Raw genomic sequence first — 55,816 nt, forward strand, 5'->3', positions numbered from 1 at the left:
ACCGCGACCTCGATGGCCGCGTGACCACTGTCCACTTTTCGGGGTGAACCTCAGAGAGGGTTGGCTTCACTATCTGTTGTTCTGGTTGTGCTGGTGTCAATTGTCCTGGTATTCAACGTCCGTGCGAGTAGGGCGGAAGTCCCTCCCGTCGACCCGCGCAGTCAACTGGTATCCGTTGACGGCAAGAACATGAGTGTCTCCATCCAGGGACAAGGGGAACAGACCATAGTCCTCCTTCCCGGCTTCGGAACGTCTGCTCCGATTATCGACTTTCAGCCGTTGGTGGACGAACTTGCACCCGACTATCGCGTCGTTGTGATCGAACCCTTCGGCTACGGCTACAGTGACGGAACTGACAAAGACCGGACTGCGGATAACATCGTCGAAGAAGTGCATGCCGCCGTGCAATCCCTCGGAATCGATCAATACATCCTCATGGGGCACTCCATCGCCGGGCTCTACGCACTCGACTACACCGCGAAGTATCGTGACGAGGTCACCGCTTTCGTCGGGATCGACAGTAGCGTCCCGGGGCAGCCGAACATGGACAAAAAGTTCCCGATCGAAGCATTTAGAATTGCGAAGAATCTGGGCTTCTCCGAGGTTCTTGCGCAAATCCAGGGCAATGAAGATTCGGAGCAGTCGCTCGACGAAGCTACAAAGGAAGAGATGCGCTATCTGGTCGCGAAGAACAACTTCAGCGACACGTATCTCAACGAAATGGATCACCTTTCCAGCAACTTCGCCGCGGCGATCGGCAAGACGTTCCCTGCCGATCTCCCGATTCTGTTGTTCGCTGTACAGAATTCCAAGGTCCAGGGCTGGACAGAGCTGCACGAAGGACAGGCAGCATCGGTCGATCATGGTGAATTGGTCTTGCTGGACGGAGACCACTACCTACACCACACCAAGTCGAAGGAGATCGCCGAGAACCTCGAAAGGTTCCTGGGCGAGCTGAACTGAAACTCGTAGGACGTTAATGTTGAATGCGGGGCCATCGAGTCGAGATGGTCCCGCTTCTTCTTTCTCTACTGATCGTTCGGAGGCATTGTGGCGCAGACCTTGTCACGTGAGGAACTGGCGAGTGCGCTGGACTCGGCGTATTCGAAACTCGACGCGTTACTCGACGGCGTCGCCGAGGCCGATGCGTTCGACGCCGTTGCCGTCGATGCGTGGACGGTGCACGACGTACTCGCTGTGCGTGTCTGGTGGGCAGAGGCCGTCGTAGAGTGGATAGGTGCCGGACTGCGAGACGAGACACCGCAGACGCCGGCTGCGGGTTACAAGTGGACGCAAACACCCGCGCTGAACCAGTCGGTGGTCGAGGCGAGTGCAGGTACCTCGGTTCGAGAGCTTCGGGATCGTTTGCGCGCGGCTGTCGCAGCGCTGCGTCGATACGTGGGAACTCTCGAAGACGATCAACTGCTGTCGGTCGGGGTTTTCTCGTGGACCCGGACGTGGCCGGTCTCGAGGTGGATCGCCGTCAACACGATCACCCAATACGCGTCGTTGTCGAAAATGATTCGGCGAGTGCTGAAGTCGAACAATCAGCCCTGAAGTCGATGCATCCGCCATACGTCCGGTCCGTCGGGGAGCGAGGTCTGGCCGACGATCGTGAAACCGAACCGTTGGTACAGCGGGAGATTTCGTTCGGTCGACGTGTCGAGCCAGCAAGCCTGTTCGGTTCGATCCAGTTCCGCCAAAGCATGTTTCAGTAGTGCAGAGCCCAATCCACTGCCCTGCGAACGCGGTGTCGTACCGATCGTTGCCAACGACCACGCGTGCTCGAGGGCGGGAAGCGCAGACAGTTGTTCGTCAGCCTGGAGAACGCGCTCGAACCGATCTCCGTGCAGTTCCACGATCTTCTCGACAGTCGCTTCATCAGGCTCCGGGGCGTCGGGCGGCAGGACTGCGATGACGCCGTTGCCTGAATCATCGATGTATGAACGTCCGAACGGTAGTGCCAGGTGTTCGAGGTAGATCCGTTGCAGAGCGGCGACCCGTTCCACGTGAGAGTCTTCGGCGACGCACCAGTTCGTCCAGGGATAGTCGGCAAAAGCCTCGCCGAGAACCTCGGCGGCACGGTCGAGGTCGTCGATGGACAGCGGTCGAACAGAATTCTGCATAGTGCCACTTCAGCACAATGGTGTCTTCCGTCGCCACTCGATTTCGGCGGTGTAGCAGGTGCGCGGGCCGTGGTCACGTACTTGTGAGTTCATTCAAGAAAGTTGGACGCGGCTGTCGATCCTGCGTTCACTGGTAGTGATCGGGTAATCGCCGAGCTGTCAATTTCGGGCACATGAGATCCGGGTACGGCGATTCCCCGCGAAGGGAATGAATATGAACAGGCTCGAAGGCAAAAATGTAGTGATCACCGGCGCCGCCAGCGGAATCGGGCGTGCAGCAGCACAACTCATGGCGGCAGAAGGCGCGAAGGTGCTGGTCGCCGACCTCGATCCAGCTCGAGCGGAGGAAGCAGCGGCGGCGATACGCGAGACCGGCGGCACTGCGCTGGGTTTCGGCGTCGATGTCATGAACGAGGAGTCTCTGGCAGCGATGATCGAAAGGGCGGTCGCCGAATTCGGTGGCATCAACGTCTTGTGCAATCACGTGGGCGGTAGTAATCCGCGCAAGGATCTCGACCTGCTCCGGATGGACCTGGACGAGTGGGATCGCGTGATGTCGCTCAACGTCCGCAGCACTGTCGTCGCTTCACGACTTGCCATTCCGCACATGAACAGTGCCGGTGGAGGATCGATCGTCAACACGGCCTCGGTAGGTGGATTGATCGGGGATTCCCTGCAGTCTGCCTACGGATCCGCCAAAGCGGCAGTCATTCGTCTGACGCAGTACATCGCAGTCCAGTACGGAGCAAACGGTGTTCGGTGCAACGCCGTAGCGCCGGGCGCGATCATGACACCCGCACTCGTGGACAACATCCCTGCTGATGTCATCGACGGCATGAAGCAGGCAAACGCGCTGCCCTACCTCGGTGAACCCGAGGATATCGCACACGCCATGGTCTACCTGGCCTCGGACGAATCTCGCTACATGACGGGGCAAACCTTGGTGGTCGACGGTGGACTCACCAGCAAGAGTCCACTCGCGACCGGCCGTTCGTCGATGTTGAGCTGAGTCAACTCCGCCAACCGCTGGGGCCGGCGCCCAGAACCTCGATGGATCCCTGACTGGCGTGTGAATGCTTGGTGCGGTGCGTCATTCGCCACCTTCCGTCGATTCGGGTCCACGAATCGTGGTAGTCGCCGAGGGTGAAGAAGTTCAGGTGAGCTTTGCTCCCGGTGCCCACATGCATGTCGCTGACATAGGAGCGGCTGGTGGCAATATCACCGACCACCTCGACCAGCACGTTGCCGATCAGATGTTGGGTGGGACCGCACTCGTCGAGGAACGAGCGGATGGAAGCCACAACCTCGGCAGGTCCGCGCAGAGTTCCGGTTCCCAGTTCTGCCGTAGCGTCCGGAGTCATGATCCGGTGGAGTTCATCCCAGTCCCGCGCATCCATGGCTCGGGCGAACTCGAAAATGGAGCGGGTGATCTCGCGTTCGTCGAGAAGAGTGGTGATGTCGACGCCCATGCTGTGCGCCTTTCTTAACGTCGGGGGGTTAATAAAGGCGCACAGCAGAAGTCAGCGGTTCAGCAGCTTGCGCATCGCTTCGGCAGCGCCCTTGACCATCTTGTCTCGGGGGAAGCCGCTGCGCTTCTTGGCGCCTTCGTAGTTTCCTGCAGCAACCCAGATCGGGCCGTCGGCAAGGTGTTCGAGGCCTTCGCGTGCAACATCCTCGGGCTCTGCGACGTTCATGCCCGGGATGTCGAAGTTCAATCCCGCGCGAATCATGGCCGGCGTGCGAGTGACACCGAGAATGAACTCGACGACGTGAACGCCGTACGGCTGAAGTTCGAGCCACAGGCTTTCGGCGAAGATGCGACCGAAAGCTTTCGAGGCCGCGTAGATGCTCTGGTGCTCGGAGCCCATGAATCCGGCCAGCGAACCGAGCAGCATGATGCCGCCTCGTCCGCGATCCTTCATCAAACCGCCGAAGTGGTGCGAGAGTTCGAGCTGCTTGTTGATGTTCAGCTCGATGACTCCGGCAAATCCGGTCAGATCACCGGTCACGAACTCGTGGCCGTAGCTGTTGGCGCCGGCGTTGAAGATGAGCAGGCCGACCTCGACGTCGTCGGTGACAGCCTTGATCTGGTCGAGCGCGTCGGGAACCAATAGATCCAGTGCGAGAGTGCGTACTTCGACGCCGTTGGCGCGTGCCTTGGCCGCAGTCTCCTCGAGCGGCCCCGGCTTGCGGGCGATGAGAACGAGGTTGATGCCGATCTTGCTGAGCTCGTCGGCGAACCCTGCGCCGACACCTTCGGAACCGCCGGCGATGACTGCCCACGGGCCGTAGTACTGGGGATCGATCATTACTACCTTCTTCGAAAGATGTTGGCTCGGCTAGTGAAACGGAGCGGGTACTGGTTCGCTGTCGTCGACGATCGGCTGAGGCACCGGCTCGTCGTTGAGAATCTCGAGCTTGCCGGCCGTTGCAGCGTTCACGATGGACGCGATCAAGGCGCCGCACTCCTTGCGGGGAGCACCGGGTCGTCCCTCACGTTGCCCGAATTCACGGTCGTCGGCGATTTCGAGGCACTGGGCGCGGGCCTGGTCACTCCACTGAACGGTGGTGTGTTCCCAACTGTTCTTCTGGACCAGGACCTGCGCCTTGCACTCAGCGCACTGAAGAGGCTGCATCTTCGTCTGCCTTCTTCGCAGCGAGGTTGTCTTCGACTTCCTTCTGCCAGGCGGCGACGGGTCGCGCGGTGTCGAGTTCGAATTCGAAGCGCTCGGTCATCTCGGGAGCAATGTCAGCGACGTCGACGTAGAACTGTTCGTACCAGCGACGGAGCTGGTAGACCGGGCCGTCTTCTTCGCACAGGAGCGGGTTCTCGATGCGAGTCTTGTTCTTCCAGATCTCGACGTCCTGCTCGAAGCCCTTGGCGATGAACGTACCGAAGTTCGCGGCCATCGCGTCGGCGGCTTCACCCTGGAAGCGATCGGACTTCTTGACGATGATGCCGTACTGGAGCACGAACTTGTCAGCGCTGACCGGGTAGTGGCAGTTGATGAGCACAGAGTCGACGTTGTAGTCCTCGTACTCGTAGGTCAGGTCGTCGACCATGAAGGAGGGGCCGAAGTATGTCGCAACCGAGTTGCTGCCGACCATCTTCGGGGTGCCTGCTGCGTGGGGACGCATATCGGAGCGAGCGACGCCGCGCATGTACTGCGTTGCGGCGTGGCCTTCGAAGACGTTCTTGAAGTACGTCGGGAAGGAGTAGTGCACGTAGAAGAAGTGCGCCATGTCGACGATGTTGTCGACGATTTCACGACAGTTGGTGTCGACGGTCGTGGTGTACCAGACCCAGTCGCTCCACTCGTCGCTGAGCGCGCCTTCGATACGGGGGATGGCTACGTCGTCGGTCGGCGGGTTGCCCTCGGGGTCGTGCCAGACGAAGAGCATGCCGTCCTGGTCGAGGGTCTGCCATGCGCGCGTCTTGGCCAGCGGGGGAACGCGGCGTGCATACGGAATCTTCTGGCACTTGCCGTTGCCGCCCCAGCGCCAATCGTGGAACGGACAGGCAATGGCGTCTCCCTTGATGGTGCCCTGGCTCAGGTCGCCACCCATGTGACGGCAGAACGCGTCGAGGATCTTGACGTTGCCTTCACTGTCGGCGAAGACGACGAGCTTGGTGCCGAACGCCTCGATGGAGTGCGGCTGGCCGTCCTTGAAGGACTCCGTGAGCCCAATGCAGTGCCATCCACGTGCAAAGCGAGTAGGCGCGGTTCCAGCTTGGATCTCGCGAACTTCGTCGTTGTCGGACTGATTGATCGTCACGATGAGTCCCGTCCTTTCCAGGGTCAGTGTCGACGCCCGACGCTAGGGGAGCGTGAATTACCGCTGGGGCCTCGTCTCACTGGCCGGGACCAGCGGCGAGCGAGAGGATCCGGCGGCTGATCCCGGCCTCCGGGACTTCCGATCATCGGAACGCGTGACCGACATATCGTGACGGGGCAGCCGTTATGTCTATCTGCCGATCCGCTCCCTCACGGTTCGGTGCGAGGAGTGTCTTCCATGGTCAACAAGGTTCTGAGCTCAGTCCGTGATCTGCTTCCGAAGATCGCGGCCCGCGCTCAGAAGGTCGACGATTCGCGCAAGATCTCCGAACGGACCATCCGGGAGCTTTCCGAAGCCGGCGTCTTCTCCATGCTGGCGCCCAAGAGATATGGGGGCGCCGAGAGCGACCCGGTCCACTTCTACGAAGTGGTCAGGGCAATCTCCGCTGCCTGTGGTTCGACCGGTTGGGTCGCGTCGGTGGTGGGAGTGCACCCGTGGCATCTGGCGCTTTTCGACGACCAGGCACAGGCAGACGTGTGGGGAGAGGATCAGACGACGCTCATCTCGTCCGCGTACGCGCCGGTCGGTCGACTGACGGCGGTGGACGGTGGTTACGAACTGTCGGGCCAGTGGGGCTTCTCTTCCGGCTGTGATCACGCGAGTTGGGCATTGCTGGGCGCGATGGTGGTCGGGATGGACGGCCGGCCGGTCGATTTCATGACGGTGTTGGTGCCGCGTACGGATTACGAGATCCGAGATGTCTGGGATGTCGTGGGGATGCGCGGCACCGCGAGCAACGAGATCGTGGTCGACAAGGCCTTTGTGCCCGAGCACCGATTGAAGCGCAACTACGAGACCGCACAACTTCGCGGCCCAGGCCAAGCAGTCAATCCTGGTCCGCTGTACAAGCTTCCGTTCGGGAGTATCTTCACCTCGACGGTCGCGGCTCCGTGTGTGGGCATCGTCGCCGGTTGTTACGAGGGGTACCTGGACGTGATGCGTGAGCGGGTCCGTCTGAGCTTGGGTGGTGGACGGTTCAGTGAGGACCAGTTCGCTCAGGTTGCCGTCGCGCGTGCGTCGTCGGAGATCGATGCCGCGATTCTGCAGATGGATCGCAATATCCGGGAGATGTACGAACTTGCTGTCGCCGGCAAGGAGCTTCCGCTCTCGATGAGGCTGCGCGCGCGTCGTGATCAGGTTCGCGCGACGGAACGTTCGGTGGAGGCGATCGACATGCTGTTCAAGACAGCAGGCGGGAACTCCCTCTCTCGTGGAAACCCGATCGAGCGTGCGTGGCGAGACGTTCATGCGGGCAGCGTTCACGTTGCCAACGAACCCGAGCGCGCGTTGGCGCTGTACGGCCGGGCGGCGTTCGGACTGCCGGTGGAGGACAACCTGATCTGACCGGTTGGCGCGCCGCCGAGTGGGGTATTTGCCTCTGGATGAGGGAAGTTCCGGCGCTGACTATCGGCTCGATCGTGGACATGGCGGGTGTCGCGCGGGCGAAAGTGATGCCGGCAGGCCGAAGCGGTGTCTTCGAGGAAGTCGGTGCGGGGGTCTCGCCGAGTTGGAATGTTTTCTGCAGCGACGATCGGATTGCCTTCACCGATTCCTTTTCCGTCGTGGGTGATCTCCGGTTGCGTATCGACCGCTCCGACCTCCGCGATCTCGGCGAGGGTGTGTCGTGGGCGCCGGCCACTTTGTACGAGCAAGACGGTTCGACGGCTGCTGGGTGCACTCGGTCCGCACTCACTGCCGTCGTGGCGCGGCTTGCTGCCGACGGACTGGAAGCTCGGGTGGGTCACGAGATCGAATTCACTCTTTTCGGTGATGCGTGCGACGGAGCGTGGTCGGCGTACGGGTTAGGTGCAGTCCTTCGCCGCGAGGACTTCCTCAAGGACCTTCTGCGCAATGCCGAACGCGCACAACTTCATATCGAGCAAGTTCATGCGGAGTACGGACCGGATCAATTCGAGATCTCCATCGCTCCGGCAACTCCCGTTCAGGCCGCCGATCTTGTGGTGCTGGCCCGGATCTTGATCAGCCGCACTGCCAGAGCCCATGGATTGGCGGCATCATTTTCACCGATACCTACGATCGGAGGTGCAGGGAACGGTGCACACCAGCACTTTTCGTTGATCTCAGGTGGGCGGCCCGTCTTCTCCGGTGGTGGTCAGGACTACGGGATGACCGACGAAGGATCATCAGCTTTGGGTGGAATCCTTTCTCACCTCACGGAATTCACGGCCGTCTTTGCTTCCTCGCCGCTCTCCGGCCTCAGGCTGCGTCCGGACAATTGGTCGGGGGCCTACGTCTGTTGGGGGCTCGAGAACCGGGAAGCGGCACTGAGGTTCTGCACGGAGTCACCGTCGAATCCACACGGCGCCAACGCCGAAGTCAAGATCATCGATCCATCGGCCAATCCGTATCTGGCCACCGCTGCGGTACTCGGTCTTTCGCAGATCGGTATCGACAATGCCGCGCCATTGCCGCCTGAAATCGTGGTGAACCCGTCGACTCTCACAGAGGCGGAACGTGATGAGCGCGGGGTGACCCGAGTCCCCACCGATCTCGGCGAGATCGTGCAGAAGTTCAACTCCTCCTCGGTGGCGAGGGAAATCTTCGGGGAGTCGATCATCGAAGCGATGGTGTCCGTGAAGGGAGCTGAGCAGGAGACGTTCTCCCAGATGGACGAGGCGACAACCGTCGAGAGGCTTCGATACACCTGGAGTTGAAGGGGTTGACGCTTAAGATCGCGAGTTCTATGTTTAAGCTATTCCTTAATTAAGGAGTTGCTTACATGGACGAGCGAAGTGGTCGACTCGATGCAGTATTCAGCGCACTGGCCGACCCGACGAGGCGTGAAATGCTCTCTCGCCTGACGGATGGTTCGATGACCGTCGGTGAGCTGGCCGAGCCGTTCGAGATGAGTCGGCCCGCCATCTCGCAGCATCTGAAGGTGCTCGAGCGAGCCGGTCTCATCGAACGAACCGCCACCGCGCAATGGCGCACGTGCACCCTTCGCGCGGAGGGTCTCGACGACGCCAGCGCCTGGGTCGACGAACACCGGCGCGGTTGGAACGAACGCTTCGACCTCCTCGACGAGCGTCTACGTGAGCTGAAGCAACGTCGACCGAAGAAGGAGAAGGACAATGAGTGACCAGAATGCCGATGCCACCGCAGAATTCACCATCACCCGGATCTTCGATGCGCCGCGTGACCTTGTCTGGCAAGCGTGGACCGATCCCGACGAGGCGGCGCGGTGGTGGCACCCTGAGGGTGTCAGCAGCCCTCGGGAGCACGTCACGATCGACCCCAGAGTTGGCGGAACGTACCGCTACCTGATGATCAACGACGAGAATGGTGCCGAGTTTCCCACCGGTGGAACCTATCTCGAGGTCGACGAGCCGAAGAAGCTAGTCTTCACCTGGGGGAATCCAGGAGATTCGGTGGACACCGCGCCTCGAATCACGGTCACGCTCGCAGATCGGGGAGACAAGACCGAGATGACATTCCATCTGGTCGGGATCCCGGGTTTCAAGGGCGACGGCAACGTCTACGACGGGTGGGAATCCGCGTTCGACGTGCTGGACAAGGTATACCGCGGCGAGTAGTCGGGAATCGGACACCGCCACCGGGGCACCGGTGATTGAATGGAGTGAACACACCATTCAATCACCGACGTGGGAGAGCCTGATGGCACCAGAGGTTGCGGTAGTTCTCGAGGGATATACCTACTTCGAATGCCCGCGCTGGCACGAGGACCGAATTTGGGTGTCGGACTTCTATACCTACCAGGTGATTTCGGCCCGTGAGGACGGGACCGACGTACGCGTCGAGGCGGAGATTCCAGGGCAGCCGTCCGGGTTGGGGTGGCTTCCGGACGGCAGATTACTGGTCGTCTCCATGCGGGACCAGAAGATTCTGCGGCGACAATCTGATGGCGATTTGGTGGTGCACGCAGACTTGTCCGAGTACGTGAGTGCCAACGTCAACGACATGCTGGTCGACGCGCAGGGACGAGCGTACGTGGGCAACTTCGGGTTCGACCTGATGAACCTGGCCCCCGTCGAGACGGCAGATCTCCTCCGCGTCGACCCGGACGGATCGGTGCACGTCGTGGCGCGAGATCTCCACTTCCCCAACGGGATGGCTCTGACGTCGACCGAAGATCTGCTCGTGGACGAAACGCTGGGAAATCGAATCAGTGCGTTTGCCGTCCAGCCCGACGGCTCTCTGGGCGAACGCCGTGATTGGGCGTCGTTCGGGCCGGTACCTGGTGGACCCGAGATGGAGACCACCCTCGCTGAGATCGTTGTTGCGCCCGACGGATGTTGCATCGACGGAGACGATTCGATGTGGGTGGCCGACGCACTCGGAAGTCGAATTCTCCACGTCGACCCGTCTGGCAAGACAATCGATGAAATTGCCTTCGACAGCGGCGTCTTCGCTTGCGGGCTCGGCGGTTCCGACGGTCGTACGCTGTTCGTCTGTGCCGCCCCGGACTTCAACGAACACGCTCGCAAGGTGGCAACAGAAGGAAAGCTGCTGTCGATTCGTCTGGAGCCTTTGGGCTGACATGGAATTGGTGACCTCGCTACCTGCCGACACTCCGCTGCGGCAGGTGGCTCAGCACGTCGAACGCATCGAGAACCTCGGTTTCGACACGGTGCACATCTCCGAGACCATTCGCGACCCCTTTGCCGTGGCGGCACTGGCCGTCGAGCACAGCAGTACTCTCACTGTCCGGACGTCGATGGTTGTCGCGTTTGCGCGCAGTCCCATGGTGACGGCTTTGGCTGCCTGGGATCTTGCAGGTTTCTCGGGTGGGCGATTTCAACTGGGGCTCGCAACGCAGGTGCGCGGGAACATCGTCGGGCGGTACTCGATGCCGTGGACCAATCCTGTTGCACAACTGCGCGATTACGTCAGTGCTGTACGGGAGATATTTCAAGCGTTCCAGACGGGCGGCGAACTCGACTATGCCGGCTCGCACTACACCTTCAACCGACTGCAGCCCTACTTCAATCCGGGGCCGCTCGACGTTCCAGCTCCCGAGATCTGGACCGGGGGAGTGAACTCCCGCATGTGCTCACTGGCAGGAGCCGTCGCCGACGGCTTTGTTGCTCACCCCACCAGCTCCCATCCGAAGGTGCTCGCGGAGAGGATCATTCCATCATTGACGGCCGGCGGAAGGAAGCCGCGGCTGATTGCCGTTCCGAAGACGATCACCGGCAAAGATCGTGCCGCGATACTTGCTCAACGAGAAGCGGTGCGCAGTGAACTTGCCTTTCTCTACTCCACACCGGCATATCGAATCGCGCTCGAGGTTCTCGGCTTGGCGGGGATCGGCGAGAAGCTGACTGCGATGGCACGAACGGGTGATTGGGCTCGACTACCAGCTGTGCTCACGGACGATGTTCTCGACATCTTGGTCACGCAATGCACCTACGCCGAACTCCCCGGGGTGCTGAGTTCGAAATACGCGAGTCTCTGCGACGGCATTGCACTGGCAGTGCCGGCGGATCCCGCCGACGACCGCGCCTTCGCAGCGATGTGTGAGGAGATTCGAGCCGCCGCAGCGTCCGCCAAGTGACTTCCTTCAAGTGGCGTCTGCTCGATGCGATCCCCGGCCACCTGGGGTTCAGCCGCGATCTCATCTGCCACGGGTGAGGTGCAAATACCGCGAGACCGCCAGATTGACTGGACAGGGTTCCGCGTGAGGTCACGTCCGATGGCATCGCGTTCTTGCGTGGACGAGGACACAAGGACCGGAGGAGAGTGCTCATGGGTGCTGAGACCAAGCCTGCAACACCGTTCACCGTCGAGGTCAATCGCGCGGCAGTCGACGACTATCCCATGTCTGACCGGGAGGATTTCGGCGACGCGGACCGCGGGTTCATCGCCGGGTGGGAGAACGATCAGGTCTTCAACGACGAGGGCGATCTGATTCACGACGGTCAACCTCTCGAGTACATCACCGATGACAAGCAAGCGCCTGACTCTGTGAACCCCAGTCTGTGGCGGCAGTCGCAGTTGGTGAGGCGCTGCGGGCTCTACAAGGTTGTCGACGGGCTGTACCAAGTCAGGTTCGCGGTTAACCTGACCATTGTCGATGCGCCGGACGGACTGGTCATCATCGACACCACCACCAGCGCTGATCTAGCCAAAGCAGGCCTGGAACTCTTCCGCCGTGAACTCGGCAACAACAAGCCGATCGTCGCGATCATCTATACCCACACGCATTTCGACCACTACGCCGGCGTCAAGGGCCTCGTCGACGAAGCAGACGTGGTGTCCGGCAAGATTCCGATCGTCGCGCCTGGAACCATCGAGTCTTTCAACAAGTTTGCGATCGGCGAGAACGTCATCACCGGCAATGCGATGTCGCGGCGGATGGGGTACACCTTCGGTTTGATTCTGCCCCAATGTGATTGTGGTCTGGTGACCGTCGGTCTGGGATCAGGCGCCGACGGGATGAACATCCACATGACCTACATTCCGCCCACTGACGGCATCACCAAGACCGGTGAGGTACGCAATCTCGCCGGGTGGGACTTCGAGTTCCTCTACGCTCCCGACACCGAAGCGCCGGAGGAGATGCATATCTGGATCCCGGCCATCAAAGCGCTCACCTGTGCCGAGAACGCCAATCACTCGATGCACAACATCCAGACGATCCGAGGCGCACGCACCCGAGATGCGCGCAACTTCGCCAGATACCTGGATGAGACTTTGGTGCGGTGGGGCGACGAGGTCGAAGTTCACCACGGTCCGCACACGTGGCCTGTGTGGGGGAACGCCACGGTGGTGGAATTCCTTGAATCACAACGGGATATGTACAAGTTCATTCACGACCAGGCGCTAAGGTTCGCGAACCAGGGCTACACGCCGCTCGAAGCTGCGGAGGTCGTCCGGCTACCGGAAGCCATCGGACAGAAGTGGTACAACCGCTACTACCACGGCGGACTGCACCACAACGTCCGCGCGGTCTTCCACAAGGAGCTGGGATTCTGGGACGGTGACCCGGCGACGATCTTGCCGTTGCTGCCCGAGGATCATGCCAAGCGGCACGTCGACCTGATCGGGCGAGAGAAGATACTTGCCGAGGGGCGCAGTGCTTTTGAAGCGGGCGACTATCGGTGGGCGGTGCAGCTACTCCATCACCTGGTCTTCGCCGATCCTGACGACGAGGAAGCAAAGAACCTGCAGGCCGACGCCTACGAGCAACTCGGATACCAGCAGGAAGTCCCGCAGTATCGGTCGATCTTCCTCGCCACCGCAATGGAATTGCGCAACGGCGTCACAGGTGCCGGTCAAGTCAACACCGACAGCACGGACACGATTTTGTCGATGCCGATCGATCTGCTCTTCGACTATGCGGGAGTACATCTCATCGCGGAGAAGGCGGACGACGTCGACATTTCGATCAACTTCAGTTTTGCTGACACGAAACAGGATTGGAACATGTGGATTCGACGGGCAGTTCTCAACGCGCGTTCGGGCCGCGCCCCTGACGCGCAACTGACCCTGACCGGTCCCAAGGCGTTGCTTGCCGGCATCCTTCTCCAACCAGGAAAGGCCTCTGCCATCCTCGACACCGGAAAAGTCACGTCCGACGGTGATGTTTCGGCGCTGACTCGCTTCGCCGACATCATGGACACGTTCGATCCGAATTTCAACCTGGCGACGCCCTGAAAGAGGGCAGCCTGAAAGGGGTCGTGGGGCAGGTGATTCTGACATCGCCTGCCCCACGACCTCGTTGTGCTGGTTACTTCGCCATGTCCTGAGCTGCTCGGTACGAGAAGACCATGGCCGTGCCGAGTGGAACTCCGGGGCCGGGGTAGAAGCGGCCGCTCAGTGACGCGCTCGTGTTGCCTGCGGCGTACAGGCCGTCGATGGCGCTGCCGTCAGCACGCAGGACTCGGCCGTTGACGTCGGTGACCAATCCGCCCTTGGTGCCGAGGTCACTGAGGACGATGCGGGCCGCGTAGAACGGACCGTTCTCGATGGCCGTCAGTGCCGCATTCGCGCCGCCGTTGGGTGGGCAGAAGAACGCGTCGTACGGGTCTTCGCCGCGATGGAACTCTTCGTCGACGCCCAGTTTTGCGGCATCGTTGAACTTTTCGACAGTGCTGCGCAATGCGTCGGCCGGTAGTCCGGTCTTGGCAGCGAGTTCTTCGAGAGTGTCGGCACCGACCCACGTTCCGGCTTCGAGGTGCTTTGCGGGCGCCGTGTTCGGGATGCAGATGGCGGGCAGTCCGCCACCCTCGCGCGAGTCGAAGATCATGAACGACGGCACGGCAGAGCCGTTGTCGCCGTGAGCATCCATGGCTCGTCCGAACTGGTCGTACGGAAGCGACTCGTTGAGGTAGCGCTCACCGGCGCTGTCGACGACGAGCCCACCGCGAACGCCGACCATGAAGGCGGCGCTGCCGTCGGGCTGCTCGACGCCGGGGCAGAACCACGCCTGATCGAGCAAGGCTGTTGCGCCGCCGACAGCAATACCGGCAGAGATCGCGTCGCCGGTGTTGGCGCCGAAGGGACCCATACTCCAGATCGCCTTGCCGGGGGTGCCTGCCTGCTCACGCATCTCGGCGTTGCCTTCGATGCCGCCTGCTGCCATCAGGACACCGCGGTTCGCCTTGATTCGCTGGGTTTCGCCGCCGGATTCGACCTCGGCGCCGACAACACGGCCGTCTTCCACGATCAGGGAGGTGAGGACGGATTCGGTGCGAAGTTCTGCCTTACCGGTGCTCTGAACTGCGGCCAGCAGACGGCCGATCAGTGCGCGCCCACCGATCATCGGGCCGGGAGCATGATCCTGACCGGTGCGGTCTTGGTCCAGTTCCGGACGCACCTTGCCGGCGAGGTCACCGATGTCGGCGGGATCGAGATCTAGAGGGTTGATGGAGCGTCCCGTGTCCATCCGGCCTTCGGCTTTGTAGTAGTCGGGGAACGCACGGAACTCGAATTCGATGTTCGGGTTCTGCTCGAGTAGAGCGACGACAGCGGGAGCGGTCTCGACGTAGGCGTCCTGGCGCTCGGACTCGGCGTCACCGAGCAACGCGCGCAGATAGGTGCGGGCATTCTCGGTCGAGTCGGGAAGTCCGGCGCGTTCCTGCACCTGGGTACCTGGGAGCCAGATCGAGGCACCCGAGTAGGCGGAGGTCCCGCCGAAACGATCGGTTTTCTCGAGGACGATCGTCGTCAATCCCTGAGCAGCGGCGGTATATGCGCCGGTCAGCGCTCCGCCGCCGGAGCCGACTACCAACACGTCGCACTCGCTGGTCCAGTCCTGCATCATTGCGTCCTTACTCCAAGAGGGTGGGGTGTCCACGGAATACCGCACGGCACTGGAAGGCCATGCCAGGTCCCACTGAGCGGGCAATATGCCGAGATGGGTGGTCCAGGTGAGAGAATTAGCGCGGTCGTTCGCGGCCGGGACACATAATCGATGATGGGGGCGACGTTGCCGAGAATTGCCGAGGTCAGGGACGCTGCTGAGCCCAGTTCGGACGAGCAGCGGGCGCGCCATGTGCGGATGCTGGAAGCGGCCGCCGAATTGGGGACCGAGAAAGAACTCTCGCGGGTTCAGATGCACGAAGTCGCCAAGCGGGCAGGCGTGGCCATCGGCACTCTTTACCGCTATTTTCCTTCGAAGACGCACCTCTTCGTTGCTGTGATGGTCGAGCAGATCGATCAGATCGGCGACAGTTTTGCCAAGCATCAGGTGCAGTCGGCCAATCCGCAGGACGCCGTGTACGAGGTCCTGGTGCGCGCGACTCGCGGGTTACTGCGTCGGCCGGCCCTTTCGACTGCGATGCTGCAGTCGTCCAGTACCGCCAACGTCGCGACGGTGCCGGACGTGGGCAAGATCGATCGCGGCTTCCGGCAGATCATCCTCGATGCGGCCGGGATCGAGAACCCGACCGAGGAAGACAACACCGGGTTGCGTCTGCTGATGCAGCTGTGGTTCGGGGTCATCCAATCGTGCCTCAACGGTCGAATTTCCATCCCGGATGCGGAGTACGACATCCGCAAGGGGTGCGACCTGCTTTTGGTGAATCTCTCACGACACTGACGTGACCTCGCCCCTTCTCGGGGTGGGTTCGTCGTGTTCTCAAAATTGAAATCAATTCTATTATTTGAGTCAAACTTGGTTCAAAGATGACGTTCATTCCGGCATTGCCCTGACATCAACAATAGAATACATTACAGAAAAGTTGACGGTGAGTCAGCTCACCGACCGAAAACTCCACGAAGGAGCGCACATCATGGGTCATGCAGTCATCGTCGAGGCCGCTCGGACACCGATCGGCCGTCGTCGCGGCGCCCTGGCGGGGCTGCACCCCGCCGAGATTCTGGGAGCAGCGCAACTCGGCGTTCTCGAACGAGCAGGCGTCGCACCGGAAGACATCGGGCAGATCATCGGTGGCTGTGTCACCCAGGCAGGTGAGCAGTCCAACAACGTCACGCGGCAAGCGTGGCTGCACGCCGGATTGCCGTACAGCACAGCGGCAACCACCATCGACTGCGCCTGTGGATCTGCCCAGCAGGCAGTGCATTTGATCTCCGGCCTGATTTCCTCAGGTCAGATCTCGGCCGGTATCGGCTGTGGCGTCGAGGCGATGAGTCGTGTGTTCCTGGGCCAGGCAAACGCGCCCGGTACGGGAAACCCGTACCCGGACGACTGGACCATCGACATGGGCGACCAGTTCACCTCTGCGCAGCGTATCGCCGAGAAGCGTGGCATCACCCGCGCCGACGTCGACGCCTTCGGCCTGGAATCGCAGCGCCGCGCAGCCCAGGCTTGGGCCGAAGGCCGCTTCGACCGTGAGATTGTGCCCGTCAAGGCTCCCGTCGTCACCAAGGAAGGTGTGCCGACCGGTGAGATCGCCACTGTCACGCGCGACGGTGGCCTGCGCGAGACGACAGCCGAGGCGCTGGCCGGACTCAAGCCGGTCATCGAAGGCCATATCCACACCGCCGGAAACTCGTCGCAGATCAGTGACGGCGCGGCTGCGGTACTGCTGATGAGCGAAGAGCGCGCGCAGGAACGGGGATTGAAGCCCCGCGCGCGGATCGTCGCGTCCGGCATGGTCGGATCCGACCCCTTCTATCACCTGGACGGACCGATCGAATCCACCCAGATGGTGCTCGACAAGGCCGGAATGACTCTGAACGACATCGATCTCGTCGAAATCAACGAAGCGTTCGCCTCGGTAGTGCTCTCCTGGGCGCAGGTTCACGACGCAGATCTGTCCAAGGTCAACGTCAACGGCGGTGCGATCGCACTCGGGCATCCCGTCGGTTCGACCGGCGCTCGTCTGATCACGACCGCGCTGCACGAACTCGAGCGCTCGAACAAGTCCACGGCGCTGGTCACGATGTGCGCCGGTGGCGCCCTCTCTACCGCCACCATCATCGAACGCATCTGACCCGTACTCACACTGTCGAATTGACGAGGTAGACATGACCATTGGATTGAGTGAAGAAGATCGTGACCTCCGCGACTCCGTACGGGGCTGGGCGGCACGTCACGCAACACCCACCGCTATCCGTGAAGCGGTCGAGGCGAAGGTCGAAACTCGCCCCCAACTCTGGAGCGGGCTTGCCGAGCAGGGACTTCTCGGACTACACGTGGCCGAGGAATTCGGCGGCGCTGGATACGGATTGGTCGAGCTCGCGATCGTCGTCGAGGAACTCGGGCGCTCCATGGTTCCCGGCACGTTCCTGCCGACAGTCGTGGTCAGCGCCGTTCTCAGCGACGCCGGAGTCACCGCTCCGCTGGCCGGACTGGTCGACGGCAGCACACTCGGAGCCGTTGCACTGCAGCCGGGTTCGCTGAAGATCGCCCGCGACGGCGACACCGCCACCCTCAGTGGAACGTCCAGCCAGATTCTCGGTGGCCATGTCGGCGACGTGTTCCTCCTCGCGACGGACAGCGGATTCGTTCTGCTCGGACGTGACCGCCTCGAGGTCACGGACTTGGCCAGTTACGACGTCGTACGTCGTAACTCCGAGGTCACCGTCGACGGTCTGATCCTCGCCGATTCCGAGATCCTCACCATCGATACGCAGCGTGTACTCGACATTGCCGCAACACTGTTCGCGGCCGAGGCATCAGGTTTGGCCGACTGGGCCGTCACGACCTCGGCCGACTACGCGAAGGTGCGTCAGCAGTTCGGTCGCCCGATCGGCCAGTTCCAGGGCGTCAAGCACAAGGCCGCTCGGATGCTCGCTCTTGCCGAGCAGGCGCGCGTCTGCGCGTGGGACGCTGCGCGCGCACTGACGCCCGCCAACGGCGTCGGTGCCGAAGAGGCTTCTCTCGCAGCAGCCGTCGCTGGAGCCACGGCCCTCGAAGCCGGCTTCTCCGTCACGCGTGACTGCATCCAGGTGCTCGGCGGAATCGGCTACACGTGGGAGCACGACGCGCACCTGTACCTGCGCCGCGCGCAGTCCCTGCGAATTCTGCTGGGTTCCACGGCATCCTGGCGTCGTCGCGTTGCCGAGCTGACCATTGCCGGCACCCGTCGCGTGCTCAGCATCGAGTTGCCGCCCGAGGCCGAGGCGATCCGCGCCGACGTCCGCGCCGAGCTCGCTCCTGCACTCGAACTCGAAGGTGCCGCGCAGAAGACGTATCTCGCGGAAAAGGGCTACACCGCACCGCACTTCACGGCTCCGTGGGGCAAGTCCGCCGACGCCGTCAGCCAGCTGGTCATCGCCGAAGAACTGCGCGCTGCGAAGATCAAGCCGCACGACATGATCATCGGCAACTGGGTCATCCCGACGCTCATCGCGCACGGCAACGAAGAGCAGCTTGCCAAGTTCGTCCCGCCGTCATTGCGCGGCGACATCGTCTGGTGTCAGCTCTTCTCCGAGCCCGGCGCAGGTTCCGACCTCGCGGCTCTGAGCACCAAGGCCACCAAGGTCGACGGTGGCTGGAAGTTGCAGGGCCAGAAGGTGTGGACGTCGATGGCACGCGACGCGCACTGGGGAATCTGCCTCGCGCGCACCGACGCCGACGCCCCCAAGCACAAGGGCCTGTCCTACTTCCTGATCGACATCAAGAACAGCGGCCTCGACATTCGCCCGCTTCGCGAGATCACCGGTGAAGCACTGTTCAACGAAGTCTTCTTCGACGACGTCTTCGTCCCCGACGAGTGCCTGGTCGGCGAGCCGGGGGACGGCTGGAAGCTCGCTCGCACCACACTGGCCAACGAGCGTGTCTCGCTGTCCAACGACTCGTCTCTCGGATCGGGTGGTGAGGCTCTTCTGAGTCTGGTCGACGGACTACCCGGTGGCATCGACGACGAGCAGCTGACGGTGCTCGGAAAGGTGCTGTGCGACGCGCAGTCCGGCGGTCTGCTCGGTCTGCGCACCACGCTGCGCTCGCTCACCGGCGCGCAGCCGGGGGCCGAATCCTCGGTGGCGAAGTTGATCGGTGTCGAGCACATCCAGCAGGTCTGGGATGTGGCAATGGAGTGGGCCGGGCCGAGTTCACTTCTGGGCGACCAGCATCGGATGTCTGCAACCCAGATGTTCTTGAACTCGCAGTGCATGTCCATCGCGGGTGGTACAACCAATGTTCAGCTCAACATCATCGGTGAGCGAATCCTGGGTCTGCCTCGCGACCCCGAACCGGGAAAGTGATCTGCACATGAGCAATCGCACCTTCGTCATCGGCGTGGGCATGACCAAGTTCGAGAAGATCGAGACCCGCGACTGGGAATACCCGGACATGGTGACCGAAGCCGTCTCGAATGCACTCACCGATGCCGGGATCAGCTACGACCAGATCCAGCGTGCTGCAGTCGGTTACGTGTTCAACGCGTCGACAGCAGGCCAGCGTGCCCTGTACGAAACGGGTCTGTCCGGTATCCCGATCTTCAACGTCAACAACAACTGCGCCACCGGCTCGACGGCACTGATGACGGCGCGCGAGTGGGTACAGGCCGGACAAGCGGACTGCGCACTGGCCGTCGGCTTCGAAAAGATGACCAAAACGGCGCTGACCGGAACCGGTGAGATGCCCAAGGTCACCACTTTGGACTCGCAGCTGAAGATCATGGTCGAGGACTACGGCTTCGCCCGATCGCCCATGACCGCTCAGTTGTTCGGTAATGCCGCCGTCGAGCACATGAAGAAGTACGGCACCACGGTCGAGCAGATTGCAGCCGTGGCGGTCAAGAACCACAAGCACTCGGTCAACAATCCGTATGCGCAGTTCCGTGACGAGTACACCCTCGAACAGGTGCTCGGCGACAAGATGATTCACGAGCCGCTGACGCGCTCACAGTGTTCACCGACTTCGGACGGTGCCGGTGCTGCCGTCGTCGTGAGTGAGAAGTTCGTCCGTGAGCACGGACTCGAGGACCGTGCGATCGAGATCGTCGCTCAGGCCATGACCACCGACACCTCGGCAGCGTTTGCCGAGAAGTCGATGATCGACGTAGTCGGCGCGCCGATGACGGCTGCGGCCGCCGAGCAGGTCTTTGCCGAAGCCGGCATCAGCATCGACGACGTCGATGTCATCGAACTGCACGACTGCTTCGCGATCAACGAGATCATCACCTACGAAGGTCTCGGAATGTGTGGCGCCGGTGAAGGCGGAAAGCTCGTCGAATCCGGTGCCACTACGTACGGCGGCCAGTGGGTCGTCAACCCGTCTGGCGGTCTGATCTCGAAGGGCCACCCGCTGGGTGCCACCGGGCTGGCACAGTGCGCCGAACTGACGTGGCAGCTTCGCGGGACCGCAGACGCTCGCCAGGTCGAAGGCGCACGAATCGGATTGCAGCACAACCTCGGACTGGGCGGCGCGTGCGTCGTGACCGTCTACCGAGCCGGAACTTTGGAGAACTGATGGCTATCGATCTCGAGGTGGCATTGTCCGCCGAACCGACTGTGCGCGAAGCGTCGTGGACCGACCGCGACGTCATGCTCTACCAGTTGGGGCTCGGAGCCGGCGTGAACGCTCTGGATCCCGCCGAGCTCACCTGGGTGTACGAAAAGGGTCTGAAAGTGCTCCCGACCTTTGCAATGGTTGCAGGCCAGGGAGTTTCGGCGGGTGTACTGCCCGCAGCGTCGATGAGTATGCCGGGAATCGACATCGACCTGCGCAAGATTTTGCACGGTGGGCAGTCGCTGACACTTCACGCGCCGATCCCGTCGACGGGTGCTGCTCGTATTTCCACTCGCATTGCTGACGTGTGGGACAAGGGCAAGGCTGCCGTCATCGTGCTCGAGACGGCGGCCGAGGACCTTGACGGGAATCCGTTGTGGACCACCGGAATGCAGATCTGGGCCCGCGGCGAAGGTGGCTTCGGCGGCAGCGCCGGTCCCGAAGTTGTTGCGGGGGTGCCTGACCGGGCGCCCGACAAGGTACTGACGTCGAGCACGAGTACCTCACAAGCTCTGGTGTACCGACTCAGTGGCGACATGAACCCGCTGCACGCTGATCCCTCCTTCGCGAAGATGGCGGGATTCGACGCTCCGATTCTGCACGGTCTGGCGTCGTACGGCATCGTCTGCAAGGCGGTGGTCGACGGAATTCTCGACGGAGATCCGACGCGGGTGAAGAACTACTCGGTGCGGTTCGCCGGTTCGCTGTTCCCCGGCGAATCCATCACCACATCGGTATGGCAGGACGGCAACACACTGACCTTGGCGGCGACGTGCCCCGAGCGCGAGAACTCCCCGGTTCTCACACACGCAACAATGGAGATCAACTGATGGACCTCGGCACGCACCCCACGGCAGCCACACACCCGGGCGGCACGATTTTGACGTCGCCGCCGCAGGACGCCCCGGTCGACCGGGCCACGGCAGCAGCGCGTCGCGTTGTCGACGCGATGCTGCGCACCGACCGCGGAAACGCCAATCTGGATCGGGTTGCGGAGGAGCTCAACAGCATTGCCGAGCACCTCGAGCAGCACTCGCCCGAGGTGGCCGAGCGCTTGATCGACATGTGGAACGGTGAGGGCGTGACTCGTCACGATCCGGTGACCGGCCCCGAGAATGCCATTGCGCCGCCGCTGGTTCTGGAAGGGCTCGCTGACGGGTCGGTGCAGGGAGTGGTCACGTTGACGCTGCCGTACCAGGGCCCTCCCGGCCATGTACACGGCGGTGTTTCGGCGCTGCTGCTCGATCACGTTCTTGGCGTCGCGAACGCCTGGGGTGGAACTTCGGGCATGACAGCACAATTGAGCACTCGGTACCATCGCCCGACTCCACTGTTCGAGCCCCTCACGATCAGCGGCAAATTCCTTTCCAAGGACGGCCGCAAGATTCACACCGTCGGTGAGATCAAGACTGCGGACGGCGAATTGTGTGTGTCGGTAGAGGGATTGTTCATCGACAAGACCGTGCCGCGCCCCAGGTAGGGGTTCTGACGAAGGAGGGCCCAGTGGGCAAGCTCGACGGACGTGTAGCAGTGGTCACCGGTGCCGGTATGGGCATCGGGCGCGGAGTGGCAGGCGCGTTCGCGCGTGAAGGCGCGTCGGTGTTGGTTGCCGAGATCGACGAGGCAGCGGGCCTCGAAACCACCCAGTGGTTGCGGGACGAATGGGGCGCGGAGGCGGAATTCGTCCGGACCGACGTCACCGACAAAGCTCAGGTTGTTGCCATGGTCGACAAGTCCGTCGAGCGGTTCGGACGCCTCGACATCCTGGTCAACAATGCTTGGCGGACTTTCGGTTTCGCTCGGCTCGAGAAGATGACCGACGAGCAATTGCGCGGCGGTTTCGACATGGCAGTGATGGCCGCTTTCTGGGCCATGCAGGCTGCGTTGCCGGAACTCGAGCGTCACGGCACCGGCCGCGTGATCAACATGTGCAGCCTCAACGGCGTGAATGCTCACATGTACTCGGTCCAGTACAACGCGGCCAAGGAAGCATTGCGAACGCTGACTCGCACTGCTGCCCGCGAGTGGGCTCCCAAGCACGTGAACTGCAACGTCATCTGTCCCGGTGCGCAGAGTGCGGCGTACAAGCGTGTCGCCGAAGCCAATCCGGAAAACGCGGCAGTGATGGCCGCACAGAACCCGATGGGGCGGATCGGCGATCCCCTCGACGACATCGGCCCCGTTGCGGCCTTCCTGGCGAGCGACGACAGCCGTTACGTCACCGGCAACACTCTCTTCGTCGACGGTGGTGGGCACATCAACGGTGTGCAGTGGGCGCCGACCGTCGACTGATCGGCAGTAATTCGGCTCGAGAATCCGGCGTCTATTTGGCCGTGAATCCCGCATCGACCGGCAACGCGATACCTGTGACGTATCGAGCCTGATCCGAGACCAACCAGGCTATCGCGTTGCTGACGTCGGAAGCTTCGATCAGCCCGACGTCCAAGAGATTGCCGACGTCGGCTCCGCTCGATGCGGGGGAGTCTGCGAACAGTTTCGCGACGGCATCGTTGACGACCATCGGTGTATTCGCTCCCGCCGGATGCACGGAGTTGACACGAATGTTGTGGGGAGCAAGCCAGTGCGCCCACGTGCGCCCCAACCCGACGATGGCGTGTTTACTCGCGCAGTAGCCGTCGGATCCGCCGGTTCCATCACCTCCGCGGCCGACAAGTCCCAGTGTTGATCCGGTCAGGACTATTGCGCCGCCTGTCCCTTGCTCGATCATCGCGGGCGCTGCGGCCTGGACGGTATTCCAGACGCCGAAAAGATTGACCTCCATCTGGTCGCGGAAGGCGCGGGCATCGTCGATGTCCGGGGACATCATGCCGATACCGGCGTTGGCCAGGACGATGTCGAGGCTGCCCAACACTGCGATACTTTCGGCCACTGCAGCTCCCAGCGCGGGTAAATCGCGAACGTCGACTTCTCGCGCGACGGCATTTCGCCCGAGAGCCTCGATCATTGCCGCTGTCTGCCTCAAATCCTCGGCGGTACCCATCGGGTAGGCCACCGATTCGATCTGGCGGCAGATGTCGAGTGCGATGATGTCCGCACCCTCCTGCGCCAATCGCACGGCATGGCTTCGGCCCTGACCTCGGGCGGCTCCGGTGATCAGTGCGGTTTTGCCTTCCAACTGTCCGGGCATGGGTGCTCCGTCTGTCGTGAATCATGAGTACTCGGTCATGAGTACTGACTCGAGGGGACGGCGAAACTCGTCGCCGGCGACGTAGTCTGAGTTCATATACAGCGGGAACTCGCTTCGGAAGAGAAGAGGCTCGGTATGTCCGATTGGGAGAAGAAGTTCGAAGCTGAAGCCAAGGGCCTCCTGGCCGAGGTTGAAGAAGAGCTGACCGTCCTCGAAGGTGTCGACACCATCGATCCGTTTGGTGAAGACGATCCGGACCCGGTTGCTGGAGACGATCCGTCAGCGGGAAATGACGACACCAAGCCGGCCTCGGACTGACCCTGCGAGACGTCGACCTGACCCTGCGACACGTCGACCTGACCCTGCGACACGTCGACGCGCCTCGACGCCGCTCGGTATCTCAGAACGGTGGCGGGTCGTCCCCGTAGTCGATGGGTTCTCGGTGGGCTCGCGGTGATTTCCGCCGCTTGCATTGAACGTGCTCCTCAGCTCGTTTCTGTATCCGTCGGCGTTGACGATTGCGTTCGGACTGGATACGGGCGGCCTTGTTCTCCGCCTGGGTTCGCCGATCTCGACCGCACTGCGGCGGCATCGGGCCGTGCGGCCCGGCTATCAACCCTGCGGGGCGTGTTCGGTAGCAATGCCCGGTCGGCGATGTCAGCGACATGGTCCGATCCTGGTTCGACGCGAATTGCCACCGGTCGGAATGCTTGAGGCGATGGTGGTTGCGGCAGAACGCACTCATATTCGATTCGACTGTCTTGCCGCCGCGTTCGGGGTCGCCATGATGGAACGGTTCATTGTGGTCCAGATCGGAATTCCAGGCCGGGACATCACAATGCAGCCATTGGCAGCTGCCCGCGATGATCCGCAACCAGGTATCGAGAACTGAACCCGGCCGGTAGACGTACGCCGAAGCAAGCACCGGTTCGGTGGCGGCATCAGCGGGTACTCGGACGTTTCGAATTACGGCGTCTTGGGCGATGTCGCGAGCATGCTCAGCGCTGATCACCCCGTACCCGTCGAGGTGAGCGGGCTCGCCGCCTCCGCGCAGAGTGGAATCAGTCATCACGACGTGAACCACGGGCCGACGAACGACAACACCACCGCTACGATCCTGCGGGCAATCATCTCGGTCACAGTTGCACGGCAAGAACGGTGATCCGTTGGTCAACTCGAAGAGCGCGTCGGCTCGTCGCTGCTCGTATGTTCGAGAGTCGTTTCGGCATACCGACATTGCCAACTCGCGTAGTCGGCCGTCGAATGCCCGAGCCTGCTCTGCCGGAATGCTTCCCAAGATCTTTGCCATCCCGTCCTCGGCAGCGCTGACCCCGACGAAGCGATCGGTGAGAGCGCGGCGTCGACGTTCTCGCATACCTTCCGGGTCCACCATCGCCACGATCCGATCGATCGCCGCTGTCAGTCGCCTTCCCGTCAAGCCCGTTCCGCCGGCTACTGGTGGGGCGAGAACCTGCGCGAGCAGTAGTCGTTCCACCTCGTCGATCAATTCGTCTTTCACGTTCGCGGTCGCGGAATCGATCAAACCAACTCGGTACAGATCCAACTCGCCACGCGCCATCGCCGCTCGAGTGCGATGCAAACGAGTCTTCAACGAGAACCCCAACCCGATCAGCTTGCCTGCAGCCGCGCGGCCCATCGTCAGTGACGCACCGACTTCCGATTCAGCCAACTCGTGTGCGGTCGACGACCACGCACCACTGGCGGCATGCTCTGTGCTTCGCCGCGAAAAGAACTCGGCAATCACAGCGAGCTTGCGTTCGACCAGCATCGCCTCGCATGCGTGCAGATCTGTCATGAGATCAACCAGCGCACAATCAGTTTCGGTACCGGTCAGCTGCGCTGAGATACCGAAGAGCTCTGTTGTCGGGTTGAACATGCATCCATTCTATTCGAATGTGTGTTCGATATAAACTGAATTCTCAAATCAGTCGGAATAGTCCGAATCGGCCGAAATGCTTATTGTGCTTGCATTTTGGATCCTGTCCATTCGCAACTCGGACATGTCGTCGTTCCACTGTGTAAGTATCGGCATATGGCAGACAACGCGGTGAAACTCAGTGAACAGTCGCTTGTGCTCTTCATGGACTATGGACAGTTTTACATATACGGCGACGATGACGGTTTCGGGAGGGAAACGGACCTGCTCGAACTCGCGATGGCTTCGCGCCCTGCGTACAGTGACGGCACAATTGTGATTGTCCTGAGCCCGCACCAGAACAACTTCGACATGCATGCAACGGTCGAAGTCTGGTCCTCCCGACCCACATCCGACCGCCAGAAATGGCAGCAGGTCAGTGAGTCGTTTCTGAAGGTTGGTCCGCAGGGGTCAATTAGCTTTGATTCACCTCCGGGTGGGGAGTTCATTGTCTGTGATGTACCGGAGGGGTCATATCTGGTCGAGATTGCCGGCCGCGGTTTTGTGAACTACGGCTGGCCCGGATCGACAGAACCCGGAGATGTTTGGCGGGTGCGTATGTGGCCTTCAGGCGGCGACGAGGTGCGGCCATCGCTGCAGTGGGACATGCCGGGATATGGCGTTCCGGTGGACGAACCGATACCTGAACCGATTCCTCGTGCACAGCGGGACATCGAGTCGACATGGATAACGATTGACGGCGAGAACGGCGAGCCGTCCAGGTTTGTGCAAATCAGTGACCTCCGCGCCGAAGCTGCTGAACGAGAGCGGCAGGAGTGGGGAGGAGATCCGATGCCTCAACTCGAACGATTCCAGTCCGGCAAAGACATAGCTCGTATGGACCGACCACTTGCCGAAGCGGTCGTCCGCATGAACGTCCCGACTCTTCGTCGACTCGCGTTTTGGGCCGCTGTGCAGGCGTATGAGTACGCGGGATTGGCCGACAGGGACTGGGTTCGCCCGGCCCTCAACGCTATGCATGTGGGACAACAACTTCCGGAACCCTTCGGAAATCGCACAACGGCATTCGAACACCTACACGAGGAGGAATTCGGCGCGGGGACCGACAACGTGCAGTTGGAAGTCAAGGTCGAGATAGTGGACCGTTCGCCGCAACCGGAGTCCAATCCGTTCGATCACGGGAATATTCATGTCCCGTCCTACGCTCTCAATGCGATTTTCGACGCGCTCGAATCGGACCCGTTGACCGCAGCGGTCAATGCATTGGGAACGGCAGCAGTCACGTTCGGGAAGGACATCCGCATGTTGTTCGCGAGAGCGCGAGTTGAATTCGACCTCGAAGACTGAACCCCAAGTTATTCAAGGGAACTTCGTAGTGCGCTCAGAGGATCCGAGGCGTCACGACGCCCACGCGGACCAGGCCCTTCGGGGTTGACGAAGCGGCCCTCGTCCGAGCGAGTCCACTCTCGTACGGCCCATCGCTCCTTGATCGCCCAGCGACCGTTGCGACGCTCCATGTGGTCGATGAATCGCGCACCGCTGGTGAAGTTGATCATCCCGATGCCTTCGGGCCCACCCCAGTGTGTGGACATCGAATACGCCTCGCTGATCGCGTGGTCGCCGTGCAGTTCGACCAGGTGGTTGCCGATGTGATGCATCGTGCCGCCGATCGCCGAGAGTTTTGGTGTCACCCAGGCGATGTACTCGTCGATGTTGCCGTCGAATCCGGTGTGATGGTCGATCGCATCAGGGTGGTAGGCGCTGCGGACGAGATCGAAGTCGAGGCGGTCGATGCCACGGCAGTACGTCAGAACCACCTCACGGATTGCCTGCTTGTCGATGAGATCTTGCAGTGCCCGGTCCATGTCACGCCTCCTTGATGCTGGTCATCCAGTCGAGTAGTTCTGGTAGTTCTTCGGCAGCGCAATCGAATACGGCGGGTCGAAAAACGACGACGGACGCGCCGCGGGCGAACCAGTCCCGGGCCTTGTCTGCGGTTGCCGAGAGGTCGACGGACCCGTTGTCGCGTCGAACCGGCGCCGCGGACACTTGCACGCGCACCGACTCCGGGTCACGTTGGTGGGCTTCGAACGTGTTGCGCAACAGTGCAACACTGTCGGTGAACGTTCCCAGATCGGTCGGGTTCACGGTCCAGCCGTCGGCGACGCGTGCGATGCGGTCGAAGTTCTGCCGGCTTGGTCCGAAACCGAAGAGCACCGGTATTCGGGGTTGGATCGGCAGCGGGAGGCTGTGGTAGTTCTCGAAAGCGAAGTCGCGTCCCTGGAAGGTGGCCGGTGCATTGGTCCACAGTTCGCGGCAGGCTGCGACGGTCTCCTCCATGCGCCCGAATCGCGCGTCGAAAGGCATGTTGGTGGCGGTGTATTCAGCTTCTTGCCATCCAACGCCGAAACCCATGACAGTTCGACCTTCGGACAATGAGTCGAGAGTGGCAACCTGCTTTGCAAGCAGGGCCGCCGGGCGAACAGTGGCGATCAGAACCGATACTCCGAGGCGAGCTCGTTCCGTCACCGCGGCGATCGAAGACAGAAATGAAATCGGTTCGTACCAAGGGTGATCCAACGGGAACAGGAAGTTGTGTTCGACTACCCGCTGGGCGTGAGCGTCGGCATTGAACCCGAGGTGGTCGCCGGTGCAGATCAGATCGATCCCGGCACTGTCAGCACCCGCGGCGAAGTCCAAGACCGGGCGGACCTTGCCGTCGAACAGGGCCTCGAGACCCAAAACGTTGACACCGATTTCCACAGTCGTTCCTCTACAGTGCCCGCTTGGCATGAGCGGACATGTCGCCCATGTTGTCCAAACAGAAGAGCCTCGAGCTGAACTGCCAGGACCCGTCGATGCACGAGAAGCGATCGAAGTAGCGTCCCGACAAAATAGGTTGCAGGGCAAGATCTTCGGTACCTTGTATGACCGTGACGTACGAGAGTGCGGACGCCGATTCGTCGTCGACCACGATCCGCGTGTTGGTCAGCAGATGCTTGGTTCGTGGAACCGGCGGATCTCCGTACATCCGAATGAAGCCGCTGCAGGCTGCGAACACTGCGTCGGCGTCGGACGAAATGAGAGTGGTGGCAACCCCGTCCGGTCCGCACTGCCCGTAGTCGGACTGGGCGAACAATGCAGCGACTTCACCCAATCTGCCCTGATCGATCAGATGCGTGTACTCACAGAGCAGGTCACGGATCGCAGACTCGGCGACGATCCGTGACAGCTCCGCGGTCATACGGTGATCTCGCGCCGAACCATCTTGCCGGTTGCGTTGCGAGGCAACAGATCGCTGGTGATGCGCCACTTCGACGGCACCTTGAAGTAGGAAAGTCGCTCGGCGGCGTAGTCACGCAACTCCGCCTCCGTGGTGGCAGCCCCGGGGCGCAGTACAACCACGGCGGACACTTCCTGGCCGAGGTCGGGGTGCGGCATGCCGATGACAGCGCACTCGATCACGTCGGGGTGTTCGTCGAGCGTCTGCTCGATCTCGGTGGGGTAGACGTTCTCGCCACCACGCAGGATCAGGTCGGAACGACGACCGGTGAGACGGAGACGTCCGTTCTCGATGACGCCGAAATCGCCGGTGCGGAGCCAGCGTCCAGGTGCAATTGCAGACTCGGTCGCCTCGTCGTTCTCCCAGTATCCGAGCATGACGAACGGGCTGCGCACGCACACTTCACCTTCGATGCCGTCCGGCAGCCACTCGCCGAAGGGATCGCGAATCTCCATCGAGACGGTGATGATCGGACGTCCGAGAGTGCCTGGGAACTCTTCGAGTTCGGCGCCGACGGCGACCGCAATTGCGGTGCTGCATTCGGTGAGGCCGTAGCTGTCGACCAGAGCATTGCGTGCGAACGGCACCTGCTCCTTGAGGCGTTCTTTGAACGCGGGCGACGACGGCGCAGACGCCAGCGAGAATGCAGTCAACGAAGAGACGTCGTACTTGGCGATGTTGCCGTGTTCGAGTAGCCGCGATGCCATCGTGGGGACAGCACCCCAGTTGGTGACGCGCTCGCGTTCGACCAGCCCGAGCACCTTGTCGACGTCGAATCCGCCCTCGGTCAGGATGACGGCACTGCCCGTCGCGAGACGGGGGACCACCAGATTGTGCAGGCTGGCGATGTGGAAGAGCGGGGAGGTGAGTAGATAACGCAGTGGGCTCGGCTTGGAAGCGTCGTACTCACGGCCGGTGAATGCAGCGCCGATCGCGTCGCTGTACTTGTGGTAGTCGACGACGGCCATCACGTTGCGGTGCGAGTGGAGTGCGCCCTTGGGGCGGCCACTGGTACCGCTGGTGAACAGGATGACGGCGGGGTCGTCCTCGTCGATGTCGGTGCTCGGCACGTCGGAGCCTGCATATTCCGCGATGAGCGCGGGCAGATCCTCTTCCATGGTGAGGACCGTGATGTCTGCCGGCAGTTCGGGGAGGGCGGCGCCGCGCTTGGCGTCCACGACCAGAACCTTCGGACGTGAGAGCTCGATCCCGTGGGTGACCTCGCGCGGAACCCACCAACCGTTGAGACCGACAGCGATCGCGCCGAGCGCCTGCGTCGCGAAGAACGTCATGACCCATTCGGGAGTGTTGGCAGCGAGGATGCCCACACGGTCGCCCTTGCGGACTCCGTACTTGTCCCGCAGAGCAGTTGCCAGCGCGGCGACGGAATCAGCGTGCTCGGTGAACGAGATTCGACGATCGCTGGTGACGAGATAGTCGCCGTCGCCCCAGGCACGAGATGCCGAGATGAGTTCACCGATGGCGTGACCACGGTTCTTCATCACGGGCATTATGGTGCCGAGAACCTCTTCTTCGACGATCTCGAATGGCCCACCTGGACCGGTGAGGCGTGAGACCGCCTGGTCCAGAAGCAACTGCGGATCTGCGGGGGCAGTCATGGAATGGCCTTTCGTATTGTGGCGCTTTTCACGTCACAAAATCTCACGAGAAAATCATATCTGTGGCGGTGGTTACCACTGAGCGAGACTGGGACGGTTCCGGCATTGAGGCGTCGATACGTTCGAGTCGTATCGCAGTTGGAGTAATCGACATTCCGATATCGACTAGGACACAGGACACGATGACGAACACCGCCACCGAAGCATCTTCGAATGCAGCTCTTGCAGCTCCTCAGCGCGAGGACGTCGCGCAGATGTTGATCGACCGTCTCGGTGATCAGCACCTGGGTCTGCGGACGCGGACGCAGGACTGGAGCTGGGACGAGGTGGTGCGCGAGAGCGCGGCGCGCGGCTCGCTTGCGAAGTTGCTTCGCGCGCCTGGACCGTTTCACGTCGGAGTACTTCTGGAGAACGATCCCGAGTTCCTGTTCTGGCTCGGCGGCGCGGCCCTGACCGGGGCCACGATCGTCGGCATCAATCCGACCAGGCGTGGAGCTGAACTCGAGGCTGAGGTTCGGTACGTCGACTGCCAGCTGATCGTCACCGACAAAGCGGGCTACGAGAAGTTGTCCGGCCTTGACCTCGGACTGACCGAAGATCGTTTTGTTCTGGTCGACGACGCGTCATACCCGGACAAGATTTCCGCTCACCAGGTCGAGTCGCCTCAGATCGACCTCGGCGTCGACGCGTCGACGCTGTTCTTGCTTCTCTTCACCTCGGGCACCACCGGAATGTCCAAGGCGGTGAGGTGCAGCCAGGGGCGTCTGACGCGGTTGGCCTACGCGAACTGCGCCAAGTACGACATCGACCGCGACGACGTCTGCTACTGCTGCATGCCGCTCTTCCACGGCAACGCGTTGATGGCTCTGTGGGCGCCGGCCCTTTCGCAGGGAGCTACGGTCTGCCTCGTTCGTAAGTTCACCGCCTCGGGATTCATGCCGGACGTTCGGTTCTACGGCGCAACATATTTCACCTACGTCGGTAAGGCCTTGGGGTATCTCATGGCGACGCCGGAACTGCCCGACGACATCGAGAACACCCTCACGCACGGCTTCGGGACCGAGGCGTCGCCGGGGGACAAGGCAGAGTTCATCCGCCGTTTCGGTGCGCAGCTTTTCGAGGGATACGGTTCGAGTGAAGGTGCCGGTTCGGTCGTGCTCGATCCGAACCAACCTGCCGGCGCGCTTGGCCGTCCCGCGAGCGAGAACATCGTGATCGTCGATCCCGATACCCGCGAAGAGCGACCCCGCGCAATTCTCGACGAGCACGGTCACGTGCTGAACCCCGACGAATCCATCGGCGAGATGGTCGACAAGGCCGGATCGAAGAAATTCGAGGGGTACTACAAGAACGAAGACGCCATTGCCGAGAAGATTCGCCACGGTTGGTACTGGACAGGCGATCTCGGCTACGTCGACGAGGCCGGGTTCATCTACTTCGCCGGACGTAAGGGTGACTGGATCCGCGTCGACGGTGAGAACACCTCGGCTTTGATGATCGAGCACATCCTGCGTCGGCGCCCCAAAGTGATTGCCACGGGTGTCTTCGCGGTACCGGATCCGCGTTCGGGCGATCAGGTGATGGCAGCTGTCGAGGTCGCCGACTTTGCCGATTTCGATCCGGCCGAGTTCGCCGCCTACCTTGCCGCGCAGGCGGATTTGGGTACCAAGGCAGCGCCGCGATTTGTTCGTGTTTCGACTGATCTGCCCGTCACGGGCTCCAACAAGGTACTCAAACGTGAACTTCAAGCCGACCGCTGGCGGACCGACGAACCAGTGTTCCACTGGGTGGGCCGCGGTACTCCCGAATACACGTTGATGACCGAAGCTGACGTGGTGGACCTGGAGAAGGAGTTCGAGACTCACGGCCGCACGCGGTTCCTATGAGTGGTGTTGCGCTGGTTACCGGCGCTTCCCGGGGGATCGGCCGTGAGTGCGCGCTGGCATTCGCGCGCGCCGGATTCGATGTTGCGATCACAGCCCGCACCGTTCGTGAAGGCGAAGGGCGGGCGGCCCCGCGAACGAGGCAGGGGGAGCAGGTCATTCCGGTACCCGGCAGCCTGGAGACGACGGTTGCCGAGATCGAGTCCTTCGGTGTGCGCGCCTTGGCCGTTCCGATGAATCTGCTCGATCTGGCCTCCGTCCGCGGCGCCGGTGAACGGGTGCTGGCGGAGTGGGGACATGTCGACGTGTTGGTGAACAACGCCTACGCACAGACGGTCGGAAACATGGACCGGGTGCTCGACATCGAGATCGACGACGCCCAGGCGATGGCGATCGGCAACTATCTGCACCAGCTTGCGTTGATTCAGGTGATTCTGCCGTCGATGATCAAGAGCGGCAACGGGGTGGTCGTCAACCTCGCATCTGGTTCGGCGACCCTGGATCCGCCTGCGCCTCCCGGCGAGGGTGGTTGGGGTTTGTCGTACGCCGCGTCGAAGGCGTCGTTCGGACGTATCGCCGGAGCGATCAACTCGGAGTATCGAGGCGCCGGAATCAAAGCGTTCAACCTGAGTCCGGGATTTGTCATCACGGAATCAGGGAAAGCCCGTGGTGGCGCGGACGCGATAGTGGAAGCCGGATTTGCGGCCACACCGGCATCCGTGCCCGCCGCTGCTGCGGTGTGGCTTGCAACAGATCCGGATGCGGACCGGTTCCTCGGTCGCGTCGTGGACGGTCCGAAATTGATGGCGACACTGGAGGAAACGGTATGAAGCTCGGCGTAGTTGTTCCGGTCGAATTGGGTCGAAGTGGAGATCCCGACTGGATTCTGCAATTCGCCCGTGCTGCCGAATCGTTGGGTTTCGACGAGATCTCGGCCGTGGAGCACTCGGTTGTCATCGCGGATACGGCGAGCGAATACCCGTACTCTCCGACCGGAAAATCTCACCTACCCGATGACTGTGACATCCCGGACCCACTGGAACTACTGTCATTTGTTGCCGGCGCCACAACGACTTTGGGTCTGTCCACCGGAGTTCTGGTGCTTCCCAACCACAATCCGGTAGTGCTTGCCAAGCGCTTGGCGACGCTGGATCGACTTTCGGGTGGGCGATTGCGCATCTGTCTCGGTCTGGGCTGGATGAAAGAAGAGATCGAAGCGTGCGGCGGTGACTTCGAGCGCCGCGGCAAGGTAGCCGATGAGGCCATCGCGGTGATGCGTTCACTCTGGGAGGGCAAGGAAGCAGTCGATTTCGACGGCGATTACTTCTCGTTCAAGGGTGCGTACAGCTGGCCGAAGCCGCACCGCGAATCCGGAGTTCCGCTCTACATCGGTGGACACAGTCTCGCTGCTGCTCGGCGAGCAGGCCGGTTGGGTGATGGTTTCCAGCCGCTGGGACTGGCCGGTGAAGATCTCGACAAGGCTGTAGCGGCGATGAAAGCGGCTGCGGTGAAGGCAGATCGAGATCCTGCCGACGTATCGCTGGTACTCGGTGCGACACTGCCCAGGCTCGACGAAGCGAAACTCGAGTGGGCACGCGGGTTGGGAGCCGATCGAATCGTGTTGTCCGCGAGCCGTCGTGGCACGTCGTTGGAATTGATCATCGACGAAATGGCTGAATGCTCGAAGCGGCTGGGGCTCGGCGCGTAGTCCTTCGTCTGATCAGGGATGCGCCAGCCCGTTCAGGACCATCGCGCCACGAAGCGCGAGCGATCGGGTGCGTCGATCCGGGACGTCAGTCGAGGGCGGTGGCGTCGGTTGTCGGCGTCTTCGTGCCGGGTGTCGCTTCGATGTCGAGAACGACCTGGCTGTCGGTGGCTTCTTCGGGGAAGACGTACCGACGCATGGCCCACCAGCGGAAGGCCGTCGCCAGCAGGGTCCCGATGATCGATCCGCTGATGAAGTCCGCGAAGTTCTCCATCAACACCGACACCTCGGGTTGACGCAGGTGGAACACGTACCTGGAGGTCCAGAGAGGTACCTGGTTGATGGCCAAACCGATACCCGCGACGATGAAGAACAGAGCGGCCTCGTGATGGCGCTGTCGACCACCGCGCTGAGCAAACGACCATTCGCGGTTGAGAACGTAAGACAGAACCGTCGCGATCAGGACCGCAAGGATGTTGGCCGTCACCGGGTGCTGAGGCAGAACCGTCCACTTGATGCCGAAGAACAGCACCGTGGTGACGATGAAGGCGATGCCGCCGACCACCAGGAACTTGAGCATTTCTGCGTGCGGCAGGACGCGCACGAGAACCCGCTCAGGAAGCCTATTGACCATCTTTTCGACAAACGCCATTGTTCGAGGCTAACCCTGAATACGACCGACGGCACAAATCGTCGATGCCCGTGTCGGCAAGATCATCAGAATCCGTACCCGAGAATTGCGGGCTTCTCTGCGTTGAAGGCGAAGTCGAAATTCCGGATTTCCCGCGGATCGGACGCGTGGAGTCGGTGCGCCGCCGCGAAGGTCTTGGCCTGGTGCTCGCCCAGGTACAAGCTGCTCAGGACATCAGAGGGCATCGTGATCGCGGGCTCCGCGTCAGTGGCCGTACAGGTGGCCTTGCCACCCTTGACCTGAAGTGCAAAAGTTCCGCCGGCCTTCAGGAACGGATCTTCGACCTTGATGACGGTGTCCAGGTCAGCAGCATATTCACGAGCCTCGAGAGCCGCGGGCACGTCCATGATGCGCAGCCACAGTCGATCGGAGCGCGTCGTCGTCCGGGCAAGACGGTAGTCCGTCAGCATCAGCCTGAGTGGATCGGCAGGATGTTGGCGTGTCTCGATCCGGGTGACGAGGTCGAGGCCGCAGATCGTGCGCCACAGCGCCGCGTGCGCGTCTTCGGTGATCGTCACGAACTCGTCGATCCGGGCGATGCTGTCGCGGCCCTCGCTCGTGTGCCGGTAAGCGATGTATCCGTCCGCGTGTGTCAGAAAGAACAGTCCGGAGGCGCCGTCACGATCCTCGGACGGGTCGGCGAACATGTGGTCCCAGAGCGGTCGCGGACGCAATTGAGCGCCGGGTGTCAGCAGTCGCCAGCGGTCGTAGATCTCGGGTAGAAGCGTCGAGGCAGCTTTGACGTCGACGATCGACACGCCACCGTTGTCGGGCACCTCGGGGCGGAACCGCGCGAAGCGGCGATCGAGGGTGATGCCCTCGCTGAAGGTGGCCGGGCCGTATCCGAAGCGGTTGTAGATGCCGGCCTCGCTGGCCGTCAGGGCGGCAAGTGGTGCTCCGGTCGACTCGATGTGGGCGTGAAGTGCAGTGAACATCGAGCGTAGGACGCCACGGCGACGGTGAGTCGGGGCGACGGATACCCAGGTGATTCCGCGCGTGGGGAGTTGGCGTCCGCCGGGCACGGTGAATTCCATGTCGATTTCGATGGCCACGCCGACGGGTAGGTCACCGTCGACGGCGAGGATGATGTCCTCGGGCTTGTAGAGAGCCTTCGTCAGTTCGCTGACCGCGGGAGACGGGTGAAAACCGAACCCCACCGAGTCGAGTAGTTGGAGAGCCGGCCAGTCGCTCTCGGTAGCGGTGCGGATGGTGATCTTGTTTTCGGGGCTCACGTATATCGACTTTGGCATAGATTGCGTGAAGACGCACATGAATATCGGGGCTGACGTTTCCGCACCGGCTCCCAGGGGTACCGCCCGACGGACCAGTCCTGCGGCACGGAGAAAACCGATACGGAGAAACACTGTGGCGATCACCGACATCAAGGAATATGCCCATCTCACCGAGGAAGACGTCGAAGCGCTCGGGCGCGAGTTGGACGCCATTCGGCTCGACATCGAGGAGAAGCGCGGCGCGCACGATGCTCGATATATCCAGCGGACGATCGCGTTTCAACGCTCTCTGATGGTGGCCGGCCGCATCGTCTTGTTCGCCAGCAAGAAGAAGCCTGCCTGGATTCTGGGGACTGCGCTGCTGGGGGTCGGCAAGATCATCGAGAACATGGAACTCGGCCACAACATCATCCACGGTCAGTGGGACTGGATGAACGATCCCGAGATTCACTCGAGCAACTGGGAGTGGGACAACACCTGCCCGTCCTCGGGATGGAAGCACTCGCACAACTTCACTCATCACAAGTTCACCAACATCGTCGGCCTCGACAACGATGTCGGCTACGGCATCATGCGCGTCACGCGCGATCAGAAGTGGCACGCCGACTATCTCTTCCAACCGATCACGAATTTCGTGCTGGCGACCCTCTTCGAGTGGGGCGTCGCACTGCATCACCTCGAGACCGACAAGCTTCGCAAGGGCGAGGTGAAGTGGTCCGAGAAATCGGAGATGGCCAAGGACGTCGGAAAGAAGATCGCGCGACAGGTGGCGAAGGATTACATCCTGTTCCCCGCCCTGACCGGCCCGGCGTGGAAGACCACGTTGACGGCCAACGCCGTTGCAAATCTCATCCGCAACTATTGGAGTTACGCCGTCATCTTCTGCGGGCACTTCCCCGACGGTGCCGAGAAGTTCACGCTCGAGGAATTCGAGAACGAATCCCGCGCTCAGTGGTACTTACGACAGATGCTGGGGTCCGCCAACTTTCATGCCGGCCCCGTCATGGCCTTCATGAGCGGCAACCTCTGCTACCAGATCGAGCATCACTGCTTCCCTGACCTGCCGAGCAATCGGTACTCGGAAATCGCGGTGCCGCTGCGGGACTTGTGTGACAAGTACGACCTCCCGTACACCACCGGGCCGCTGTGGAAGCAGTACGGATTGACGTTGCGGACCATCTGGAAGTTGTCGCTGCCCAACAGGTTTCTCTCCGCGTCCCAGGACGATGCTCCGGAGACGCACTCGGAGTTGAAGTTCCGCATCCGCGGCGGAATCAAGGAAGTCTTCGGCGTCGATCCGCAGACCGGTAAGCGGCGAGGCCTGCGAACTGCGATCGCGATGGTGTCGAGCTGATCGGTTACCGCTTGTGGGCCATCGAACGAACTACGAGATCGCCGGTCGACTGGATCGCCTGAACCAACACGATCAAGATCACGACAGCGACGAACAACACCGGGGTGTTGAATCGTTGGTAGCCGTACTTGATCGCGAAGTCGCCGAGACCGCCGGCGCCGATGGCGCCTGCCATGGCCGAGAAACCGATCAGCATCACCGCCGTCAGGGTTGCTCCGGCTACCAATCCCGGAACTGATTCGGGCAGTAGCACTTTGACGATGATGTCCTTGTCGGTGGCGCCCATGGATCGTGCTGCTTCGACGCGTCCGGAATCGACCTCACGCAGTGCGTTCTCGACGACGCGAGCGAAGAAGGGCACCGAGCCGATGGTCAGCGGGACGATCGCTGCCGTCGCCCCGAGCGCTGTTCCGACGATCGCCCGCGTCGCCGGGATGAGGAGGACCAACAGAATCACGAACGGCAGCGAACGGCCGATGTTCACCACGGTGCCCAGTACCGAATTGAGAACGCGGTTCGGACGGATTCCGTCGGGCGCGCTCGCGTGCAACAGAACGCCGAGGGCGATACCGATGATCACGGTGAGCACGAACGAGACGCCGACCATGTAGAGCGTGTCGAGTAGGGCTTCCCATGCTTCGCCCAGGGAATCCTGCCAGGACGTCTTGTTCATGAGAACGTCACCTTCACTCCGCGCTGCGAAAGATGTTCTTCGACAGACTTTCTTGTCTCTTCGTCGTTGGCGAGTCCGGTGTGCGAGGCGAACTCCACGCGAAGGCGGCCGACCTGATGGGCTCCGATGTCCTCGATACCGCCGGAGATCACGGTGACGTCGACATCGAGATCACGCGAGAGTTGGGAAATCACGGGCGAGGTCGACAGCGAATCGACAAAGGTGAGGAGTGCCGGAATTCCGGTCGGGGACGTTCGCACCGTTCCGGTCGGCAGTAGCGCCTCGCCGAGGGGTGAGTCCGGGTCCGCAACCAGTTCGGTGAGCGTTCCCTCGTCGACGATACGTCCCTGGTCGATCAGGGCGGCGCGGTGACAGATCCGTCGAACCACGTTGAGCTCGTGGGTGATCAGAACGATGGTCACACCCAGACGTCGATTGAGGTCGGCGAGCAGGTCGAGGATCGAATCGGTCGTATCCGAGTCGAGGGCGCTCGTGGCTTCGTCGCACAGGAGGACATCGGGAGAAGCCGCCAAGGCCCTCGCGATCCCGACCCGTTGTTTCTGTCCGCCGGACAGTTGCGAAGGGAAGGCGTCACGTCGGTCTTCCAGGCCGACCAACTCGATCAGCTCGTCGACGCGGGCACGGCGATCTGCCCGCGAGTACCCCGCCACTTCGAGAGGAAAGGCGATGTTGGCGGCGACCGAGCGGGAGTGCAGCAGGTTGAAATGCTGGAACACGACACCGATCCGCTTGCGTGCATCGCGCAACTGCGCCGGGCTCAACGCGGTCAGATCGGTGTCACCCAACAGAATCCGGCCACTGGTCGGGCGTTCGAGCAGGTTGAGGCAGCGCAGCAGAGTCGATTTACCGGCGCCGCTCTTGCCGATGATGCCGAAGATTTCGCCGTCTTCGATTTTCAGGGACACGGAATCGAGTGCATGCAGAACCTTTGTGCCGCTGCGGTATTCTGTGCCGCTGCGGTGTTCCTTGGAGACCGATTCGATCGAGAAGACCATGACGGGTCTCGATCAGGTAGCGCTGGCCGGAATGACCGAGCCCTGGTAGGTCTGCTCGATGAACGTCGCGACGTCGGTGGACGTCAATGCCTCGGCCAACTTCTGCACTCGCGCATCGTTTTCGAGGGAGGTACGAACCGTGAGGACGTTGGCGTACGGGTTGCCCTCGGCCTTCTCGAGCACCAGTGCGTCCTTGGCGGGATTGAGGCCGCCTTCGATTGCGTAGTTGCCGTTGATGATTGCGAGATCGACATTTCCGTCGTCGAGAGTGCGCGGAAGCTGCGGGGGATCGACCTGGGTGAACGTGAGTCCCTTGGGGTTGTCGATGATGTTCTTCTCGCTGATCTGCGTGATGTCGGTGCCGGGGGCGCCCAACTGCTGATCGAGCTTGATCAAACCGGCCTGCTGCAGCAGGTACAGCCCACGGGCGAAGTTCGTCACGTTGTTGGACAAAGCGACCGTTGTGCCCTGGCGCAGGTCGGCCACGTTGGTGACCTTCTTGGAATATGCACCGAGGGGCTCGACGTGGACCTTCGCCACGGCGACCAGGTCGTCGACGCCCTTTTCCTTCGACCACGATTCCTGGTACGGCACGTGCTGGAAGAAGTTGGCGTCGGTGTCGCCCGCTTCGAGCACCTCGTTGGCGTCGAGGTCGCCGGTGATCTCGCTGACCTCGATCTTGGTGTCGCCGAGCAGGCCCTTTTCTTCGACGAACTTCAAGATCTCGGCGTGCGGAACCGAAGAAGCGACGATGCGAAGGGGCGCGTTCTCATCGGAAGAGTTGTCGCTCGAGCACGCTGCGACGGTTCCGACTGCGACGGCGGCCACTGCGAAGGCAGCGAGGAATCTTCTGGTGCGCGAGCGTGACATGTGAATCTCCAAGACATAGCCGAACGTCACGCCGAGATGGCGTGACAGTTGCTGAACGCTAGCCCGGTAAACCTCCCGTGAGGAGATACAGAATCACCGCGATTTTTTCCTGTACCTATTGTCCGAGCAGGATGACCGGAACGTCCTCGGCAAAATCGACTACCAATTCACGACGCGAGAACAACCAGGTGCCGTCGACCTTTTCGAAGCTGTCCTGATAACGAATCTCGATCCGGTTGTCCCGGTGGCCCTCGCCCCGCGGATAGATGTGGTGAGCGGAGCAGTAGGCCTCACCGTGCGCGGTGGTGGGGCTGTCGAGGTCGAGGATCTGCTGCTCGACGATGTGCCGGGTCGAGTGCAGATGTGAGACGGCATCGACCACCGAACTGCTGACGACGGTGTTCCCACGTATCTCCGTCGGCGCATCCGTTCCGTTCAATGCCGGCGGCAAGACGAATGCCACGTCGTCAGTGAAGAGAGCCGCAAGCGCGGTGGTGTTTCGGCGGTCGACGGCCTGTGCATACCTGGCGGCCAAGTCGGTGAGAGCGACGCGATCCGAGGAGTCCATGCGCATATCTCACCCTATGTGACGCCGCTCATGTTTCGGCTTCCCGCTCAACGAGACATTCACAGCGCCCACCTGGGCATCTGGTTAGCGTCCAGACCAAGAGTTGCCAGCCATGAATGCCATAGGAGAAACAGCGATGGATCTGAGGGAATCGCCCGAGCAGCAGGAGCTCCGCAAGGAGTTGCGCGCGTACTTCGCGGCGCTGCTGCCGGAAGAGAAGCGTCGCGCGGCCGGCGAGCAAGGTGTGGGCGGCGAGTACTTCCGCGAGATCGTGAAGTTGCTGGGTAAGGACGGCTGGCTCGGCATCGGTTGGCCCAAGGAATTCGGTGGACAGGGCCGCTCCATCGAAGAACAGTTCGTGTTCTTCGACGAGGTTCAGCGCGCGGGACTGCCGTTCCCCTTCGTGACGGTCAATACCGTCGGACCGACGTTGATGAAGTACGGCACCGAAGAGCAGAAGGAACGATTCCTGCCCGGCATTCTTGCCGGCGACATCGTCTTCGCCATCGGCTACACCGAGCCCGAGGCCGGCACCGACCTCGCGTCACTCAAGACTCGTGCGGTTCTCGACGGTGACGAGTGGATCGTCGACGGCAACAAGATCTTCACCAGTGGCGCAAACACCGCCGACTACGTGTGGCTGGCCTGCCGCACCGACGCGGACGCCCCCAAGCACAAGGGCATCTCGATCCTGATCGTCCCCACCGAGGACGCAGGCTTCGAGTGGTCACCGATCAACACCGTCGGCGGTTTGATGGTGACGTCGACGTACTACTCCGGCATTCGTGTTCCGTCGAAGGACGTTGTTGGCGAGGTCAACGGCGGCTGGCAGCTCATCACGGCTCAGCTCAATCACGAGCGAATCGGCTTGGCGGCCATCGGTGGTCGCACGTACGGTCTGTGGAACCTGGTTCTGGACTGGGCCAAGGAAAACGGTGCCATCAACATCCCGTGGGTGCAGCAGGACTTCGCTCGTACACACGCCAAGCTCGAGGCCATGCGACTGCTGAACTGGAAGATGACGGCAGCCGTCGCGCAGGACACGCTCTCCGGAGCCGACGCCGGCGCTACCAAGACGTACGGGACCGAGACTCATGTCGACGTCTACCGCACCCTGCTCGGAATTCTCGGCTCCGCCGGACGCATCCGCCCCGAGTCTCCGGGCGCTTTGCTTGCCGGTCAGATCGAGCAGATCTCCCGTCAGGGTGTTGTCAATACCTTCGGCGGCGGCGTCAACGAGGTTCTGCGTGACATGGTCGGCACCATCGGCTTGGGACTCGTTCGCGAAAAGAGGGTCAAGTGAGCGACATTTCGGCGCAACTCGACGCTTTTGTCGGCCAGACGCTTGTTCCCACCACCTGGGGACCCGACGAGGTCAACATCCCCATGATCCGGCATTGGGCCGAGACCATGGGCGATACCAACCCCGTCTACCTCGACGACGACGCTGCCCGCGCCACCGGTCGTGACGGCGTCGTCGCTCCCGCTCAGATGCTTCAGGTCTGGATCATGCGGACCTTTACCGACAAGATGGCGGGCAACGACCCGTCGCAGGTGTGGACCGATCTGATCGCCACCCTCGACGCAGCCGGCTACACCTCCGTCGTGGCCACCGATTCCGATCAGGAGTTCTTCGCCGAACTGCGCCCAGGCGATCGCGTTAACTACACCGAGGTCATCGAGTCGATTTCGCCGGAGAAGAAGACCGGCCTCGGTGTCGGACACTTCGTCACGACGCTCAAGACCTACCGCAACGGTGACGATCAGGTTGTCGGCACCCAGCGGTGGCGGACGCTGCGGTTCAAACCTCAGGAATCTGCTGCGCCCGAAGCTCCTCGTGCACTGCGTCCGCGTCCGGCTCTCAACGCGGACAACGCTTTCTGGTTCGAAGCAGCCAAGGAGCACCGTCTGGTGATCCAGCGCTGCGCGTCCTGCAAGACGTTGCGTCATCCCACCGGCCCGATGTGCGGGGAGTGCCGGTCACTCGAGTGGTACACGATCGACGCGTCGGGCCGGGGCACGGTGTACAGCTTCGTGGTCAATCACCACCCCAAGATCGACGCGTTCGACTACCCGCTCATCGTTGCGGTAATCGAACTCGAAGAGGGAACCCGATTGATCGCCAACATGGTGGGTATCGCGCCCGAAGATGTCGTGGTCGACATGCCCGTGGAACTTGACTGGATCGACGCCGACCCGGATCTGACGCTTCCCGCGTTCCGGCCGGCCGTACGCGAGGAGCACTGATGGACTTCAATTTCAGCGAAGAGCAGGAAGCAATTCGCGCACTGGCCGACGAGGTCTTCACCAGCAAGGCAACGATCGAGCGCACCAAGGAGATCGAACTCTCCGCTGAGCGCGTCGACCGTGAACTGTGGCGTGAGCTCGCGAGCACCGGGTTGCTCGGTATCGCCCTGCCGGAGGAGTTCGGCGGCGGTGGCCTCGGCTTGTCCGAGTTGTACGCACTGCTCGAACAGCAGGGACGTCACGTTGCGGCCGTGCCGATCTGGGAAACGACCCTTGCAGCATTGGCTGTCAACGAATTCGGCTCTGATTCCCTTCGCGCCGAACTCCTTCCGGGAGTTGCCGACGGCAGTCGATTCCTGACCGTCGGTCTCGAAGAGTTCGGTCCATACACGGGCGGCGACCCACTGACCACGGCTGAGCAGGACGCCGACGGCAACTGGACTCTGACGGGTGAGAAGGCAGTAGTGCCGATGACTCACGTCGCGAACCTTGCTCTCGTTTCGGCAACCGCTTCCACCGGTACGGCACTGCTGCTGGTCGACCTGAGTGCCGAGGGAGTGACGCTCGAACAGACGCAGTCCACCAACTGGGAGATCTGTGCCAACGTCACCTTTGCCGGTGCCCCCGCGCAGCTGATCGGTGCGGCTGACGGCACCACGGTTCCGTGGCTGATCGACCGCGTTCAGCTGGCATTGGCCGCAATCCAATGGGGCGTCGGGTCGGGTGCAGTCGCGCAGGCCGTCACGTACCTGAACGGCCGCAAGCAGTTCGGCCGTCCGCTGGCGACCTTCCAGGCCGTCAATCATCAACTCGCTGACTGCTACATCGATCTCGAAGCGATGCGCGTGACCCTGTGGCAGGCCGCCTGGCGCATCTCCGAGGGACTGGATCTCGGCACCTCGGTACTGGTCGCCAAGTGGTGGGCTACCGACGGCGGACAGCGCGTCGTGCATCGCACCACGCATGTTCACGGCGGCATGGGCGTCGACACCGACTACCCGGTTCACCGTCACCTGTTGTGGGGCAAGCAGATTGCTGCCACCCTCGGTGGTTCCAGCTCCGATCTAGCGCGTCTGGGTGCGCAGCTCGCATCCGGTGTGGAGGTGCTCGCATGACCGTACTTGCCGGTCGCAGTTACGCAGACATCGTTGTCGGAGAGGCATTGCCCGAGTTGGCGATCCCGCTGACCCGCACGTTGATCGTCGCCACGGCAATCGCCACTCGCGATTTTCAGGACGTGCACCACGATCCGAGCCTGGCGCAGGAGCGTGGCTCGAAGGATGTCTTCATGAACATCCTCACGAGCAACGGTCTTGTCGGTCGATACGTCACGGACTGGGCCGGATCTGCATCGACCCTGCGCCGCATCGCCATTCGTCTCGGGGCGCCCAACTACCCGGGTGACACCATGACGATGACCGGTGAGGTCGTGTCCAAGGAAGACGGAGTGGTCGTGGTCAAGGTGCAGGGTGCAAACAGCCTCGGCAACCATGCATCCGGCACCGTCGCAGTCGCTTTCAAGGAAGAGGAGAGGCCCTGATGGCGATCAGCCCACTCTCGGGAGCCGCCGCCATCGTCGGCATCGGATCCACCGAGTTCTCCAAGAACTCCGGCCGCACCGAACTGCAGTTGGCGTGTGAGGCCATCGTCGCGGCACTCGCTGACGCTGGTATCGATCCGTCCGAGGTCGACGGTCTGTCCACCTACACGTCGGAGACGAACGGCGAAGCGATCGTGGCTCGCAACTGCGGCCTCGGTGAGCTCAAGTTCTTCTCGCGCATTCACTACGGCGGCGGCGCTGCGTGTGCCACCGTGCAGCAGGCAGCCATGGCAGTTGCGACGGGTGTTGCCGACGTCGTGGTCTGCTACCGCGCCTTCAACGAGCGCTCCGGTGTGCGCTACGGCCTGGGCCAACACGATCGACCGATGGACAGCACCGCGGACCGCGCCGCGTATGCGTGGATGACTCCGCAGGGATTGTCGACTCCCGCTCAGTGGGTCGCCATGTTCGCCCGCCGCTACATGCACCAGTACGGTGCGACGAGTGAGGACTTCGGACGAGTTGCAGTGGTGGCGCGCAAGCATGCCGCCAACAACCCGGCTGCCTGGTTCTACGAGCGTCCGATCACGCTCGAGGACCATCAGAATTCGCGCTGGATCGCCGAGCCGCTGCACCTGCTCGACTGCTGCCAGGAAACCGACGGCGGCCAGGCATTGGTCATCGTCTCTGCCGAGCGCGCAAAGGATCTGGCCAACAAGCCCGTCGTCATCAAGGGCGCCGCTCAGGGCAGTAGCAAGGATCAGCACATGATGACCAGCTACTACCGGCCCGACATCTCCGGTATCCCGGAGATGGGCCTGGTTGCTCGTCAGCTGTACGGCCAGAGCGGCCTGACACCGGACGACATCAACGCCGCGATCCTGTACGACCACTTCATTCCGTTGGTGCTTCCCCAGCTCGAAGAACTGGGCTTCTGCAAGCCAGGCGAAGCAAAGGACTTCATCCGCGAAGGCAACCTCGAGATCGGTGGACGCCTGCCGTCCAACACTCACGGTGGTCAGGTCGGCGAGGCGTACCTGCACGGTGTCAACGGAATTGCCGAAGGTGTGCGACTGGTGCGAGGCACGTCGACCAACCAGCCCGAGGGCGTCGAAAACGTATTGGTCACAGCCGGAACAGCAGTACCCACCAGCGGTCTCGTTCTCGGCGCTGTTTGAGAGAGGAAAAGACAGTGACAACTTCGGAAGCTGCGAAGACCGCCGGCGATTGGCGTGGAGCCGATCTCGGGACCCGCACCGTGTCGTACACCGAGCGCGACGCGATCCTGTACGCACTTGCCGTGGGCGCCAAGGCGACCGAGCTGGACCTCGTCTTCGAGGATCAGCTTCGGGTACTGCCGACCTTTGCTCTGACGCTGGCGCAGTGGGCTCCCGACGCTCTGGGTTCGGCGGGCGCCTTCGACACCTCGACGGCACTGCACGGCTCGCAAGAGCTGAAAGTGCTTGCTCCGCTTCCGCGTAGCGGTGACGTGACCTTGAAGGCTTCGGTCGGCGAGGTGTGGGACAAGGGCGCAGCGGCCGTGTTCGAAGTGAAGGTGGAGTGCGAATACTTCGTCGCGACCTGGTCACTTTTTGCCCCCGGTGCCGGTGGATTCGGCGGAGAACGTGGACCCTCACGTCCGGCGGAGCCGACCGGCGAGCCTTCGTTGACCGGTGTGTTGACCACAGCGGAGAACCAGACGGCGATGTACCGGCTCCTGGGCGACAAGCACCACATCCACATCGATCCCGAGGCTGCGGCGCGGATCAACCAGCCGCGTCCGATCATGCACGGCCTGTGCACGTTGGCCGCGAGCACGCTCGAGCTTGCCCGGGTCGCCGGAGTGCATCCGGCGGACCTCGTGAGCCTCGAGGGTCGATTCGCTGCGGCAATCCATCCGGGTGAAGCGCCGTCCATCGTTGCGTGGGGAACCTCCGACGACCTGGCCTTCCAGGTCACCAAGGGTGATCAGGTAGCGATTTCCGGTGCACGAGTGAGCTTCTCCGCTCACTAGTCCCTCCAGACTCAACTGCGGGGTGCTTGACCCCTCGTCGCGCCCCGCAGTTGTTCGCACGAAGAAAGCAGCCCCTGAAGCGCATTCGCTCAGGGGCTGCTCTGTGCTTGTGTTCAGTCCTGATGGGTCGCCATGTAGCGAGCCGGGTATTCGCCGCCGCCGTGAACGGCGATGTCGGCACCGTTCACGTACGAGGAGAGTGGGCTCGCCAGGAACAGGCAGGAGTTGGCGATATCGGCCGGCACGGCCATGCGCTCCATCGGAATGGTCTTCGTGACCGCCGCGCCGCCGTCGGCGCCGTAGACCTCGGCGGCAGCCTCGGTACGGATCAGGCCGGTGGTGATGTGGTTGATCCGGACCTTCGGCGCCCATTCGAGGGCCAATGCCTTGGTCAGAACGAGGAGGCCGGCCTTGGCTGCGCTGTACGCCGCGGTTCCGGGCTGCGGATCGATCGCCGAGACACTGCCGATGTTGATGATGGCACCGCCGTCGTCCTGAGTCTGCATCACTGCGTTGGCGGCCTGGGCAACGTTGAAGGGTGCCAACAGGTTCAGGGCCACGATCTTCTCGACGAAGCGGGGTGACACCGTCGCAGCATCGGCATCGGGGGAGCCGCCGGCGTTGTTGACCAGGACGTCCAGACGGCCGAAGCGCTCGACGGCATCCTGGACGAGGGCTGCGGCGTCGGCGGGATCGCGGACGTCCGTGGCGCGAAAGGCTGCGCTACGGCCGTCGGCGGTGGGTAGGTTTTCGGGCTCGTTACGGCCACAGACCAGCACGTTCGCACCCGCGGCGAGGAAGGTTTCGGCGATGACGTAGCCGATGCCTTTGGTGCCGCCGGTGACGATCACCGAGCGTCCGCTGAAATCGACGGGGTTGGGCAGTGTCACGGTGGAGCCTTCCTGATGTTGGGGCCGAGCTGAATTGCCGCCCAATGTGATTGACGCGACGTGGTCGCACACCTTAGGGTCAAGCAAGTGCTTGGTTGCTTAGTTTGTCGAGTGTAGACGACAAACGGCGGCAGTCACCAGAATCGACCGGTCCCTCCCGCAAAGGGACCTCTGCGTCGACAGACATTGGAGTAGTCACATGGGCAAGCTCGAAGGCAAAGTTGCACTCATCACGGGTGCGGGTCAGGGAATCGGGCAGGGGATTGCCCTGGCCTTGGCCAAAGAGGGCGCCGTGATCGCCGTTGCCGGTCGCACCGAATCCAAGTTGCACACCACCTGCGGACTACTCGCTGACATCGGTGCGCGCGGTGAGGCCGTGGTTTGTGACGTCAGCAAGAAGGACGACATCACGGCGGCCGTGGACCGTACCGTCGAACTGTTCGGCGGAATCGACATCCTGGTCAACAACGCCAACGACTGCAAGCCCGGCCCGCTCTTGAGCGTGCTGGACGATGACTTCGAGCGTTCTTTCGCGACGGGCCCACTCGCCACCCTGCGCATGATGCAGGCGTCGTACCCGCACATGAACAGTCGTGGGGGCGGCGTCATCATCAACATGGTCACCTCGGCAGCCGTGCGCTGGGATGCCAGTAACTACGGCGCTTACGGTTCCATCAAGGAAGGCATGCGCTCGTTGACCCGCGCTGCCGCCTGCGAATGGGGCAAGGACAACATCCGCGTTCTCAACGTCGCCCCGCACGCCAAGACCCCCGCGTTGCAGTGGTGGATGGACAAGAATCCGGAAGAGGCGGCGGCTTTTGTCGCGGGTATCCCGCTGGGACGCGTCGGAGATCCCGAGACCGACATCGGTCGTGCCGTCGTCTTCCTCGTCAGCGAAGACGCCGGTTACCTGACGGGTGCCACGATCCCGCTCGACGGCGGTCAGTCGCGCTGGGGCTGACCGCCATCGACTCGATCAGGTCATCACGGCGCCGCCGTCGACGGCAATCGTCTGCCCGGTGACGTTGCGAGCCTTGTCGCTGAGCAAGAACGCGACCATCTCGGCGATGTCTCCGGGCGTCTGGGCTCGACCCATCGGAACCATTTGGGCAACAAAAGAATCGAAGACATCAGCATCGGAAACGCCCGCTAGTGCAGCATCGCGCCGACGCAGTTCCTTGATGGTTCGCAGCCACATGTCGGTGAGGATCAGCCCGGGCATGACCGTGTTCGAACGGAGCCCTCGAGTCGCGCCGATCCGGGCGACGCTGTGACTCATCTCGATCACGGCGGCCTTCGACGGTCCGTAGTGCGCGAGCATGTCACCGCCCAAGCGGGCACCGATCGACGCCAAGGCTTTCCAGGCGTGCTGCGGTGTCGGCGAGTGCAGCCTCTTCGATGTCGAGTAGAAGCAGGGTGCCGAAGTCCTCGGCAAGCCGCTCGGCAATAGCGGCGCCCAACCCGGCCGCTGCGCCGGTGACAATGGCTACGGGCGCGCTCACGGCAGGTGCGTTTCGAGCAGTGGGGCAAGCAGTTCGGCTGCGCGCGCTGCCGTGATGACCTCGCTCGGATCCACCTTGGTGACGACTTTCGAAGCAGAATCTTCGTAGACGTGCTCACCGATGAGTCGACCCTGCTCGTCGTACGGCCAGACGAATGCCAAGGTCCGACGCACGAGATACCAACCGTCGGAGTCGATGCCCGACGACTGTTCAGGGGCTGCGGACGTGGATCCGCCCGATTCGTGCACCGCGCCGAACACCCCGTCTCCGAGGATCGATCCAGGAACGAATTGACTGAAGAGTGTCTCACCCGAGAACCCGCTGTCCGATACCGCGAAGTCGGACTTCCCGGTCCACATGACAAGGGTGTCCGTCTCGGCGAGTGACTGGTAGAAGTTGGTGACGGCGTCCATGCCGTCGAGGACAATCGACTGACCGTCTTCGAACAACCGGTAGACGGGTTCTTCGACGGTCATGTCCGGCGAGAGGATTTCCTTGTAGCGACCGGAGACCTCGAGCAAGGCGTGGCGTCGGTAGTTACGGAGGATCTTCTGGTGCCGCGGATTGTCGATGGTTTCCAATTGCTTTTCGACGCCATCCATCATGTGGACGAATTCGTGCTCGTACTTGCTCATCACATCTCCTGGTTTCGCAGATTCGGCGGGCTGTCCGGATCTGCGACAACTGTGACCTGGCGAGGCATTCGCTGTACATGTAGATCTTCGTTCGAGAATTGCCAGTTTGCTTAACTCCGCTGTTCAGATACCGTGATGGTCGTCACTTTAAGTCGAGCGGCGGGCCGAAAACAACCGAATGGACGGTAATGAAGAAGGCGAGAAGAGGCGAAGATCTGAATCTGCGTTTGGTGTCCTCGTTGCTCGTCGTCGTGGCGGAAGGGCACTTCGGGCGAGCGGCAGACCGGCTGTTCGTCACCGCGCCCGCCCTCAGTCAGCAGATTCGACGACTCGAGGAGCAGGTGGGAGTCGAGTTGGTCGATCGCAGTTCGCATCCGGTGGTGCTCACCGCCGCGGGTGAGGTGTTCGTCGCGGATGCGCGGCCCGCTCTCGAGTTTGCCGTTCGCGCGATGAACGGTCTCGACGCACTCGAGCGTCGGCGGGCCAGGCGGTTGCGGATCGGATTCATCAACGGGGCTGCCGGGAGTTTGGGGCGTGCGGTGATCGATTCGTTGCATGCGGAGGTGGAGCTCGTCCAGTTGGATTGGTCCCAACAGGTTTCGGCGGTGGCGAGCGCGACCGTCGACGCGGCATTCGTGCGACCGCCACTGCCGGTGCTCGACGGTGTGGTGCTCGAACGGATAGGCGTCGAACCGCGGGTGGTGGCTCTGCCTCGAGGGCACCGACTGGCGGGCCGTACGAGCATCGAGATTTCTGAAATAGATGGGATGGTGCAGGTTTCGAGTGACGGTGCACCACTCGAATGGGTGAAATGGTGGTCGGTGGACCCGCGCCCGAGTGGTGTACCCGTCCGGTACGGTCCCTCGGTCCGCACGATGGACGAAGCACTCGAGGTTGTCGCCAACGGTCGGGCGGTGGTGATAACGGCAGCAACCATTGCCGAGTACTACACCCGCTCGGATATCAGTTTCGTGCGCATTTCCGACATCGAGCAGTGTTCGATCGATCTGTGTACCCGCGAGGGCGACAGCAGTCCGGCAGTGATCGAGCTACGCAAAGCTGTTTCAGCCCTCGGTGCCGCCAGGTGATTGCCGTGTCCTGATGTGATGCGCATGTACTCGGATGAAATACGCATTCTTGCCGTCTTCGTTTTAGTCAGTTAGACTAAAACCATGAAAACGATCAGCACGGCACTTGAAATCGTCGAGGCAGCACGAGTTTCGGCCGATGTGTTCGGGGGAGACTCCAGTGATCTCGACACCCGTCGCGCTGCAAAGCGTCGTTTTCATCGGCTCGCCTCCGCCATCCATCCGGACCGGGCGACGCCCGAAGATAGGGTGCGATACTCGGCCGCAACATCTCGATTGAACGAGCTTTACCGCAGTTGGGCAGCGGAGTTCGAGCCGGCAGATTCTCGACCCGTTTATGTCGGCGAGCGGGGCGAGTACACGTTGGGTGGACTGGTAGCGCGCGGCTCGGTCGCTAACCTGTACCGGTCCGATGCCGGTGTCGTACTGAAGATTCCGCGAAACCCTCGGGCGAACTCGATGATCGAGGCCGAACGGAATGTGTTGACGGACACCGAGAATTCGTGCGAAGCCGGTTGGGCAGTCTCGTACTTCCCGCGATTGATCGATCAAATCACCCATGTGGGCAGCGGCACGAGACGTCAGATCGATGTGCTGGACGATCTGACCGAAGGTTTTGTGAATCTCGCCGACGTCCGTGAGGCGTATCCAGGTGGCCTCGATCCACGGGACTGGGCGTGGATGCACCGACGGCTACTTCGGGCTCTGGCAGCAGCGCATACGACTGGTTGGGTGCACACCGCGATTACCGCGGAGAACGTGCTTATCGAGCCTGACCGGCACGGGGTGGTGCTGGTCGGCTGGTCCTTTGCCACCCGTACGGGCAGTCGCCCGGCGGCGACGATCGGTTCCGATCGTGATTCGTACCCACCGGAACTCGGCGAAGGAGCGTCTCCGGCCTGGGACGTCTACATGGCTCATCATTTGATGCTCCGAATGCTGGGCGAGCAGACCCACGAACGGATGAATGCGTTTGCCGACGGCTGCATGCAGGACAACCCGAGATTGCGTCCCGACGCGGTCGACCTACTTGGCGAGTTCGACGAACTCCTCGATCTTCTCTATGGCCAGCGGACATTTCGTCCGTTCGCCGTTCCATCCACGAAAGGACAGTGATTGTCATGGGCTACGGATACTGGGACGACAACACCTATTTGGCGGGCAAGACTTTTCGTGCCGCACGCGGTGTCGGCGATTTCGGTTACACCGATTCGCTTCGGTCGCGTCCGCGAAGCAGTTGGAAAGCGGACCCGACCCTCGACCCCTTCGGCGTCGACAAGCGTGAATGCCGAGACTCGGACGGGCACCCCGATTCTCTCCCGATAGCAGTGCTTTTCGATGTCACCGGCTCGATGGGCGCTGTTCCTCGAATCATGCAGGACAAGCTCGGAAAGCTGCACGGGCTGCTGCAACGCAAGGGATATGCGGATGATCCGCAGATTCTGTTCGGTGGTATCGGCGACGCCGATTCCGATCAGGTGCCACTACAAGTCGGCCAGTTCGAGTCGGGAAACGCGATGGACGAGCAGCTTCGGACCATCTTCCTCGAGGGCAACGGTGGTGGTCAGAAATCGGAAAGCTATGAATTGGCAGCATATTTCATGGCACGTCACACCAGTACGGATGCCTGGGAGAAGCGCGGAAGGAAAGGCTACCTCTTCATCATCGGTGACGAGCTGAACAAGCCGCGGCTCTCGGCTCGTCACATCCGTTCGGTGATCGGGGACAAGGTACGTCAGGACGTGTCGGTGCCGTCGATCTACCGTGAACTCGAAGAAAGATGGAACGTCTACTTCGTTCTGCCCGATCAGTCGTCGTACTTCAACGATCCGGAAATCGCGGATCACTGGAAGACGTTGCTCGGTGAACGCTTCGTCAAACTCGACGATCCCGCCGCGGTGTGCGAACTGATCGCGCTGACGGTCGGAATCGGCGAGGACCGCATCGACCTGCGTGACGGACTGGCGGATCTCCGCGACATCGGTTCAAGAGCTGAAGCCGAGACTGTCGGCAAGGCTCTCGCCCTGATTCCAGGGCGCAGCACCGCGACGGTGGCCGGTTTGCCGCGCGATCTCGGAACCGGCACGGACGATGTCGATTTCGCCTAGAAGGAGAACATGATGGAGCCGTTCGAAGACCGCGATATCGTCGTCGTAGACCTCGGGTTCGGAGATGCAGGGAAGGGAGCAACCGTTGATTGGCTTTGCTCCGATCGAGCCGATCTGAATGTGGCCGCAGTGGTCCGCTTCAACGGTGGGGCACAGGCAGCGCACAACGTAACGGTCGGCGAGCGCCACCACACGTTTTCGCAGTTCGGCTCGGGATCGCTGTCCGGCGTCCCGACGTTTCTCTCGAAATTCGTGTTGGTCGAGCCCATCGCGCTCGCGCGGGAAGCACGTGCTCTGGAAGCGCTCGGAGTTCGAAATCCGTTCGACCTGATACGGATCGACGCGCGCGCATTGTTGACGACGCCGATCCATGTGGCCGCCAACAGGGCCCGTGAGGATGCTCGCGGCGATAACCGACACGGCTCGTGTGGCAAGGGGATCGGTGAGACGGCGGCGTATGCGCTCGAAGTTGCGAGTGCGCCTACGGTGGGAGACTGCCGGCGACCTGATTCCTTGCGTCGTAAGTTGTCGGCGTTGGCCACATTCTACGGACCGTTGATCGCGGAGAGTCGCCACGGGTTTCCGCCGATCGACGACATGGTCGACATGTACGCCGAATTCGGTGCCGTCGTGGACATCGCCGACCCGGATGCGCTGGGCGCGTTGGGTGCCGGTGGTCGTCTGGTATTCGAGGGGGCACAAGGTGTCCTTCTCGACGAGTGGCGGGGGTTTCACCCACACACCACGTGGTCGACGGTCGAGCCGTCCAACGCGCGAGCGATGATCGACGAGTTGGGCCGGGACAGTTACGTACTCGGCGTCACCCGCACCTACATGACACGACACGGAGCTGGGCCGTTCCCGACGGAGGATCCGGAGCTGGCGAAGGTGTTGCCCGAGCTGCACAACGGGACGGGTGAGTATCAAGGCGGATTCCGGACGGGCCACCTCGACGAGTTGTTGTTGCACTACGCAATCGAGGTGAGCGGTGGCGTCGACGGCTTAGCGCTTACTCATCTCGACGCGATGGATCGCGCGCGGGCTGCAGGCATCCCGATCCACGGGGTGCACGCGTACGAAGGATTGCCGTTCGTTCCCGTCGGAGAGTGGAAGGATCTCGATCACCAGCAGGCGCTGACAGATTCCCTGAAAGCCGTAGGGGTCGTGCCGAAGGAACTTCCGGCCGACCCGGAGGATTTCGCCCGGTATCTGAGCGAGGAAATGGGTGCGCCGGTAGTGCTGACCGCGAACGGTGCCGACCGGGTCGATCGTCAGATGCGATGCCCAGTGCCTGCATGATGGACGGTGTGGACCAGTCACTTGTCTCGATCGATGTCATCGCGCTCCGGTTCGGCAATCCGGAACCCGGGATGTTGCGATTTGCCGTCACTCCGCGGCGAGCGGAGCCGTACACCGGGCAGTTGGCGCTGCCCGGTGTACTGCTGGGCGCCGGTGAGCGGTTGCAGGACGCCGCCAGGCGAGCCGTGACCACCAAGCTCGGAATTCCCGACGAGAAGATCCTCGTCAGCGGTCAATTGACCGTGTTCGACGAACCCAATCGCGACCCCCGCGGTCCGACGCTCTCGGTGACCATGTGGGCAGTGATCTCGTCGGACGAGGTGCCGGGTTCGGCCGAATGGGTGAGCTGGGACAACCCGGGGGACCTTGCGTTCGACCACAATCGGATAGTCGCCGATACCCGCCCGATCCTTGCTGACACCCTGTTGTGGCGAGATCAGGCTTTCACGCGGGCACTACTGGGTCCGTCGTTTCCGGCGTCGTACGCGCTGGCCGTGGCGGAGGAGCTTTCCGGTGTGCGTCCGGACCCGGGCAACTTGAACCGGACGCTCAAAGCGTTGCCAGGGCTGGAACGTACGGACGAACGAGTCCGGGTCAGTGCCACCGGGCGGCCCGCGGTGGTCTGGGCGTGGACCGAAAACAGCTGACCTACCTCAGAAGTTGCCCCGCGCGGCCTGCTCACGCTCGATCGCTTCGAACAGGGCTTTGAAGTTTCCCAGTCCGAATCCCAGTGAGCCGTGGCGTTCGATGATCTCGAAGAACACGGTGGGACGATCTCCGATCGGCTTGGTGAAGATCTGAAGAAGATAGCCGTCCTCGTCGCGGTCGACGAGGATGCCTCGCTTCTGCAATTCCTCGATCGGAACTCGAACCTCTCCGATACGCGCGCGCAATTCGGGATCCTCGTAATACGAAGCAGGAGTGGAGAGAAACTCGATTCCTTCGTCGACCAGAGCGTCGACTGCTCCGAGGATGTCGTTGGTCGCAAGTGCGAGATGCTGAGCGCCGGGACCTTGGTAGAACTCGAGGTACTCGTCGATCTGTGACCGCTTCTTCGCGATGGCAGGTTCGTTGAGTGGGAACTTGACTCGGTGATTGCCGCTCGAGACGACCTTGCTCATCAGCGCGGAGTAGTCGGTGGCTATGTCGCCGCCCACGAACTCGGCCATGTTGGTGAATCCCATGACCCGGTTGTAGAAGTCGACCCACTGGTCCATCTTGCCGAGTTCGACATTGCCGACGACGTGGTCGAGGGCCTGAAAGATTCGCTTGGGCGCGCCGTCACGCTTGCGGTACGACGACGTCCGTTCAACGTATCCGGGAAGGTAAGGGCCGGTGTAGCGGGAACGGTCGACGAGGGTGTGCCGAGTCTCGCCGTACGTCGCGATGCTGGCCAGGCGAACGGTGCCGTGCTCGTCGGTGATGTCGTGCGGTTCGCTCAACACCGTCGCGCCTTGGGTGATGGCGTGTGCGATGCACTTGTCCACGTCAGGGACGCTGAGCGCGATGTCGCGGATACCGTCGCCGTGACGGCTGTGATGTTCGATCAGCGGACTTGCCGGATCCACAGCGCCCTTGACGACAAACCGCACCGCCCCACTCTTGAGTACAAACGCGTGGTGGTCGCGGTTTCCCGTCGACGGGCCTGAATAGGCCACCAATTCCATGCCGAACGCGGACTGGAAGAAATGTGAAGTCTGCGTGGCATTTCCGACGATCCATTCGAGGCCGTCCCAACCGCTCACG

The 55,816-nt window shown here is 62.0% G+C and carries 58 protein-coding genes (1 of these 58 cut by a window edge); 35 read left to right on the plus strand and 23 right to left on the minus strand.

Annotation, left to right across the window (positions count from 1 at the left end; all coding sequences use genetic code 11):
* Positions 1–93 precede the first annotated feature (93 nt).
* Together H7C86_RS24555 and H7C86_RS24560 are read left to right on the plus strand one after the other, a co-directional pair.
* Positions 94–963 (plus strand): alpha/beta fold hydrolase, encoded by an 870-nt coding sequence (locus H7C86_RS24555; protein WP_259349290.1) that lies wholly within the window; start codon positions 94–96, stop codon positions 961–963.
* 87 nt (positions 964–1,050) lie between these two features.
* Complete coding sequence (locus H7C86_RS24560; RefSeq protein ID WP_019745339.1) at positions 1,051–1,557, plus strand: ClbS/DfsB family four-helix bundle protein; 507 nt, start codon at positions 1,051–1,053, stop codon at positions 1,555–1,557.
* On the opposite strand, the gene H7C86_RS24565 is transcribed toward H7C86_RS24560, so the two are convergent.
* Positions 1,548–2,126 (minus strand): GNAT family N-acetyltransferase, encoded by a 579-nt coding sequence (locus H7C86_RS24565; RefSeq protein WP_097386861.1) that lies wholly within the window; start codon positions 2,124–2,126, stop codon positions 1,548–1,550. The genes H7C86_RS24560 and H7C86_RS24565 overlap by 10 nt on opposite strands.
* A 214-nt stretch (positions 2,127–2,340) precedes the next feature.
* Here H7C86_RS24565 and H7C86_RS24570 point away from each other — a divergent pair, with 214 nt between their 5' ends.
* On the plus strand, positions 2,341–3,135 hold the full coding sequence (locus H7C86_RS24570; protein WP_097386862.1) for an SDR family NAD(P)-dependent oxidoreductase: 795 nt from the start codon (positions 2,341–2,343) through the stop codon (positions 3,133–3,135).
* Position 3,136: 1 nt separating this feature from the next.
* Here the strand turns inward: H7C86_RS24570 and H7C86_RS24575 are convergent, their stop codons facing one another.
* The 4 genes from H7C86_RS24575 to H7C86_RS24590 are packed head-to-tail and all read right to left on the minus strand — an operon-like array spanning position 3,137 to position 5,903.
* The gene (locus tag H7C86_RS24575; protein ID WP_021331968.1) at positions 3,137–3,595 is read right to left on the minus strand and encodes a nuclear transport factor 2 family protein; all 459 of its coding nucleotides are present in this window, start codon (positions 3,593–3,595) and stop codon (positions 3,137–3,139) included.
* A 51-nt stretch (positions 3,596–3,646) separates the two neighbouring features.
* The gene (locus H7C86_RS24580) at positions 3,647–4,435 is read right to left on the minus strand and encodes an SDR family oxidoreductase (protein ID WP_020909164.1); all 789 of its coding nucleotides are present in this window, start codon (positions 4,433–4,435) and stop codon (positions 3,647–3,649) included.
* Between the two features lie 30 nt (positions 4,436–4,465).
* The gene (locus H7C86_RS24585; RefSeq protein ID WP_019745334.1) at positions 4,466–4,762 is read right to left on the minus strand and encodes a hypothetical protein; all 297 of its coding nucleotides are present in this window, start codon (positions 4,760–4,762) and stop codon (positions 4,466–4,468) included.
* Positions 4,740–5,903 carry a Rieske 2Fe-2S domain-containing protein gene (locus H7C86_RS24590; protein ID WP_182262385.1) on the minus strand — a complete coding sequence of 388 codons (1,164 nt, stop codon included), beginning with the start codon at positions 5,901–5,903 and terminating at the stop codon, positions 4,740–4,742. The genes H7C86_RS24585 and H7C86_RS24590 overlap by 23 nt, the downstream gene beginning before the upstream one ends.
* A 237-nt stretch (positions 5,904–6,140) precedes the next feature.
* On the opposite strand from H7C86_RS24590, the gene hsaA reads away from it, so the two are divergent.
* The 7 genes from hsaA to H7C86_RS24625 all read left to right on the plus strand — a co-directional run bounded on the left by hsaA (position 6,141) and on the right by H7C86_RS24625 (position 13,601).
* Positions 6,141–7,307: a 3-hydroxy-9,10-secoandrosta-1,3,5(10)-triene-9,17-dione monooxygenase oxygenase subunit gene (gene hsaA, locus H7C86_RS24595; protein WP_020970820.1), complete on the plus strand. Its 1,167-nt coding sequence runs from the start codon at positions 6,141–6,143 to the stop codon at positions 7,305–7,307.
* Positions 7,308–7,345: 38 nt separating this feature from the next.
* A complete protein-coding gene (locus tag H7C86_RS24600; RefSeq protein ID WP_182262386.1) occupies positions 7,346–8,638 on the plus strand; it encodes a glutamine synthetase family protein in 1,293 nt (430 codons plus the stop codon).
* A gap of 65 nt (positions 8,639–8,703) precedes the next feature.
* A complete protein-coding gene (locus H7C86_RS24605) occupies positions 8,704–9,063 on the plus strand; it encodes a helix-turn-helix transcriptional regulator (RefSeq protein WP_003940373.1) in 360 nt (119 codons plus the stop codon).
* Positions 9,056–9,517: an SRPBCC domain-containing protein gene (locus tag H7C86_RS24610; RefSeq protein WP_020970817.1), complete on the plus strand. Its 462-nt coding sequence runs from the start codon at positions 9,056–9,058 to the stop codon at positions 9,515–9,517. Before H7C86_RS24605 ends, H7C86_RS24610 begins: the two co-directional genes overlap by 8 nt.
* 82 nt (positions 9,518–9,599) lie before the next feature.
* Complete coding sequence (locus H7C86_RS24615) at positions 9,600–10,481, plus strand: SMP-30/gluconolactonase/LRE family protein (protein ID WP_182262387.1); 882 nt, start codon at positions 9,600–9,602, stop codon at positions 10,479–10,481.
* A 1-nt stretch (position 10,482) separates the two neighbouring features.
* Entirely contained in the window at positions 10,483–11,499 is a 1,017-nt protein-coding gene (locus H7C86_RS24620) for a TIGR03617 family F420-dependent LLM class oxidoreductase (protein WP_182262388.1), read from the plus strand.
* A 191-nt stretch (positions 11,500–11,690) separates the two neighbouring features.
* Positions 11,691–13,601 (plus strand): alkyl/aryl-sulfatase, encoded by a 1,911-nt coding sequence (locus H7C86_RS24625; RefSeq protein WP_182262389.1) that lies wholly within the window; start codon positions 11,691–11,693, stop codon positions 13,599–13,601.
* Positions 13,602–13,674: 73 nt separating this feature from the next.
* On the opposite strand, the gene H7C86_RS24630 is transcribed toward H7C86_RS24625, so the two are convergent.
* Positions 13,675–15,207 (minus strand): FAD-dependent oxidoreductase, encoded by a 1,533-nt coding sequence (locus H7C86_RS24630; protein ID WP_182262413.1) that lies wholly within the window; start codon positions 15,205–15,207, stop codon positions 13,675–13,677.
* A 153-nt stretch (positions 15,208–15,360) separates the two neighbouring features.
* Here H7C86_RS24630 and H7C86_RS24635 point away from each other — a divergent pair, with 153 nt between their 5' ends.
* The 7 genes from H7C86_RS24635 (at position 15,361) to H7C86_RS24665 (ending at position 23,100) form a co-directional block, all read left to right on the plus strand.
* Positions 15,361–15,987, plus strand: a complete 627-nt coding sequence (locus H7C86_RS24635; RefSeq protein ID WP_019745323.1) for a TetR family transcriptional regulator — start codon at positions 15,361–15,363, stop codon at positions 15,985–15,987.
* Between the two features lie 193 nt (positions 15,988–16,180).
* A complete protein-coding gene (locus H7C86_RS24640; RefSeq protein ID WP_182262390.1) occupies positions 16,181–17,344 on the plus strand; it encodes a steroid 3-ketoacyl-CoA thiolase in 1,164 nt (387 codons plus the stop codon).
* 34 nt (positions 17,345–17,378) lie between these two features.
* Positions 17,379–19,559: an acyl-CoA dehydrogenase gene (locus tag H7C86_RS24645; protein ID WP_047889699.1), complete on the plus strand. Its 2,181-nt coding sequence runs from the start codon at positions 17,379–17,381 to the stop codon at positions 19,557–19,559.
* Positions 19,560–19,566: 7 nt separating this feature from the next.
* Positions 19,567–20,769 (plus strand): lipid-transfer protein, encoded by a 1,203-nt coding sequence (locus H7C86_RS24650; protein ID WP_019745320.1) that lies wholly within the window; start codon positions 19,567–19,569, stop codon positions 20,767–20,769.
* Positions 20,769–21,638, plus strand: coding sequence for a MaoC/PaaZ C-terminal domain-containing protein (locus H7C86_RS24655; RefSeq protein WP_020909153.1), 870 nt, complete (start codon positions 20,769–20,771; stop codon positions 21,636–21,638). The genes H7C86_RS24650 and H7C86_RS24655 overlap by 1 nt, the downstream gene beginning before the upstream one ends.
* Positions 21,638–22,288 carry a PaaI family thioesterase gene (locus H7C86_RS24660; RefSeq protein WP_019745318.1) on the plus strand — a complete coding sequence of 217 codons (651 nt, stop codon included), beginning with the start codon at positions 21,638–21,640 and terminating at the stop codon, positions 22,286–22,288. The genes H7C86_RS24655 and H7C86_RS24660 overlap by 1 nt, the downstream gene beginning before the upstream one ends.
* A 23-nt stretch (positions 22,289–22,311) precedes the next feature.
* A complete protein-coding gene (locus H7C86_RS24665) occupies positions 22,312–23,100 on the plus strand; it encodes an SDR family NAD(P)-dependent oxidoreductase (protein ID WP_029256266.1) in 789 nt (262 codons plus the stop codon).
* A 31-nt stretch (positions 23,101–23,131) separates the two neighbouring features.
* On the opposite strand, the gene H7C86_RS24670 is transcribed toward H7C86_RS24665, so the two are convergent.
* Entirely contained in the window at positions 23,132–23,956 is an 825-nt protein-coding gene (locus H7C86_RS24670) for a mycofactocin-coupled SDR family oxidoreductase (protein ID WP_097386868.1), read from the minus strand.
* Positions 23,957–24,091: 135 nt separating this feature from the next.
* On the opposite strand from H7C86_RS24670, the gene H7C86_RS24675 reads away from it, so the two are divergent.
* Entirely contained in the window at positions 24,092–24,274 is a 183-nt protein-coding gene (locus H7C86_RS24675) for a hypothetical protein (protein ID WP_019745315.1), read from the plus strand.
* Between the two features lie 82 nt (positions 24,275–24,356).
* Here the strand turns inward: H7C86_RS24675 and H7C86_RS24680 are convergent, their stop codons facing one another.
* The gene (locus H7C86_RS24680; protein WP_182262391.1) at positions 24,357–25,853 is read right to left on the minus strand and encodes a DUF222 domain-containing protein; all 1,497 of its coding nucleotides are present in this window, start codon (positions 25,851–25,853) and stop codon (positions 24,357–24,359) included.
* 831 nt (positions 25,854–26,684) lie between these two features.
* On the opposite strand from H7C86_RS24680, the gene H7C86_RS37370 reads away from it, so the two are divergent.
* Entirely contained in the window at positions 26,685–27,200 is a 516-nt protein-coding gene (locus tag H7C86_RS37370) for a hypothetical protein (protein ID WP_229756667.1), read from the plus strand.
* Positions 27,201–27,208: 8 nt separating this feature from the next.
* Here the strand turns inward: H7C86_RS37370 and H7C86_RS24690 are convergent, their stop codons facing one another.
* From H7C86_RS24690 to H7C86_RS24705, 4 genes are read right to left on the minus strand one after another with little or no spacing between them, the layout of a single operon-like run.
* On the minus strand, positions 27,209–27,718 hold the full coding sequence (locus H7C86_RS24690; protein WP_046379295.1) for a nuclear transport factor 2 family protein: 510 nt from the start codon (positions 27,716–27,718) through the stop codon (positions 27,209–27,211).
* A 1-nt stretch (position 27,719) separates the two neighbouring features.
* Positions 27,720–28,616, minus strand: coding sequence for a TIGR03619 family F420-dependent LLM class oxidoreductase (locus H7C86_RS24695; RefSeq protein WP_182262392.1), 897 nt, complete (start codon positions 28,614–28,616; stop codon positions 27,720–27,722).
* 10 nt (positions 28,617–28,626) lie between these two features.
* Positions 28,627–29,097: a nuclear transport factor 2 family protein gene (locus H7C86_RS24700; RefSeq protein WP_060937981.1), complete on the minus strand. Its 471-nt coding sequence runs from the start codon at positions 29,095–29,097 to the stop codon at positions 28,627–28,629.
* A complete protein-coding gene (locus H7C86_RS24705; protein WP_003940339.1) occupies positions 29,094–30,755 on the minus strand; it encodes a class I adenylate-forming enzyme family protein in 1,662 nt (553 codons plus the stop codon). The genes H7C86_RS24700 and H7C86_RS24705 overlap by 4 nt, the downstream gene beginning before the upstream one ends.
* Positions 30,756–31,009: 254 nt before the next feature.
* Between H7C86_RS24705 and H7C86_RS24710 the strand changes: the two genes are divergently transcribed.
* From H7C86_RS24710 to H7C86_RS24720, 3 genes are read left to right on the plus strand one after another with little or no spacing between them, the layout of a single operon-like run.
* Positions 31,010–32,641: an AMP-binding protein gene (locus H7C86_RS24710; RefSeq protein ID WP_397517269.1), complete on the plus strand. Its 1,632-nt coding sequence runs from the start codon at positions 31,010–31,012 to the stop codon at positions 32,639–32,641.
* Positions 32,638–33,468: an SDR family NAD(P)-dependent oxidoreductase gene (locus tag H7C86_RS24715; protein ID WP_020909144.1), complete on the plus strand. Its 831-nt coding sequence runs from the start codon at positions 32,638–32,640 to the stop codon at positions 33,466–33,468. The genes H7C86_RS24710 and H7C86_RS24715 overlap by 4 nt, the downstream gene beginning before the upstream one ends.
* Positions 33,465–34,346, plus strand: a complete 882-nt coding sequence (locus tag H7C86_RS24720) for an LLM class F420-dependent oxidoreductase (RefSeq protein ID WP_019745306.1) — start codon at positions 33,465–33,467, stop codon at positions 34,344–34,346. Before H7C86_RS24715 ends, H7C86_RS24720 begins: the two co-directional genes overlap by 4 nt.
* An 85-nt stretch (positions 34,347–34,431) precedes the next feature.
* Here H7C86_RS24720 and H7C86_RS24725 read toward each other — a convergent pair whose 3' ends face one another.
* Positions 34,432–34,995, minus strand: a complete 564-nt coding sequence (locus tag H7C86_RS24725; RefSeq protein ID WP_003939753.1) for a GtrA family protein — start codon at positions 34,993–34,995, stop codon at positions 34,432–34,434.
* Between the two features lie 65 nt (positions 34,996–35,060).
* Positions 35,061–36,266 (minus strand): enhanced intracellular survival protein Eis, encoded by a 1,206-nt coding sequence (locus H7C86_RS24730; RefSeq protein WP_372461213.1) that lies wholly within the window; start codon positions 36,264–36,266, stop codon positions 35,061–35,063.
* A gap of 133 nt (positions 36,267–36,399) precedes the next feature.
* Here H7C86_RS24730 and H7C86_RS24735 point away from each other — a divergent pair, with 133 nt between their 5' ends.
* Positions 36,400–37,620: a fatty acid desaturase gene (locus H7C86_RS24735; RefSeq protein ID WP_003939858.1), complete on the plus strand. Its 1,221-nt coding sequence runs from the start codon at positions 36,400–36,402 to the stop codon at positions 37,618–37,620.
* Between the two features lie 4 nt (positions 37,621–37,624).
* On the opposite strand, the gene H7C86_RS24740 is transcribed toward H7C86_RS24735, so the two are convergent.
* The 4 genes from H7C86_RS24740 to H7C86_RS24755 form a co-directional block, all read right to left on the minus strand.
* Complete coding sequence (locus H7C86_RS24740) at positions 37,625–38,293, minus strand: methionine ABC transporter permease (RefSeq protein ID WP_021345548.1); 669 nt, start codon at positions 38,291–38,293, stop codon at positions 37,625–37,627.
* Entirely contained in the window at positions 38,290–39,309 is a 1,020-nt protein-coding gene (locus H7C86_RS24745) for a methionine ABC transporter ATP-binding protein (RefSeq protein ID WP_182262395.1), read from the minus strand. The genes H7C86_RS24740 and H7C86_RS24745 overlap by 4 nt, the downstream gene beginning before the upstream one ends.
* 12 nt (positions 39,310–39,321) lie before the next feature.
* Positions 39,322–40,179, minus strand: coding sequence for a MetQ/NlpA family ABC transporter substrate-binding protein (locus H7C86_RS24750; RefSeq protein ID WP_182262396.1), 858 nt, complete (start codon positions 40,177–40,179; stop codon positions 39,322–39,324).
* Between the two features lie 115 nt (positions 40,180–40,294).
* Positions 40,295–40,753 carry a nuclear transport factor 2 family protein gene (locus H7C86_RS24755; RefSeq protein ID WP_019745302.1) on the minus strand — a complete coding sequence of 153 codons (459 nt, stop codon included), beginning with the start codon at positions 40,751–40,753 and terminating at the stop codon, positions 40,295–40,297.
* A gap of 130 nt (positions 40,754–40,883) precedes the next feature.
* On the opposite strand from H7C86_RS24755, the gene H7C86_RS24760 reads away from it, so the two are divergent.
* Genes H7C86_RS24760 through H7C86_RS24785 form a run of 6 tightly spaced genes read left to right on the plus strand, consistent with a single transcriptional unit; the run spans position 40,884 to position 46,548 of the window.
* Positions 40,884–42,050 carry an acyl-CoA dehydrogenase family protein gene (locus H7C86_RS24760; protein ID WP_020970792.1) on the plus strand — a complete coding sequence of 389 codons (1,167 nt, stop codon included), beginning with the start codon at positions 40,884–40,886 and terminating at the stop codon, positions 42,048–42,050.
* Positions 42,047–42,994, plus strand: coding sequence for a MaoC family dehydratase N-terminal domain-containing protein (locus tag H7C86_RS24765; protein WP_182262397.1), 948 nt, complete (start codon positions 42,047–42,049; stop codon positions 42,992–42,994). Before H7C86_RS24760 ends, H7C86_RS24765 begins: the two co-directional genes overlap by 4 nt.
* Entirely contained in the window at positions 42,994–44,109 is a 1,116-nt protein-coding gene (locus tag H7C86_RS24770; protein ID WP_003939700.1) for an acyl-CoA dehydrogenase family protein, read from the plus strand. The genes H7C86_RS24765 and H7C86_RS24770 overlap by 1 nt, the downstream gene beginning before the upstream one ends.
* Complete coding sequence (locus tag H7C86_RS24775) at positions 44,106–44,534, plus strand: MaoC family dehydratase (RefSeq protein WP_182262398.1); 429 nt, start codon at positions 44,106–44,108, stop codon at positions 44,532–44,534. Before H7C86_RS24770 ends, H7C86_RS24775 begins: the two co-directional genes overlap by 4 nt.
* On the plus strand, positions 44,534–45,712 hold the full coding sequence (locus H7C86_RS24780; RefSeq protein WP_182262399.1) for a lipid-transfer protein: 1,179 nt from the start codon (positions 44,534–44,536) through the stop codon (positions 45,710–45,712). The genes H7C86_RS24775 and H7C86_RS24780 overlap by 1 nt, the downstream gene beginning before the upstream one ends.
* Before the next feature lie 14 nt (positions 45,713–45,726).
* Positions 45,727–46,548, plus strand: a complete 822-nt coding sequence (locus H7C86_RS24785; protein ID WP_182262400.1) for a MaoC/PaaZ C-terminal domain-containing protein — start codon at positions 45,727–45,729, stop codon at positions 46,546–46,548.
* 113 nt (positions 46,549–46,661) lie between these two features.
* Here the strand turns inward: H7C86_RS24785 and H7C86_RS24790 are convergent, their stop codons facing one another.
* The gene (locus tag H7C86_RS24790; protein ID WP_070386386.1) at positions 46,662–47,438 is read right to left on the minus strand and encodes an SDR family oxidoreductase; all 777 of its coding nucleotides are present in this window, start codon (positions 47,436–47,438) and stop codon (positions 46,662–46,664) included.
* A 199-nt stretch (positions 47,439–47,637) separates the two neighbouring features.
* Here H7C86_RS24790 and H7C86_RS24795 point away from each other — a divergent pair, with 199 nt between their 5' ends.
* Positions 47,638–48,399: an SDR family NAD(P)-dependent oxidoreductase gene (locus H7C86_RS24795; RefSeq protein ID WP_182262401.1), complete on the plus strand. Its 762-nt coding sequence runs from the start codon at positions 47,638–47,640 to the stop codon at positions 48,397–48,399.
* A gap of 15 nt (positions 48,400–48,414) precedes the next feature.
* Here the strand turns inward: H7C86_RS24795 and H7C86_RS24800 are convergent, their stop codons facing one another.
* From H7C86_RS24800 to H7C86_RS24805, 3 genes are read right to left on the minus strand one after another with little or no spacing between them, the layout of a single operon-like run.
* On the minus strand, positions 48,415–48,759 hold the full coding sequence (locus H7C86_RS24800; RefSeq protein WP_019745294.1) for an SDR family NAD(P)-dependent oxidoreductase: 345 nt from the start codon (positions 48,757–48,759) through the stop codon (positions 48,415–48,417).
* A gap of 1 nt (position 48,760) precedes the next feature.
* On the minus strand, positions 48,761–48,940 hold the full coding sequence (locus tag H7C86_RS37375) for an SDR family NAD(P)-dependent oxidoreductase (protein WP_020909129.1): 180 nt from the start codon (positions 48,938–48,940) through the stop codon (positions 48,761–48,763).
* On the minus strand, positions 48,937–49,575 hold the full coding sequence (locus tag H7C86_RS24805; protein WP_021345538.1) for a hypothetical protein: 639 nt from the start codon (positions 49,573–49,575) through the stop codon (positions 48,937–48,939). The genes H7C86_RS37375 and H7C86_RS24805 overlap by 4 nt, the downstream gene beginning before the upstream one ends.
* Positions 49,576–49,763: 188 nt before the next feature.
* Here H7C86_RS24805 and H7C86_RS24810 point away from each other — a divergent pair, with 188 nt between their 5' ends.
* The 5 genes from H7C86_RS24810 to H7C86_RS24830 all read left to right on the plus strand — a co-directional run bounded on the left by H7C86_RS24810 (position 49,764) and on the right by H7C86_RS24830 (position 54,717).
* Positions 49,764–50,663: a LysR family transcriptional regulator gene (locus H7C86_RS24810; RefSeq protein ID WP_182262402.1), complete on the plus strand. Its 900-nt coding sequence runs from the start codon at positions 49,764–49,766 to the stop codon at positions 50,661–50,663.
* An 84-nt stretch (positions 50,664–50,747) separates the two neighbouring features.
* Complete coding sequence (locus H7C86_RS24815) at positions 50,748–51,779, plus strand: hypothetical protein (RefSeq protein WP_182262403.1); 1,032 nt, start codon at positions 50,748–50,750, stop codon at positions 51,777–51,779.
* A 5-nt stretch (positions 51,780–51,784) separates the two neighbouring features.
* A complete protein-coding gene (locus tag H7C86_RS24820; RefSeq protein ID WP_182262404.1) occupies positions 51,785–52,771 on the plus strand; it encodes a hypothetical protein in 987 nt (328 codons plus the stop codon).
* A 9-nt stretch (positions 52,772–52,780) separates the two neighbouring features.
* Positions 52,781–54,070, plus strand: a complete 1,290-nt coding sequence (locus H7C86_RS24825; protein ID WP_370627629.1) for an adenylosuccinate synthetase — start codon at positions 52,781–52,783, stop codon at positions 54,068–54,070.
* Entirely contained in the window at positions 54,067–54,717 is a 651-nt protein-coding gene (locus H7C86_RS24830) for an NUDIX domain-containing protein (protein WP_092764080.1), read from the plus strand. The genes H7C86_RS24825 and H7C86_RS24830 overlap by 4 nt, the downstream gene beginning before the upstream one ends.
* Before the next feature lie 6 nt (positions 54,718–54,723).
* On the opposite strand, the gene hppD is transcribed toward H7C86_RS24830, so the two are convergent.
* Positions 54,724–55,816: the 3' portion of a 4-hydroxyphenylpyruvate dioxygenase gene (hppD, locus tag H7C86_RS24835; protein WP_182262405.1), read on the minus strand. It continues 113 nt past the right edge of the window; the window shows 1,093 of its 1,206 coding nt (coding positions 114–1,206); its start codon lies off the right edge, out of view; its stop codon occupies positions 54,724–54,726.

Origin of the sequence: Rhodococcus sp. UFZ-B548 (assembly GCF_903819475.1) — a bacterium.
Classification (GTDB): Bacteria; Actinomycetota; Actinomycetes; order Mycobacteriales; family Mycobacteriaceae; genus Rhodococcus_F; species Rhodococcus_F erythropolis.

Coding starts and splice junctions, on each gene's coding strand:
- H7C86_RS24565 (WP_097386861.1), bottom strand. CDS start 2,126: ATGCAGAATTCTGTTCGACCGCTGTCCATCGACGACCTCGACCGTGCC.
- H7C86_RS24570 (WP_097386862.1), top strand. CDS start 2,341: ATGAACAGGCTCGAAGGCAAAAATGTAGTGATCACCGGCGCCGCCAGC.
- H7C86_RS24575 (WP_021331968.1), bottom strand. CDS start 3,595: ATGGGCGTCGACATCACCACTCTTCTCGACGAACGCGAGATCACCCGC.
- H7C86_RS24580 (WP_020909164.1), bottom strand. CDS start 4,435: ATGATCGATCCCCAGTACTACGGCCCGTGGGCAGTCATCGCCGGCGGT.
- H7C86_RS24585 (WP_019745334.1), bottom strand. CDS start 4,762: ATGCAGCCTCTTCAGTGCGCTGAGTGCAAGGCGCAGGTCCTGGTCCAG.
- hsaA (WP_020970820.1), top strand. CDS start 6,141: ATGGTCAACAAGGTTCTGAGCTCAGTCCGTGATCTGCTTCCGAAGATC.
- H7C86_RS24600 (WP_182262386.1), top strand. CDS start 7,346: ATGAGGGAAGTTCCGGCGCTGACTATCGGCTCGATCGTGGACATGGCG.
- H7C86_RS24605 (WP_003940373.1), top strand. CDS start 8,704: ATGGACGAGCGAAGTGGTCGACTCGATGCAGTATTCAGCGCACTGGCC.
- H7C86_RS24610 (WP_020970817.1), top strand. CDS start 9,056: ATGAGTGACCAGAATGCCGATGCCACCGCAGAATTCACCATCACCCGG.
- H7C86_RS24615 (WP_182262387.1), top strand. CDS start 9,600: ATGGCACCAGAGGTTGCGGTAGTTCTCGAGGGATATACCTACTTCGAA.
- H7C86_RS24620 (WP_182262388.1), top strand. CDS start 10,483: ATGGAATTGGTGACCTCGCTACCTGCCGACACTCCGCTGCGGCAGGTG.
- H7C86_RS24625 (WP_182262389.1), top strand. CDS start 11,691: ATGGGTGCTGAGACCAAGCCTGCAACACCGTTCACCGTCGAGGTCAAT.
- H7C86_RS24630 (WP_182262413.1), bottom strand. CDS start 15,207: ATGCAGGACTGGACCAGCGAGTGCGACGTGTTGGTAGTCGGCTCCGGC.
- H7C86_RS24635 (WP_019745323.1), top strand. CDS start 15,361: ATGATGGGGGCGACGTTGCCGAGAATTGCCGAGGTCAGGGACGCTGCT.
- H7C86_RS24640 (WP_182262390.1), top strand. CDS start 16,181: ATGGGTCATGCAGTCATCGTCGAGGCCGCTCGGACACCGATCGGCCGT.
- H7C86_RS24645 (WP_047889699.1), top strand. CDS start 17,379: ATGACCATTGGATTGAGTGAAGAAGATCGTGACCTCCGCGACTCCGTA.
- H7C86_RS24650 (WP_019745320.1), top strand. CDS start 19,567: ATGAGCAATCGCACCTTCGTCATCGGCGTGGGCATGACCAAGTTCGAG.
- H7C86_RS24655 (WP_020909153.1), top strand. CDS start 20,769: ATGGCTATCGATCTCGAGGTGGCATTGTCCGCCGAACCGACTGTGCGC.
- H7C86_RS24660 (WP_019745318.1), top strand. CDS start 21,638: ATGGACCTCGGCACGCACCCCACGGCAGCCACACACCCGGGCGGCACG.
- H7C86_RS24670 (WP_097386868.1), bottom strand. CDS start 23,956: ATGCCCGGACAGTTGGAAGGCAAAACCGCACTGATCACCGGAGCCGCC.
- H7C86_RS24675 (WP_019745315.1), top strand. CDS start 24,092: ATGTCCGATTGGGAGAAGAAGTTCGAAGCTGAAGCCAAGGGCCTCCTG.
- H7C86_RS24680 (WP_182262391.1), bottom strand. CDS start 25,853: ATGTTCAACCCGACAACAGAGCTCTTCGGTATCTCAGCGCAGCTGACC.
- H7C86_RS37370 (WP_229756667.1), top strand. CDS start 26,685: ATGCCTCAACTCGAACGATTCCAGTCCGGCAAAGACATAGCTCGTATG.
- H7C86_RS24690 (WP_046379295.1), bottom strand. CDS start 27,718: ATGGACCGGGCACTGCAAGATCTCATCGACAAGCAGGCAATCCGTGAG.
- H7C86_RS24700 (WP_060937981.1), bottom strand. CDS start 29,097: ATGACCGCGGAGCTGTCACGGATCGTCGCCGAGTCTGCGATCCGTGAC.
- H7C86_RS24705 (WP_003940339.1), bottom strand. CDS start 30,755: ATGACTGCCCCCGCAGATCCGCAGTTGCTTCTGGACCAGGCGGTCTCA.
- H7C86_RS24710 (WP_397517269.1), top strand. CDS start 31,010: ATGTTGATCGACCGTCTCGGTGATCAGCACCTGGGTCTGCGGACGCGG.
- H7C86_RS24715 (WP_020909144.1), top strand. CDS start 32,638: ATGAGTGGTGTTGCGCTGGTTACCGGCGCTTCCCGGGGGATCGGCCGT.
- H7C86_RS24720 (WP_019745306.1), top strand. CDS start 33,465: ATGAAGCTCGGCGTAGTTGTTCCGGTCGAATTGGGTCGAAGTGGAGAT.
- H7C86_RS24725 (WP_003939753.1), bottom strand. CDS start 34,995: ATGGCGTTTGTCGAAAAGATGGTCAATAGGCTTCCTGAGCGGGTTCTC.
- H7C86_RS24740 (WP_021345548.1), bottom strand. CDS start 38,293: ATGAACAAGACGTCCTGGCAGGATTCCCTGGGCGAAGCATGGGAAGCC.
- H7C86_RS24745 (WP_182262395.1), bottom strand. CDS start 39,309: ATGGTCTTCTCGATCGAATCGGTCTCCAAGGAACACCGCAGCGGCACA.
- H7C86_RS24750 (WP_182262396.1), bottom strand. CDS start 40,179: ATGTCACGCTCGCGCACCAGAAGATTCCTCGCTGCCTTCGCAGTGGCC.
- H7C86_RS24755 (WP_019745302.1), bottom strand. CDS start 40,753: ATGCGCATGGACTCCTCGGATCGCGTCGCTCTCACCGACTTGGCCGCC.
- H7C86_RS24760 (WP_020970792.1), top strand. CDS start 40,884: ATGGATCTGAGGGAATCGCCCGAGCAGCAGGAGCTCCGCAAGGAGTTG.
- H7C86_RS24770 (WP_003939700.1), top strand. CDS start 42,994: ATGGACTTCAATTTCAGCGAAGAGCAGGAAGCAATTCGCGCACTGGCC.
- H7C86_RS24775 (WP_182262398.1), top strand. CDS start 44,106: ATGACCGTACTTGCCGGTCGCAGTTACGCAGACATCGTTGTCGGAGAG.
- H7C86_RS24780 (WP_182262399.1), top strand. CDS start 44,534: ATGGCGATCAGCCCACTCTCGGGAGCCGCCGCCATCGTCGGCATCGGA.
- H7C86_RS24795 (WP_182262401.1), top strand. CDS start 47,638: ATGGGCAAGCTCGAAGGCAAAGTTGCACTCATCACGGGTGCGGGTCAG.
- H7C86_RS24800 (WP_019745294.1), bottom strand. CDS start 48,759: ATGCTCGCGCACTACGGACCGTCGAAGGCCGCCGTGATCGAGATGAGT.
- H7C86_RS24805 (WP_021345538.1), bottom strand. CDS start 49,575: ATGAGCAAGTACGAGCACGAATTCGTCCACATGATGGATGGCGTCGAA.
- H7C86_RS24810 (WP_182262402.1), top strand. CDS start 49,764: ATGAAGAAGGCGAGAAGAGGCGAAGATCTGAATCTGCGTTTGGTGTCC.
- H7C86_RS24815 (WP_182262403.1), top strand. CDS start 50,748: ATGAAAACGATCAGCACGGCACTTGAAATCGTCGAGGCAGCACGAGTT.
- H7C86_RS24820 (WP_182262404.1), top strand. CDS start 51,785: ATGGGCTACGGATACTGGGACGACAACACCTATTTGGCGGGCAAGACT.
- H7C86_RS24825 (WP_370627629.1), top strand. CDS start 52,781: ATGATGGAGCCGTTCGAAGACCGCGATATCGTCGTCGTAGACCTCGGG.
- H7C86_RS24830 (WP_092764080.1), top strand. CDS start 54,067: ATGATGGACGGTGTGGACCAGTCACTTGTCTCGATCGATGTCATCGCG.